Here is a 56,812-nt window from a genome sequence, read left to right on the forward strand (position 1 = left end):
GTGGGTGCGCCGGGTGTCGAAATCACAGCTGGCGGAGTGATCGGAGCAGGGGAGGTGCCCCCGCTAACGCCACCGCCTTCACTCCCGCCACCACATGCCACCAGCGTGAGCATCATGCCGCCCACCAAAGCGGCAGTTCCTTTGTTCAAAAATCGCATTCCACTCCCTTTGTTTTTCTGGCAAATTTGCTGTCGCAGTATGCCAGTGCCAAGCAGCGCGGCCGGCGCTGATGAAGGGGAGTTTTGATTTCGGCTTGCTCGTGCGAAATTAGGCGGTTGTGTTCACGGTAGTCGAACCATCTCCGGACGTTCGGGGCTGCCAAGATCCAACGCTGCCGTCGGCGTTGCCGACAAACACCTTACCTCCGCCCGGGATGATGTGGCCATACTGGTCGAGGCTGTAGTTGTCCTTGCCCTGGAACAGGTTGAAATCCATTTGGGCGTAGGCGCTGTTCATGTCTGCGGCCGTGGTTATGCCCAGGCCAATCATCATGTTGTTGACGGCCGATACACCCAGGCCTAGTTCGGACGCTTTCTGGAAAATCTGGTTTTGACTGGGATTTCCAGCAAAAAAGGCCTGCATCTCGCTCTTGTTGATGGCACGCCCCAGCGTGGGGGAGAAGTAGGACGTCCATCCACCGTTCCTGCCGCCCCCAATATCGGTGCCCAGGCGATTGGCCGAATCCACGTACATGGTCTCTAGCACGTGTGCGCTGATCTTGTTCATATCCATGCCAATGCCAGTCGCCTGGAACTGCACCATCTGCGCGGCATTGAGCCCGAGTTCCTTTACTTTGGCAGTAATCTGATCCTCTGTAGGGCGACTGGCATAGAACGCTCGGATGTCTTGTGCGGCTGGCATGATCCGCTCCGAATTTGCGGCTTGTGCGCTCGTTCTTGTATGGGTTAGCAGGCCGTTGGCATCCCACGCATATCCATTGCTGGCATTGGCTACAAAGCCTTCGATCTGGGCTGGCAGTGTTTGGTTATTGCTGCCTCCAAACCCACCTACAGTCATGGCCCTCGTAATCTGATTTTTGGTCAGCCCCAGCGTAGCGGCCTTTTCCGCGATTTGCATGGGGGTTGGCTTGCCGGCAAAAAAGCGTTTCACTTCGGCGTCGGTATACGGGGTGCCGTTGTTACTACTGGTGACGCTGTTCATGGTCGCAGCAAAGGAAGCGCCAGTGGCTTCCGCAGTCTTGTTTTTGCCGGTGGCGCCGGCCGAGCTGTGGTTGTTAACGCCGTTGGCGTTGTGAACGTTGGAGATAGACATGGTGCTGTTTCCTTTACGCTGGGTAGCGGGACCGGGCCAACATGCGAGAGACGCATTTCGGCCTAGTGTTGCTAACAGATTCTCTGGAAAGCGGTGGCACGCAATCGGCCAATAAGCCTGCGCAATGCCCGCTACTATTTGGCTTTGCGGCGGACTTTGCGGGTGCCCCTGGCATTCCCCTTAGGGGTGCCATATGAAAAATATGGCATCAGCCCCCGTCGTTGTTTGCAGTGGCGCTATATAAACAATAGCGTATCGATTCAGACAGGCATTGGCTGTTTGATAAGCTCGGTCGGCTTGCCCTCGTCGTCTATGGCCACATAGGTCAGTGAGGCCTCGGTCACCTTGATGTACTGGCCCTGCGTGCGGTAGCGCTCGGCATAGACCTCGACCTTGACCGTGATCGAGGTGCGCCCCATGCGCGTGACCTTGGAGAAGAACGACAGGATGTCGCCCACCCGCACCGGGTGTTTGAACACAAACTCATTGACCGCCACGGTGGCCATGCGGCCCGGGCTGAAGCGCGCGGGCAGTACGGAGCCCGCCAAATCGACCTGGGCCATGACCCAACCGCCAAAGATGTCGCCGTTGGCATTGCAGTCCGCGGGCATGGGTATGACCTTGAGAACCAGTTCCTCGTCTTTGGGCAATTGGAGACCGGGGGGGCTTGTATTCGTAGACATAGGCACAATCCTAACCTCTTGCAGGACTGCCCAACCATACTTCCCCTCCCATGCGCGACCTTAGCCACCAAGCCATAGCTCCTGCCATCAGCATCACCGCGCCTGCAGCCCCCGTCAAATCCGACTGGGCCACGATCCAGCGTCTGTTCCCCTACTTGTGGGCTTATAAGTGGCGCGTCATCTTCGCCCTGGCCTTTATGGTCGGCGCCAAGCTGACCAATGTGGGAGTCCCCCTGCTGCTCAAAAACCTGGTGGACAGCATGAGCTACAAGCCCAGCGACCCCACCGCGGTGCTGGTCGTACCGGTGATGCTCTTGGTGGCGTATGGCCTGCTGCGCCTGTCCACCACGTTGTTCACCGAGCTGCGCGAGCTGGTGTTCTCCAAGGCCACCCAAGGTGCGGCGCGCAGCATTGCGCTACAGACCTTTGAGCACCTGCATGCCCTGAGCCTGCGCTTCCATCTGGAGCGCCAGACCGGTGGCATGACACGCGACATCGAACGCGGCGTGCGCGGCATCGAATCGCTGATCTCGTTCTCGCTGTTCAGCATCGTGCCTACGCTGCTGGAAGTGGCCATGGTGCTGACCATTCTGGCAGTCAAGTTTGACGTGTGGTTTGCATGGATCACGCTGGGCGCCCTGGTGCTGTACATCACCTTCACCGTGCTGGTGACCGAATGGCGTACCAAGTTCCGCCGCGAGGCCAATGAGTTTGATTCGGCCGCGCACTCCAAGGCCATCGACTCGTTGTTGAACTACGAGACCGTCAAGTATTTCAACAATGAAGGTTTCGAGGCCAAACGGTATGACGAAAGCCTGGAACGCCTGCGCGCCGCGCGCCTGAAGAGCCAGACCACTCTGTCCATGCTCAACGTGGGGCAGCAGTTCATCATTGCCACGGGGCTGGTGGCCATGTTGTGGCGCGCCACCCAGGGAGTGGTGGATGGCCGCATGACGCTGGGCGACCTGGTCATGGTCAACGCCTTCATGATCCAACTCTATATCCCGCTGAATTTTTTGGGCGTGATCTACCGCGAGATCAAACAAAGCCTGACCGACCTGGAAAAGATGTTCACGCTGATGGAGCGCGAACGTGAGATTGCCGATGTGCCGGGTGCGCAGCCGTTGAGGGTACAGGGTGAGACGGGCCTTGCGTTTGAAAACGTCAGCTTTTCGTATGACCTGCCAACGGCGGCCAACCCCCACAGTGGCCGCACCATCCTGCACAACATCAGTTTCGAGATACCCGCCGGCAAAACGGTAGCCGTTGTTGGTCCATCGGGCTCCGGCAAGTCCACACTGGCACGGCTACTGTTCCGCTTTTACGATGTGTCCAACCCGCAGGAGGGCGGCCGTATCCTGATCGCCGGGCAGGACATCAAGCAAGTGACCCAGTCCAGCGTGCGCCAGGCGATTGGCATCGTGCCGCAAGACACGGTGTTGTTCAACGACACGGTGGAATACAACATCGCCTACGGCAAGCCGGGTGCCACACGTGAACAGGTGGAAGAGGCCGCGGCGTCTGCCCATATCCACCAGTTCATCGCCTCCACGCCCAAGGGTTACGGCACGATGGTCGGCGAGCGCGGGCTCAAATTGTCCGGTGGTGAGAAACAACGCGTGGCCATTGCCCGCACGCTGCTGAAGAACCCGCCCATCCTGATTTTTGACGAGGCCACGTCGGCGCTGGACTCCGCCAACGAACGCGCCATCCAGGCCGAGCTGCAAAGTGTGGCCCGCAACAAGACCACGCTGGTGATTGCGCACCGCTTGTCCACCGTGGTGGACGCGCATGAAATCCTGGTCATGGATGCAGGGCGCATCATTGAGCGGGGCAACCACATTGCGCTGCTGGCAGCGAATGGGCGTTATGCTCAGATGTGGGCCTTGCAGCAGAGTGCGGAATGAGATTCAGGAAAGAGCATTCAAACAAAACGGGAGCCTAAGCTCCCGTTGAAAGTAATTCCAAAACCGCAGGGGTTTTCAGACTTGTTTTGCTTTTCGGCGGCGCGCGATCGCTCCCATCAAACCAAGGCCCGCCAACATCAGTGCATAGCTTTCTGGCTCTGGAACTGCTGACACTTGTTGGCCAGTCAGTGTGATTTCAGTAATGTTGTAGTAACCCGCCCATCCACCCTGGAAGTTGCTCAGGGTCACGGTATTGCCAGTCAACCCCGCAAGTGCCGTACCGGAAAATGTGAACTTGTCATTGCAAAAGCCAGAGGCGCAGCCAGGTGTGTTTTCGGAGGAGGTAATCGTCGCGCTTGCGCCACCAAAGCTGATGTCTGCACCAGTCAATGTGCCAGGTATCGAGTTGCCAAAATACATTCCACCAAACAGGTCCAACGCTGCGAGGTTGAAGTCACCATTGAGGTGCAAGGTGATCACAGAAAGGTGATCCAGTTGAAACAATTGGTTGTCAGCTTCTGTTGTCGAATAAATACCATCATTCAAGGTGCCGCTACCGTTTGTATAGTTAGTGGTGCCGTTTCCTAGGTCGGTAATAGTGCCGGAGAAAGAGTGCGACCATCCTCCAAAACCGCTGGAAGCCGCGTTCGTAACGTCGTAGCTGGAGATGGTTTGAGCTTGAACGCCGCCAGCCGCGAGTGCCAAGGCCGCGATGGTAGTCAGGATCGATTTTTTCATTTTCTTCACAATTCTTGAGGATCACTATTGAATCTGATGCCAAGAGGTATCGCGGCGCCAGGGTTGTAACGATGGTAACGGTGGGCAACGCCTCTTCCAATAGTCCAAATGGACTAGTCACGTCATGATTTGCAGCGTCGGTCGCCCGGCTCCTGAGATGCTTTGTGTTCATGTAGTCAGGCCCGCGATGCCACTTGCTGGAGGATTGCAGAAGTAGAAACTGATGCCAGTTGCCAATTGGTAAGGCAATCAACGCAGCTAACCAATGGTGGGCGTGCCCCTGCTGCTCAATAGCATGACCTACAAGCCCAGCGACCTCATCGCAGTGCAGGGGCTGTGTTCTGATGGTAGCCTTATGCTACGGCTTGCAGCGCCTATCCACCACACCGTTCGTAGAGCTGCGCGAGCTGATGTTCTCCAGGGCCACGCAGGGCGCGGTACGCAGAATTGCGCTGCAGACTTTTGTGCACCTGCAAGCTTTACCACCTTGCTCAAGAACCCGCCCATCCTGATTGTTGACGAAGCCACATCGGCGCTGGATTCGGCCAATGAACGCGCCATCCAGGCCGAGCTGCAAAGTGTGGCCCGCAACAAGACCACGCTGGTGATTGCGCACCGTCTGTCCACCGTGGTCGATGCACACGAGATACTGGTGATGGACGCCGGGCGCATCATCGAGCGGGGCAACCACACTGCGCTGTTGGCGGCCAATCGGCGTTATGCCCAGATGCGGGCGCTGCAGCAGTCTGCCGAGTGATCTTGGGTTATTGCTGTAGCGATGTACGAACCCAATCCTCCAGTGTGGAGTCCTTTGGGTCACCAACTCCCGACGGGCTGAGACTGCCTCTGACTGCGATCAATTTCCCTGTGGCTGAAACCAGGGCAAATGTGGGGTAACTTGTGACGCGAAGCGTGTTGGTGTAATTTTTTGCATCTGCAACAACCGGCCAGGCGAACCCGCGTTTTGCGATAAACGCTTTGGCAGTGGCGGCGTTATCGAAGGTTACGGCCAGAACATCCACCGCAGTGTTTGCTTTTGCGAACGTATTGAGGTGCGGTATCTCCGCAATACAGGGAAGACATTCTGCAAAATAGAAGTTGAGCAAGATGGGCTTTTCGCGGTGTCCGCCCACTTGGTGTCGAACATCGGCGATGTCGACAAATGCTGCCGGGGGCATCGCCGTCCCGACTTTAATGGCGAGCTTTGGTGGCGTAGCAAGCGATTGCGGCGCAGATGAGCAAGGGCTTAAGGTTTTTGAAGAGTAGGTAGGTCATCTGAAGCACTGCAAAAAGGAGCCACAGTGTAAATTGCCGAGGCGAGGCGAGGCGAATGGGGGGTATGCCCGTGGCGGATAAGCATTGAGCCGTTTAGGGCTCTAGCCCCCGTGCAGAATAATTGATAGCGTTCAGTGTGACGCGGCCATGCGGTATGGCCCCCCGCCTACGCTGTGTCGGCAAGCGCGTAATGAAACACCTTGCTGACAATCTGCCAGCGCCCTTGCAGCTTTACCAGCGTCAAAAGATCGGTGAAGTGTTTGGGCGGAATGGCGCATTCCAGCCTGGCAAACGCCGTCACCGGCCCCGCGAACGCGATGGAGAGAATGCGGTCCGTGCGCGCATGGCCCTGGCTGGCGGGTGAGGGGCGTGTGTCCACCACCGGGAAGTAGTGCGCCATGTCCCAGTGCAGCAGCTCTCCGGTGGTGGCGCAGAAGTAATGCGCCTCGGGGTGGAAGACTTGGCGCAGGCGCGCGGTGTCGCTGTGGTGCAGGCCGTCGAAGTACAGGCCCAGTGCCTGCTCCACTTGTTCGAATTCACTCATTGCTGCTGCCTCCTGAATGCGGGCACAGGCAGGCCGCCCACGCCCCAGTTGTCCAATTCGACCTCGGTGATTACCACGTGGGTGGTGGCGGGGCTCTTGTCGAGCACACGCACCATCAGGTCGGTGACGCCGGCAATCAGCTGGGCCTTTTGTTCGCGGGTGACGCCTTCGCGCGTGATCTGGATGTTGATGTAAGGCATGTCGGGCTCTCTTTCTTAGTTGAAGCGGCGCACCACGTCGGCAATACGCTCGCCGAACAGGTGTGCAGTGCGCAGGTCACCGGGCACCATCTCGTCGGGGCTGGCGTCGGCGGGCGTGGCGGTCATCAGGCCCGCAAACGAGGCCAGGTAGTTCACGTCGTCGCGTACGGCTGCCTTGGTGTTGCTGGGCATCATGCCAGTGCTCACCCACAGCATGCCGTGCTGCTGCGACAGCGTGAAAAGGCTGTGCAGGGTTGCGAGCTTGTCTCCATTGATGCCGGCGCTGTTGGTAAAACCGGCCGCCAGCTTGTTCTTCCAGCCCTGCGGGCCCCATACGGCGGACGAAGCGTCCACAAACTTCTTGAACTGCCAGCTCACGTTGCCCATGTAGGTGGGTGAGCCAAAAACGATGGCGCGGGCGGCAGCCAGTTTCGCCCAGCCCTCGGGCGCCAGGTTGCCTTGTTCGTCGATGGCCAGCAGCGTGGCACCGCTGCCCTCGGCCACGGCCTGGGCCACTTTCTGGGTGTGGCCGTAGCCGCTATGGAAAACAATGCTGATGGGTGCACTCATGGCAAAAACTCCTGTGGGTAAACGATGGGGTTGCGATGGGGTTGATGCTATTGAGTACTTTGAAATTGATAAACTGGCTTTGATGTACTTAATAACTTACATAAGGTAATCCATGGCCCGCCAGTTCGATGACGTGATGCTGGGCAGCATCGAGCTGTTTTGCCTGGCGGCAGAGCTGCAGAGCTTTACCGCCGCGGCTGCCCAGGCAGGGTTGACGCCGGCCGCCGTCAGCCGTTCCATCGGCCGGTTGGAAGAGCGTTTGAAGGTGCGGCTCTTCGTGCGCAGCACCCGCAAGATTGCGCTGACCGAAGGCGGGCGCGCCTACTTTGAGCAATGCCGGCGCGCGCTGAGCCAGTTGCAAGAGGCCGAGAGTGAACTCACCGGCCAGCAGGCCGAGCCGGCTGGGCTGCTGCGTATGAGTGTACCCACGCCGCTGGGGCACCACCGCGTGCTGCCGCTGCTACCGGCCTTTCACGCGCGTTATCCGCAGGTGCAGGTGGACGTGCAGCTCAGCAACCGCAACATCGACTTCATTGCCGATGGGTTTGATCTGGCGCTGCGCGGGCGGGCTCCACCGGATTCCGGTCTGGTGGCGCGGCATCTGATGGACGCGCAACTGGTGGTGGTCGCCGCGCCTTCGTACCTGGCGCGTGCGGGAACGCCGCAGAAGCTGGAGGAACTGGCGGCGCACGACTGCATTCAGTTCATGCTGCCCAGCACGGGGATGCAGGTGCCCTGGGTGTTCCTGCGTGACGGGCAGGCACTGGAGATGGCGACACAGGGCAGTACGCGGGTGAGTGAAGACCTGCTGGGCGTGGCCACGCTGGCGCGCGCGGGTGGGGGCGTGGTGCAAACCTACCGATTCATGGTGGAGGACGATCTGCGCAGCGGCGCGCTGGTCGAGGTGTTGCAGCCCTTTGGTGGCAGAAGTCGGCCCTTTCATGTGTTGTATCCGCAGAACCGGCATTTGCCGCTGCGGGTGCGGGTGTTTGTGGATTTCCTGGTGCAGGCGTTGAAGCCAGAACGCGCTCTGTGACAACCCAGTTACATCCTCATGCAATTCGCACATAATCCTAGGCATGGAAACCAAATGGCTTGAAGATTTCGTATCGTTGGCCGAAACCCGCAGTTTCAGCCGGTCCGCACAATTGCGCCACGTTACCCAGCCCGCGTTTTCGCGGCGCATCCAGTCGCTGGAGGCCTGGGCGGGAACCGATTTGGTGGACCGAAGTAGCTACCCCACGCGGCTGACGCCGGCGGGCGAGACGCTGTACGACCAGTCCATGGAAGTGCTGCAGTCCCTGCAAAGCACCCGCGCCATGTTGCGGGGCCATACGTCGGCCGCACAGGACGTCATCGAATTCGCGGTGCCCCACACCCTGGCTTTTACCTTTTTCCCGGCCTGGGTCTCCAGCCTGCGCGAGACCTTTGGCCCCATCAAGAGCCGTTTGATTGCACTGAATGTGCACGACGCCGTGCTGCGCATGGTCGAGGGCAGTTGTGACCTGCTGATTGCCTACCACCACCCCTCGCAACCCTTCCAGCTGGATGCGGACCGTTATGAAATGGTGAGCCTGGGGGAAGAGGTGTTGGCCCCTTATGTCAAACCCGATGCACAGGGTGCTCCCATGTTCCAGTTGCCCGGTCGGGCTGGGCAACCGCTGCCGTATCTGGGTTATGCGCCAGGTGCCTACCTGGGGCATATGGTGGAGCTGATCCTGAAACAATCAAGCACCCCCATCCATTTCGACCGCGTCTACGAGACTGACATGGCCGAAGGCCTGAAGGCCATGGCGCTGGAGGGCCATGGCATTGCCTTCCTGCCGCACAGTGCCGTCAAGAAAGAGCTGCGTGCCAAACGCCTGGTGAGTGCCGTACCCCCCCGAAACCCGAGGCCTGGACATCACCATGGACGTGCGTGTCTACCGCGAGAAGCCGGTGCTGAAAGAATTGCCGCGTGGTGGCTCACCTGCCACACGCGGACCGGCAGCCGCATCCAAAAACGCCGCGCAGGCCCTGTGGGACTATCTGCTGAGCCAGGCCGCGCGCAAGTAATAAAAAGTACCGAAAACACCATGCAAGAAATCACCCTGACCCGACCCGACGACTGGCACCTGCACGTGCGCGATGGCGACGCCCTGCACACCGTGGTGCCCCACACCGCCGCGCAATTTGGCCGCGCCATCATCATGCCCAATCTGCGTCCACCGGTGACCACTGCTGCCCAGGCCCTGGCCTACAAGGCACGCATACAGGCCGCTGTGCCGGCCGGTGTGCAGTTTGAGCCGCTGATGACGCTGTACCTGACCGACAACCTGCCGCCCGACGAGATTCGCCGCGCCAAGGATGCCGGTGTGGTTGCCCTCAAGCTCTACCCGGCCGGTGCCACGACCAACAGCGACGCCGGTGTGACCGACCTGCGCAAGACCTACAAAACGCTGGAAGCCATGCAGCGCGAGGGCATTTTGCTGCTGGTGCATGGCGAAGTGACTTCCAGCGACATTGACCTGTTTGACCGCGAGGCGGTGTTCATCGACACCCAGTTGATCCCACTGCGCAAGGACTTTCCCGAGCTGAAGATCGTGTTTGAACACATCACCACCCAAGAAGCCGCGCAGTATGTGCAGACTGCGGACGCCCACACCGCAGCCACCATCACCGCCCACCACCTGCTCTACAACCGCAACGCCATCTTCACCGGTGGCATCCGCCCGCACTACTACTGCCTGCCGGTCCTGAAGCGCGAGACCCACCGCCTGGCACTGGTGCAGGCCGCCACCAGTGGCTCCAATAAATTCTTTCTGGGCACCGACAGTGCGCCACACCCGGCCCATCTGAAGGAGCACGCCAGTGGCTGCGCGGGGTGTTACACCGCGCACACCGCGATGGAGCTGTATGCCCAGGCGTTTGAAGACGCCGCAGCGTTAGACAAGCTCGAAGGATTTGCCAGCTTCCACGGCGCCGATTTTTACGGCCTGCCGCGCAACACGGGCAGCATCACCCTGCGCCGCGAGGCCTGGACGGTGCCCGAGAGTTTTGCCTTCGGCGAGGCCCGCCTTAAACCCCTGTGTGCGGATGAAACGCTGCAGTGGCGCATAGCCTGAAGCCTCGCGGAACAGACCTTCAGCCCTGCCCCCAGCTGAGCATGGTTGACTGGGCAGCCCCCTGGCTGGCACCCTGGTGCGAAGTGGGGGCGGTCACCGCGCAGTTGACCGAAGGCGGTATCGGCTGTGCCGCAGCGCTTAATACGGTCGCTGCCAGAACCAACGGCCCTCCACCTGCCCCGGTGCATTTTGTTCCCCAGTCCGCCCTGCCCACTGGCGAGGCGTACGAAGCCTTTATATTTCGTACCCACCAAGTCCCCACCCGTGATGGCCTGCACGATTTTTTCAATGGCCTGTGCTGGTTGCATTTCCCCGCCACCAAGACACGGCTCAACCAATTGCAAGCCGCGCAGATTGCCGCAAGCGGCATCCAGCCCGTGCGCGGCCCGGCGCGGGATGCGCTGACCATCTTTGACGAAAATGCGGCCTTCTTTCAGGGACCGGATGTGTTGTGGGAGGCGCTGGCTGCCAAAAACTGGCAGGCGTTGTTTGTGACACATCGCCCGCTATGGGCCCAGGCGCAATTGGTATTGTTTGGCCATGCCTTGCTGGAGAAGTTGGTATCGCCGCGCAAGCCCATCACCGCCCACGTGTACCGCTCACATGCCGCAGGCCCGTCATTGGCCGCTCTGGATGCCTGGATGGCGGCCGACCTCAGCGCGGAGAAGCTGGCAACCAAGCCGTTTGCGCATCTGCCGGTGTTGGGGGTGCCGGGTTGGTGGATGCAGAATAGTGACCCCGGGTTTTATGCCGACACCAGTGTGTTCCGTCCGCCCAGGGGCTCCACGCAAGCGGTTTGAGCACCCAATTCCCCAGCGGCTTTAGGTCCATTTAGGACCTTGTTGGCTTGAATTCGGGTGTTTCGACCTTACCATTCACGCTGTCGCCTGGCTGAAGCTGGGCCGTTATCTATGAGGAAGCCATGAAACGCATTATTTTGTTTGTTCTGACCAACGTGTTGGTTGTTGCCGTACTGGGCATCGTCGCCAGCCTGCTGGGGGTGAACCGCTACCTGACCAGCAACGGGCTCAACCTGGGCGCCTTGCTGGGCTTTGCGCTCATCATGGGTTTTGGTGGTGCCATCATTTCGTTGTTGATCAGCAAACCCATGGCCAAGTGGACATCGGGCGTGCGCATCATCAACCAGCCGCAAAACGCGGACGAAGCCTGGATCGTGGAGACCGTGCGCAAGTTGTCCGAGAAGGCTGGCATTGGCATGCCCGAGGTCGGCATTTTTGAAGGCGACCCCAATGCCTTCGCCACCGGAGCCTTCAAAAACTCGGCCCTGGTGGCCGTGTCCACCGGCCTGCTGCAAGGCATGACCCGGGAAGAAATCGAAGCCGTGATTGGCCACGAAGTGGCCCACGTTGCCAACGGCGACATGGTCACCATGACGCTGATCCAAGGCGTGATGAACACCTTTGTGGTGTTCCTGAGTCGCGTCATCGGCTATGCGGTCGACAGTTTCCTGCGCAAGGGCGATGACCGCTCCGGCCCCGGCATTGGTTACATGATCACCACCATCGTGCTGGACATCGTGTTGGGATTTGCCGCCGCCATCGTGGTGGCCTGGTTCTCGCGCCAGCGCGAGTTCCGTGCCGACGCTGGTGCCGCCCAGTTGCTGGGCCGCAAGCAGCCCATGATCAACGCCCTGGCTCGTTTGGGTGGCATGGTGCCCGGTGAGCTGCCCAAGAGTGTGGCCGCCATGGGTATTGCTGGTGGCATTGGCCAGCTGTTCTCGACCCACCCACCGATTGAACAGCGCATCGCTGCGCTGCAACAGCAGTAGCCCCCACGGTCACTCACTGCGTGTAGCTCCCTGCCCCCCGAGGGGCCGCATTTCACCTTGGGGCGGCCCTGCGGCGAAACCTTGTCCTCACGAAGCCGTTGACTTGGTATCGCCGGTGCGCACCACCAGGTCGGCGAGCATTTCGCTGGACACATCCAGCCGCGCCGACAACACACGGGCGATATTGCGGTAGATGATGTGGGCGCTGTCGGGGTAGGCGTCTACCCGTTCGCGATCGAACCGCATGGTGGCGCTGTCCCGTGTGGCGCGCACCGTGGCGCTGCGCACATGGCCACCCACCAGGGCCATTTCGCCAAAACACTCGCCAGCCGTGAGCTTGGCCAGTGTCACCGCCCGACCCGCGCGGTTTTTCTCCACCACCACCTCACCGGCAATCAGCACGTGGAACGAGCTGCCGATATCGCCCTCGTTGAACACCACCTCGCCAGCCTTGTGCGGTATGTGTTCGGCCATCGCCAGGGTGCTCATCAGGCAGTCATGGGTCATGCCCTGGAAGACCTTGACCTTGTTGGCAATCTTTTGCACGATGGCCGCATCCAGGTTCAAACCCGCGGGACGCACAATGATGTCGGCGCGTACATTCTCGGCAAAAATCTTGACGACGGCGGGATCAACTTTCATGGTGGTCCATCGTACACGGATCGTTCAGTTTGACAACCATAGCATGCTGCGGGCCACAGCCTCGGCCACCTTGATGCCATCTACCGCGGCGGACAAGATGCCACCGGCGTAACTGGCGCCTTCTCCGGCCGGGTACAGGCCGCGCACATTGGTGCATTGCATGTCTTCGCCACGCGGAATCTTCAGGGGTGACGAGGTGCGCGTCTCCACCCCGGTCAATACCGCATCGGCCATGTCAAAACCCTTGATCTTGCGGCCAAAGGCGGGCAAGGCTTCGCGGATGGCGGTGATGGCGTAGTCGGGCAGGCTGGGTGCCAGGTCGCCCAGCAACACGCCGGGTTTGTAGGACGGGGTCACGGTGCCCCAGGCGCTGGACGCGCGCGCCGCAATGAAGTCCCCCACCAACTGGCCCGGTGCCTCGTAGCTGCTGCCGCCCAAGGTGTAGGCGCCAGACTCCAGGCGGCGTTGCAGGGCGATGCCGGCCAGCGGGTGTGTGGCAGCTGCGCTGCCAGGAGCATGTTGCTTGGCCAAGGCTGCGGCTTGTGTGGCGTATCGCGCCCCGTCCGCCGCCCCAAACGCATGCACAAAGCTCGCCGCATCAGCGGGAAAGTCCGACGGCTCAATGCCCACCACGATACCGGCATTGGCATTGCGTTCGTTGCGCGAATACTGGCTCATGCCGTTGGTGACCACCCGCTCAGGCTCACTGGTGGCCGCCACCACGGTGCCGCCCGGGCACATGCAAAAGCTGTAGACCGATCGGCCGTTGGCCGCGTGGTGCACCAGCTTGTAGTCCGCCGCGCCCAGCATCGGGTGGCCGGCGTGGCGGCCCCAACGCGCGCGGTCGATCACACCTTGCGGGTGTTCGATGCGAAAGCCTATGGAGAAGGGTTTTGCCTGCATGGCCACGCCACGGTCAAACAGCATGGCAAAGGTGTCACGGGCGCTATGGCCCAGCGCCACCACCACCTGCTCGGCGGGCAGCTCTTCCACGGTGCCCGTCTTGAGGTTTTTGACCGATAGCCCCCGAATAGATTGGCTACCATGCTCTGTTTTTAATAGCACATCGGCCACGCGCTGCTCAAAACGCACCTCACCACCCAGGGCGATGATCTGCTCGCGGATGCTCTCCACCACCTTGACCAGTTTGAAGGTGCCGATGTGTGGGTGTGCCTCGTACAGGATTTCGGCCGGTGCGCCCGCCTTCACAAACTCCTGCATGACCTTGCGGCCCAGAAAGCGCGGGTCCTTGATCTGGCTGTACAACTTGCCGTCCGAAAACGTGCCGGCACCGCCTTCACCGAACTGCACATTGCTCGCGGGGTTCAGTGTCTTCTTGCGCCACAGGCCCCAGGTGTCCTTGGTCCGCTGGCGCACCGTGGTGCCACGTTCCAGCACGATGGGTTTGAAGCCCATCTGCGCCAGCACCAGGGCCGCAAACATGCCGCAGGGGCCAAAACCGACAACGACCGGGCGAAGCGCCAGATTCGCAGGTGCATGGCCCACCGGGCGGTAGACCATGTCGGGCGTGGGACCGATATGGGGGTGTTGGTCGTGGCGCTGCAGCAGCGCGGTTTCCTGTGTCGGGTCGGCCAAAGTCAAGTCCACGATGTAGACCACCAGCAGGTCGGCCTTGCGCGCGTCAAAGCTGCGTTTGAAAACCTCCAGACTGGCGATGCCGTTGGCCGGAATGCCCAGTGCCTGGGCAGCCAGGTTTTGCAGTGCGGCAACTGGGTGGGCGACCGGCGCGCGGTCTTCTTCGGTCTCGCTGGGTGCATCGGCGGCGCGGCGCGCCTCAATGGGCAGGGCGGAGAGGGGGAGTTTGAGTTCGGTGATGCGGATCATGGTGTGGCGGGCTCGTGGTTATCAAGCAGGCGCCAATGATAAATGGCCGCGCGCGGGCTGTGCCTGCACCATGGCGATGAAGGCGCGCAGCGGCGCCGGCACCAGGCGGCGGCTGGGGTAGTACAGAAAGAAGCCGGGGTCGTCCGGGCTCCAGTCCTCCAGCACCTGGATCAGGCTGCCGTCCTGCAGCGCGCTCTGGGCGTATTGCGCATACACATACGCAAAGCCCAGGTCCTGTTGCGCGGCCATCACCATCAGGCGTGCGTCGCCCAGCACCAGGGGGCCGTCCACCTCCACCTGCAAGGCATCTGCGCCTTTCACAAATTCCCAGCGGTAACGCACACCACTGGGAAAACGCAGGCCTATGCAGGGCAGGTCGGCCAGCGCGCGGGGCGATGTGGGGCGGCCATGGCGCTGCACAAACTCGGGTGACGCCACGACCACAAAACGCTGGTGGGGGCCAATGGGAATGGCAACCATGTCCTGCTGCAGGCTCTCGCCGTAGCGCACACCGGCGTCAAAACCGGCTTGCACAATGTCCACCAAGCCGTCGTCCAGCACCAGCTCCACTGTCACATCGGGGTGCTGGCGCAGGAACTGCGTGACCAGCGGCGCCAGCACCAGCTCACCCGCCGGGCGGGGTGCATTCAGGCGCAGCAGGCCGCGCGGGGTATCGCGGTAGGCGTTAATGCCATCCAGCGCCTCAGCAATCTCCTGCAGGGCCGGGGCGATGCGCCCGAGCAGCTTCTGGCCTGCTGGCGTCAGCGCCACGCTGCGGGTGGTGCGGTTGAACAGGCGCACGCCCACCTTGGCCTCCATGCCGCGTACGGCGTGGCTGACAGCGGATGCCGACAGCCCCAGCTCGTCGGCCGCCTGCCGAAAGCTCAGGTGCTGGGCAATGCAGGCCAGTAACTTCAACTCTGCAAGGTCTACGTCCATGTTTGTATTGCTGAATAAATTTCACTGAATCAGCCAATGTAACGCTATTTATTGATTCTACTTGCATCAATAAGCTCCACTCTTTCTAACCATGCACCAGGTGTAAACATGCAAGATTTCAGCAACAGCCATGCCGGCAAGACCTACCTCGTCACCGGCGCGTCGTCCGGCATAGGCGCCAGCACGGCCTTGGCATTGGGGCGTGCCGGGGCGCGGGTGGTACTGGGCGCACGCCGGCGCGAGCTGTGTGATGTGTTGGCCGCCCAGATCCAGGCCGCAGGCGGACAGGCCCTGGCCCTCACGCTGGATGTGACAGAGGAGACCAGCGTGCAGGCGGCCGTGGCCCGAACCGTGCAGCAGTTTGGCCGGCTGGACGGCGCCTTCAACAACGCCGGTGCTTTGGTCGGCGGTGCGCCGCTGCACCAGACCGAAACCGCGGCGGTAGAGGAGGCCCTGCGCGCCAACACCCTCAGCGTGTTCTGGAGCATGAAGCACCAGATCACCGCCATGCTGGCCACCGGTGGCGGTGCCATCGTCAACAACTTGTCAGTAGCGGCCCTGGTGGGTTATGCCGGTATCGGCCCCTATACGATGGCCAAACACGCCGCCCTGGGCCTGACGCGCAATGCCGCGCTGGAGTACTTCAAGCAGGGCATACGCATCAACGCGGTGTGCCCCGGCCCGACTGCCACACCCATGGGGCTGGCCGGCTTTGGCAGCCTGGAGGCCATGCAGGCAGCAATGGCTGCGTCCCCCGCCGGTCGCCCTGGTCAACCCGATGAAATTGCCGCCGCCGTGCTGTTTTTGCTGTCCGGCGCGGCCAGCTTTGTCAGCGGCCAGGCGCTGGCTGTGGATGGTGGGTATACCGTGGCTTGAGGCCGAAACCCGCGCAGCGGCGGAACGTGGGGGCCAGTGACTTAGGCGGGCAAGAAGCCCTCAATCGACAGGTAACGTTCTCCCGTGTCGTAGTTAAAGCCCAGCACCGTAGACCCGACCGGCAGATCAGGCAGCTTTTGCGCAATCGCCGCCAGCGTTGCACCGCTGGAGATGCCGACCAAAATGCCTTCCTCTGCAGCGCAGCGGCGGGCGTATTCACGGGCGGGTTCGGCCTCCACCTGGATCACGCCGTCCAGCAGTTCGGTCTTCAGATTGGTGGGGATAAAACCGGCGCCAATGCCCTGGATGGGGTGGGGCGAGGGCGCGCCGCCGGATATCACGGGGGATGCACTGGGCTCCACGGCGTAGACCTTCAGATCGGGGAATTTGGCCTTGAGCACCAGTGCCACGCCGCTGATGTGGCCGCCGGTGCCCACACCGGTGATCAGGGCGTCAATGCCATTGGGGAAGTCGGCCAAAATTTCCTGTGCCGTGGTGCGCACATGCGCATCGATGTTGGCCGGGTTGTCAAACTGCTGCGGAATCCAGGCGTCGGGAGTGGCCGCGGCCAGTTCCTGGGCGCGGGCGATGGCGCCTTTCATGCCTTTCTCGCGCGGCGTCAGGTCAAACGTGGCGCCATAGGCCAGCATCAGGCGGCGGCGTTCCACCGACATGCTGTCGGGCATCACCAGGATCAGCTTGTAACCTTTGACAGCAGCCACCATGGCCAGGCCCACGCCGGTATTGCCAGAGGTGGGTTCAATGATGGTGGCGCCGGGTTTGAGAGCGCCGCTTTGTTCCGCGGCCTCCACCATCGCCAGCGCAATACGGTCCTTGATGGAGCCGCCGGGGTTGCTGCGCTCGGACTTGATCCAGACGGTGTGCGTATTGCCAAACAGGCGGTTGATGCGCACGTGGGGTGTGTTGCCAATGGTCTGCAGAATGTTGTCGGCTTTCATGGGGATGGCCTCCGTTGGGGAATCGAAATGGGGGATATGGGAGGTGCATTGTGAACGACTTGTTCTACCGGCTTGCACATATCGATATCACCTGCGGCGATAATCACGCTGTGAAGCCCGCCAGACCACCGCTGGTGCAATTTGGGAAACCAAGCACTGGAGGAACGTCCGGACTGCATAGGGCAGCGTAGCAGTTAACCACTGTCCACTGACAAGCCCAGCACGCAAGTGGTGGGCCCTAAGGTGAGGATTAGAGCAACAGAGACGAGCCGCTTCAGTGCGGGTGAAACGGGCAATCTCTACGCGCAGCAATACCAAGTAGGCCAACGTTGACGGGGCCCCCGGAGTTGGCGGGTAGGTAGCATCGAGCCGCTGGGTGACCAGCGGCCCAGAGTAATGGTGGTCACACGGAGGGAAACTTCCGTGCACAGAATCCGGCTTATCGGTGGGCTTCACACTTTTTTTGATGTATGGTTAGGGCTATGTTCTCACCGCTGGAGGCACCATGCGACCCATACTCGACTTGTTGAAAAAACGCGCCCCCGTCAACTGGAGCCTGAGCCCCCAGGACACCGTGTTTGACGCCCTGCAATCCCTGGCCAACCACAACGTTGGCGCGCTGATGGTGCTGGACAATGGCAAGCTGGTGGGTGTGTTCTCTGAGCGGGACTACACCCGCAAGATTGCACTGGCTGGCAAGTCATCCAAAGACACGAAAGTCAAGGACATCATGACGGCCAATGTGATCTCGGTTGCCCCCACCGTGCGCACCCGTGATTGCCTGGCCCTGATGGGCCAGAAGAAAATCCGCCACTTGCCAGTGGTCGATGGCGACAAGGTGCTGGGCATGATCTCCATCCGCGACATCATGGACGACATCATTGCCGACCATGAGCTGACGATCAACCAACTGCAGCATTACATCTCTAGCTAAGAGCTTCGACCCCACGCTTGTCACTGCGTGTACTGCGCTGCCCCCCGAGGGGGCGCGGTTCACGTTGGGGCGGCCCAGCGGTGAACCCTAGAATTTCTCATGGGGCGCCAGATAGCGCCACTGCCCCACCGGCAAATCGGCCAGCGCCACGCGGCCCAGCCGGATGCGGCGCATATCCAGAATTTCCAGTTTTGCACGCTCGCACAGGAAGGCGATCAGGCCGCGGTGCGCGCCCTTGATTGCAAAACGCAGCTTGCTGCGTTCGGGTGTGTTGCTGTTGATGCTGACCTTGGCCTGCGGCAGGCTCTCGTCGGAGTCCAGCGTGCGGTTCAGCAGGTGCAGGGCCTGCGGGGTCACCTCACCCGCCACATCCACAATCACCTCGTGTTCCATGGAGCCCATGTCGTCGGTCAGCTTGCGCTCCACGCGCCAGTCCTGGGTGAACACGATCAGCCCGCTGGCTGCGTTCTCCAGCGGCACCACCGCGCTCAGGGCTTTGAAGTGCCGCTGCAGCATGCGTATGCCCGATGGGTCCTTGGCAATGTGTTTGGCCGCCACCAGCAGCGTGCGGGCATCGTCAAACGGTGCGCGGCGTGCATTGCGATTGAGTTTGGCCAGGGATTCCTCGGTGCCGTCTATCCAGTCGGCCGGTTTGTGCATCACGATGGTGATGCTGTTGAGTTCCAGCAGGCTGGCGTTGGGGTCGATGGTGACGGTCTGGTTCTGGATGCGGGCCTGCGGCTCCTCCACGACCTGACCGTTGACGCTGACCCAGCCGCCTTCGATGTACTGCTCGGCCTCGCTGCGCGAGCAGGGCACCATGGCCGCCACGCGCTTGGCCAGGCGGTCGCCCGTGTCGGCTTGCTGTGGCTTGGGTGGTTGGTCAGGCTGTTGTGCAGCCGCCGGTGGCCTGGTGCGCAGCGCGGTGACCGGACGCTGGCGTGGCTTGGCGTTGGGGCGCTTGGCTGGTTGGAGTGCGTGGGTGTCTGTACGGTCAGCCGGGCGGCGTGGCGCCGGTGCCGTCTGGGGGCCCAGGGCCGGCGGGAGGCAGGGAGCTTGGGGCTGCCGCGGGCGTTTCTACGGCGGGGAATAGGGTGGGGTCCAGCATCGGTTTGGCCGCATGGGGGATGGCGGCAGCCTTGCCGGGGGGCGCAGGGGAGGGCGGGGCTTGGCGGCGGTCGTCTTGCCGGGCGCTGCCTTCAGGCGCAGGGTGCTGGGAGGGTTTGTGTCGCCCGGGGGCTTGCGCAAGGTGGTCATGCAGGGGATGGTAACTGCTGCCACATCCGAATACCATCGCTCGTAACGTGGTGCCCGCTATTGCGTATGCTGGGTTACCGCGTCCACCCTATGGGGAGCCTTGGCACCATGAACATCTTGCTAACCCGCATTGGTGACCCATCCGGTCCTGGTATTGTCCTGGCCCTGGCCCTGGCCCATGCCTTGCGCGGCCTCGCCATTACCGCCATGCTGTTGGGCGGGGCGGCGGTACCGGCGCAGATGCCGCGCGAGGTCAGCATCGCGACCTTTACCCATGCCGAGCCACTGGTGCGTCCGATGGAGCGGGTGGTGGTCAAGGCCTATGAGCGCCTGGGCATCAAGGCCACGGTGGTACGCATCCCGATTGCCCGTTCGCTGGTAGATGCCGATGCGGGCCAATACGATGCCGAGCTGGGGCGCACCGCACTCAGCGAAAAAGAAGTCCAGAACCTGGTGCGCCTGGAGGAGCCCGTTGGCGAGATCCGCTACACGCCATTTGTCATGCGGGGTACGTCGGTGTCCTTCAAGGACTGGGATGCGCTGCGGCTATCGGGCTTGCACATTGGCGCGCGGCATGGCACACGGGTGCCTGAAGTGAAGCTGGGTCCGGCCCTGCGCGAGCGGCCGAACTCTACCCAGGCCCTGTTCAAAATGCTGGTCGCCAAACACGTGGATGTGGCGGTGGGGACATCTTCCACCATGCGCGCTACCTTGGCCAAAATGCAGGACGACGGGGTACCCGGTGTAACCGACGTTGTGGAGTTGGCCGCGCTCGATGTGCAGCCCATGTACCACTACCTGCACAAGCGCCATGCGGCCCTGGTCAAACCCCTGAATGCAGCGTTCAAAAAAATGCAGCAAGACGGCAGCCTCCAGAAAATATGGGACGCGGCTGCGAAAGAAGAGTTGTGAGGCGCGGCGCTTATGCCGTGTTGTCGGCGCGGATGTGTTCCACGTGCGCCATCAGCGAACGTTTGGCCACCGGCCAGACGCGGGCGTCTACATCGTCATAGGCCAATGGCAACCAGTCGTCCAGTGTGCCCTCTGGGTGCGCAGCCATCACGGCGGCGATCTTGGCCTCGCGTTTCAGGCGGTGGGCCTTCAGGTGGGTGATGACGCCCTGGGCTGCGGCGCTGGAGCCGCCCAACACGTGGCCGTGGGCCGGGAAGATGAACTGCACATCGTGTGCTTCGCAGGCCGCCAGCAGCGTATCCAGCGACTGCAGGTAGTCGCCCATGTGGCCGTCCGGCGGGTCGATGACGGTTGTGCTGCCGTTCAGGATGTGGTCGCCGGAGAACAGCAGCCCGTCTTCCACCAGCAGCAGGCAAACATGGTTGGCGGCGTGGCCAGGGGTGTGGATGGCCTGCAGCGTATGTGTATAAGCAGAATTGGCATCTAGCCCCCGTGAAATAAGCATGATGCGCTCATTATTTTGTAGCAATTGGTCCGGAACGAAGTGGCTGTTGGCGCGCGCCGTGGGTGCCGAGGGCAGGCCCAGGATCGGTGGCGTGGTGGCGCACAGGGCTTGCAAGGGCTTGGCACCGGGCGAATGGTCGGCGTGGGAATGGGTGCACACAATCATCTGGATATTGCCGCCACTGCCATCCGGGTGCTGCGCGGCTTGCCACAGGCGCTGCACGTGGTCGGCATCTGCCGGGCCAGGGTCGATGACGACGAAGCCGGTATGGGCATCACCCACCAGGTAGCTGTTGGTGCCGGGGCCGGTCATGAAGCCGGGGTTGGGCGCGGTCAGGCGCTGCACATTGCGCGTCAGCGGCACGGGGCGCTCGGCCTGCCAGTCCAGCGCGTGGTGGGGCTCGGCGCCCGTGGGGCAGACCAGGGCCAGTTCACCAAAGGCCATGTCGTGCTGCAGGAAGCGCGTGGCGATGCCCGCCCGCAGGCCCGTGCGCTGCGCCGGAACTTCAGAAGAGAGGGGTAGGGCGTGCGTGTGCAGGCGTTGATGGGGGCGTACCATGTGCTCACCGGCGCCCTAGCGCGCATCTCCATCCACCGGCGGCACTTTGCGAACCTTTGCCAGCGCGGTCGCGGCCCGCTTCTGGCTGCTGCGCTCTGCACGCTCCTGGAAAAATGCCTCGGTGTTGAGCGCAGAAATTTTCTCGGCCACGGCGGTCACGATGAACTGGTTGAGTGATGCATCGTCGCGCGCCGCCAGCTGTTTGGCGTATTGGTGCAGCGAATCGGGTAAACGCAGTGCAACTTGGCTCATGGTGTCTTCTCCAAAAATTGTAAAAACAAGCCTGGGGCCATCAGTTTCAGGCCCCAGCGGCTGGCCGCCGGTGTGAAATCGCGCTTGTTGAGCGTCACCAGGCAAGATGCCTGTCCGTTGACGGCTGCCTCCAGCACCATTTCATCATTCGGGTCGCGCAGTTGGGGGCGCCACAGGTAGTGTGACTTCACCGGAACAACAACACCAGCCAATGCGTTGAGGATGTCGTCCACATCCGCGTCAGACAGTTGGTGAAACGCCTGTATGTCGGCCCGCTTGAGTACCGCTTCATACTCCAGCCAAAGCGCGGGTGATGCGAGCATCTCAAAGCGTCCCGCCAAGGCATGTTGGACCAACACAAAGGAGGCAACCAATTGGCTGGACAGACCGGCCACCAGTATGTTGGTGTCAAGCAGGGCGCGGATCTTCATGATATTGCCGATAGTATCATCCATTCGAGGATGGTGTGCGCGAAATAGAAGAACACCGGTATCCCGCGGGCGGGTCGCCGCCTTGGGCTGATAATCCACGCCATGCGCATTCCGTTCACCAAAATGCAGGGCGCCGGCAACGATTTTGTCGTGCTGGACGAAACCCGCGGCCGCCTGGGTCTCACCAAGGCCCATTACCGCTTCTTGGGCGATCGCCACTTTGGCGTGGGCGCCGACCAGATCCTGACCGTGCGACCATCGCCCGGGCCGGGCATTGACTTCGAGTACGTGATCCACAACGCCGACGGCGCCGAGGTGGAGCAGTGTGGCAACGGCGCGCGCTGTTTTGCCCGCTTTGTGCATGACCGCGGGCTGACGAACAAAGATGTGATCCGCGTGCAGACGCAAAAGGGTGTCATCGAACCCCGCCTCACCGCGGATGGCCGTGTCACCGTCAACATGGGTGCGCCGGTGTTTGACCTGGACCAGATCCCGTTTGATGCCAGCGGCCTTGCCTTCCAGCCACAAGGCCATTGGGGAAATTGGCCTCTAGCCCCCGAGAATACTGGTCAACACGCTACGTTTTTGCTAGCACCTGTCTCCATGGGCAACCCCCACGCCGTGCTGCTGGTCGACGATGTGGACAGCCACCCCGTGCGGGTGCAGGGCCCGCAGGTGCAGGCCAGCCCACGGTTCCCCCAGGGCGTCAACGTGGGCTTCCTGCAGGTGGTAGACCGCCGCCACGTGCGCCTGCGGGTGTACGAGCGCGGCGTGGGCGAGACGCTGGCCTGCGGCTCCGGCGCCTGCGCCGCTGTGGTTGCAGGCATACGCCTGGGCCTGCTGGACGCTGACACCCCCGTGCAGGTACAAACCCGCGGCGGCCTGCTCAGCATCGCCTGGGCGGGTGATACTGCGCCGGTGCTGATGACCGGCCCTGCCACCACCGTTTTCCAGGCAGAAATCGAGATCCCAGACAACCTATGAATCACAACGACGCCATGAACAACCCCATCACCGAAGACGATATCGCCCACTACCTGAGCAACACGCCCGACTTCTTCTTGCGCCATGCCGAGCTGCTGGCCGCAGTGCAGTTCACCAGCCCGCACAGCAACCGCACGGTGGGCCTGCAGGAGCGCCAGGCCGAGATGCTGCGCGAAAAGATTAAGGCGCTGGAGCACCGCATCATGGACATGATTCGCCACGGTAGCGAAAACGTGATGCTGTCGGACAAGGTGCTGCGCTGGGCGCGCAGCCTGCTGACCACCACTGATTTGCATGCCCTGCCTGCCGCCATCGAACACGACATCCAGACCCAGTTTTCCGTGCCCCAGGTGGGCATGCGCCTGTGGGGTGTGGCGCCTGAGTTTTCTGGCCTGACAGTGGCAACCGAGGTGAGCGATGACGCCCGTGTGTTTGCCTCGTCGCTGATGGAACCGTTTTGTGGCCTGAACACCGGCTTTGAAGCGGTCAGCTGGTTGCAGGACCCTGCCACGGTCAGCTCGCTGGCGCTGATTCCGCTGCGCGGTGGCTCCGCCGCCGACGGCATGCAGCCCGCCTTTGGCATGCTGGTGCTGGCCTCGCCTGACGCCCACCGCTTCCACAGCGGCATGGGCACCGACTTTTTGGCCCGCCTAGGTGAACTGGCCAGCGCTGCGCTCTCAAGACTGAAGTAAACCGTGGCCACCAACGCAGAGCCGGGAGTTGGAGCGACAGCGGGTTCTGCGCAGGTTAAGGGGGAGCCCGCGCAGCGGGCACAGGACTCGGAGCAGAATCCGCTGTCGCTCCAACGGCTCGTCGAAGGCTATCTCGAATATGTGCGCGTCGAAAAACGCTTGGCCGCCAGAACGGTGGAGCTGTACGCGCTGGATCTGCTCAAACTCCAAGAATACGCCGCCCAAGTCCCCGTCCCACTGACCGAGGTGCGCAACGCCCACATCCGCCGCTGGGTGGCGCAGATGCACAGCGGCGGGCGCAGCGGGCGGGGTATTGCCCTCATCTTGTCAGGCTGGCGCGGCTTCTACACCTGGCTGGGCCGCCAGGGCCTGGTGGCCAGCAACCCGGTGCAGGACATACGAGCCCCCAAGGCTCCCAAACCCCTGCCCAAGGCGCTGGGTGTGGACGAGGCGGTGCAACTGGTGAACTTCAAAAATGATAGCGACACTGTCAATACCGACGGGGGCTACGGCCCCATTTCATCTATAAGTACTGCGTCAGGCGGCTTGCAGGAAAGCCAGTTGCTGGAGCTGCGCGACGCCGCCATGGTGGAGTTGTTGTACTCCAGCGGCCTGCGGGTAGGCGAGTTGATTGGCCTGGACGCACAAGCCAGCGCCGCCGGCAATGCCCAGGGCCAAGGCTGGATCGATATGGACGCGGCCCAGGCCCATGTGTGTGGCAAGGGCCGCAAGTGGCGCGCTGTGCCGGTGGGCCGCCAGGCGCTGCAGGCCTTGCAAGCCTGGTTGCTGGCGCGTGCGGCGTTTGTGGCCGCACAACCGGAGGCGACCACCACCAGTGCGGCGCTGTTTATTGGTCGTAATGGCACACGGCTCACCGCCCAGTCGGTCTGGCAGCGCCTGCGCAGCCGCAGCCTGCAGGCGGGGCTGGCCACGCCGGTGCACCCGCACATGCTGCGCCACTCGTTTGCCAGCCATGTGTTGCAGTCCAGCGGGGATTTGCGCGCCGTGCAGGAGCTGCTGGGCCACGCCAACATCAGCACCACCCAGGTCTATACGCGGCTGGATTTCCAGCACCTGGCCAAGGCCTATGACGCGGCCCACCCGCGGGCCAAGCTCAAGGGCAGCAACCACAAGCCCTGAATCAGCCCAGCTGGGCTCGAATGCGCGCCAGCAGGTCGGCAGTCTCGAAGGGTTTGGTGATGTAGTCCGCCGCGCCCAGGTCCAGTCCCTGGGCCCGGTTGGACGGGTCGACCGCGGCCGTGACAAAAATCACCGGAATGTGGCTGCTCTGCGCATTGGCCTTGATACGGCGGCAGACCTCGTAGCCATCCAGGCCCGGCATCAATACTTCCAACAGCACCAGATCCGGCGGGGTGTCGGACTGAACGATTTTGAGCGCCTTGTCGCCGCTGATGGCAACCTTGAGGTGGTAATGCGCGCTGAGCAGGGGGCGCAACTGGTCGATGCTGTCGGGCGAATCGTCAACCAGCAGGATGGTGGGCAGGCTGTCCGGGTCCGCAGGTGGGGTGTGTGGTGTGATCCAGCGTACCAGCGTGTTCAGCAGTTCGTTGACATCAATGGGTTTGGCGATGTGGTCGTTCATGCCCACGGCCAGGCATTTCTCGCGGTCACCGGTCATAGCATTGGCCGTCATGGCCAGGATCGGCAGGTTGGCAAACCGGAGCTGCGCGCGGATGCGGCGCGTGGCCTCAAAACCGTCCATCACCGGCATCTGCCAGTCCATCAGCACGGCGTCGTAATCGCATTGCGCCACCATGGCCAGGGCCTGGGCGCCGTCACCGGCCACATCCACCCGCAGGCCGGCCTGGGTCAGGATGTCCGCGGCCAGCTCCTGGTTGATCTCGTTGTCCTCCACCAGCAGCACACAGGCGCCGGTGAGCTGGGCCACCATGCTGGTGTAACTGGTTGGCCGGTGGGGGGCGGAGGTGACGTGCAGTGTGCGGCTGAGCGCTGCGCTGATGGTGTTGAGCAGGCCGGAAGGTGTGACCGGCTTCTCCAGAATGCCGTCCAGTCGCAGCCCTTGGGCCGATTCCACCAGCTCGTCGCGGTTGTAGGCGGTCACCATCACCGTGGCCAGTGTCTCGGCGATGGCTTCGTTGGCCCGTATGCGGCGTATGGCCTCCACACCGTCGACACCGGGCATGTGCCAGTCCATGACGACCAGGTGGAAGGGTGTGCCCAGCTGCTGGGCGGCCACCAGTTGCGCAATGGCTGCGTCTGCGTTGCTGGCGGTGTGCACCGCGATGTGCAGGGACTCGATGATGTCCGACAGTATCTCGCGCGAGGCGCTGTTATCGTCCACCACCAACACGCGCAGGTGGCGCAGTTTGGGGTCTGCCAGCACCGGGGATGCTTGTTGTTGGTTGCGCTGCAGGCCCATTTTGGCGGTGAAGATGAAGCGGCTGCCCCGGCCGGGTTCACTTTCTACCCAGACTTGCCCTTCCATCATGCCCACCAGGCGCTTGGTGATGCTCAGACCCAGGCCGGTACCACCGTATTTGCGGGTGGTGGACGAGTCGGCCTGCACAAAGGCCGCGAACAGGCGGCTGATTTCTTCTTCGCTCAGGCCAATGCCGGTGTCGCGCACCTCAAAACGCAGCAGCACATCTTGCGCGCCGGGCCGCACTGGTTCTTCACATGCCACCTTGACGCAGATCTCCCCCGTGTGGGTGAACTTGATGGCGTTGTTGACCAGGTTGAGCAGGACCTGGCTGAGCCGCATCTCGTCGCCCACCAGTGCGGTGGGCACGTTGGGGGCGATATCAAACAGCAACTCCAGGCCCTTGTCTTGCGCCTTGAGTACGGTGAGTGCGGCCAGGTGCTCCAGGGCATGGTCCAGGAAGAAATCGTGGTATTCGAAGTTGAGCTTGCCGGCCTCGATCTTGGAGAAGTCCAGTATGTCGTTGAGTATGCCCAGCAGGCCGTGCCCCGCGGCGTTGACCTTCTCCAGGTAGTTGCGCTGCTTGTCGTTCAGGTCGGTGCGCAGGGCCAGGCCGGTCATGCCGATGATGGCGTTCATGGGTGTGCGGATTTCGTGGCTCATATTGGCCAGAAAGTCGCTCTTGGCCTGGTTGGCGGCCTCAGCCATTTGTTTGGCATGCACGATGGCCTGCTCGGCGGCCAGTTGCTCGGTCACGTCCAGGCCAAACGAAATCAGCGCGAAGGTGCTGAAGTTGGCATCGTCGTTCATGTTGTTGCGCCAGGAGATGGTGCGGCGCTGCCCGTCCTTGGTCCGTATGGCTTGCTCTTGCACCGGAGGGACCATGTGGGGTGTCACCACGTTCGGGTCCAGGCGCTGCCAGTCGGCCGGGCTCTCCAGAATGCCGAGTGTGGACCAGCGCTGGCCAATCACCTCATCCCGGCGGTATCCGGTGACCTGCTCGGCCGTGGCGTTGAACAGGGTCACTTCGCCCTGGCGGTTGCGGCCCACCACCATCAGGTTGGCGGTGTCGATCAGGTTCTCCAGCAGGGTGTTGGTGCGCCGCGCGGCGGCCTCTGAAACATCGCGCGCGTGGTTGGATGCGCGCAGGCTGTCTGCCATGCTGCACAGGGCGTTGTGCAACTGGCCGGCCTCGTCGTGCAAATCCTCGGTGGCAATGGCGTCGAGCCTGCCCTGTGCAATGTCGCCGGAGATGGCCACGGCTTCGCGCAGGGGGCGTATCACGCTCAGGCGTATCAGCACGGCCAGGCCCACCCCCAGCACCAGCACCGCAGCCAGCACGGCCCACTGCAGGCGGGTGACCGATTCAATACGCTGGGCCGCCCAGGCTTCGTCATCCTGGGTGCGCTGCTTGGCCTGGGAAACCACGGCGTCTATGGCCACGCGGTGTTCGCCGTACAGGCTGGTGAGTTTGACCAGGGCCTGCTCCATGCCCGCAGTGTCATGGCTGTGCACGGCAGGCAGGTACTGGTTGAACGCCACATCAAAAAAACGCAGGGCCGGTGTGTGGGCTTGCAGCAGCAGGGTATGGGCCAACCGGCTTTCCAGTGGGACCGAAGACCAGTGGGCGTGGCGCGCCGCGTATTCGGTACGCAGCTGGCGCAGGCGGTCGATCAGTGCGCCCTGGTGCAGGCTGTCAACCGCACGGGTGATTTGCAGGCACACCAGGTAAGACTCGATGATGTGCACCGGCGGCGGCAATACATCGGCCACCAGTTCCTGGCTCTGGTTGATGCGCTGGTAAACAGGGCCGCCCACCTTGACCTCGTTGAGCGTGGCAAAAGACCAGATGCCGTAGCCCCCCAGGCCCACCGAAAAGACCAGCACCAGCAAACCCAGCCGCGGGCCGATACGCAGGCGGCGCAGCACATTCATGGAGCGGTGCCCTCCAGCGCCACGCCCCAGGCCAGCGCCAGCGCCTGCAAGGCAACAAGGGCCGCATCAAAGTCATAACGCAGGATGGGACCCGACACGGCCGAGAAATCCTGCGCCCATGGGTGGCTGGCGAGGGTGCTGCTGATGGTTTCCGCCAAGGGCCCTGCGTTGGCATCGTCCCGCGCCAGCAGGCGGGCCAACGCTTGGAGCTGTTGGTGCAGAAGGGCCGGGTTGAACGGCGGGGCCTGATCGGGCGGTGCGGCGCTCGTGTCGGCGGCCGAACGGGTCAGCTCGGCCTGCACGGCTTCCAGCAGCGGGTCCAAGGCGTCTTGTACCTGCCCTTGCAGCTGCGCCAAGGGGGCGGTGTCGGGTCTTTCCAGCGCCTGCTCCAGCGCCTGTGCGGCCTGGCGCAAGGTTGCGGCACCGAGGTTGGCCGCCAGTCCTTTGAGCGTGTGGGCCAGACGCTGGGCCTCGGCATAGTCTCCCGCCTGCAGTTGGCTGGCCAAGGTCGCTGGGGTTTGGGCATGGGCCTGGGCGAACCGCAGCATCAGCTTGTGGTACTGGCGTACATCACCGCGCAGGCGTTCCAGCGCGGGGCCCAGTTCTACGCCGGGAAGGTGTGGCAGGTCTTGCATCGCTTGTATCGTTGTTTCGGGTACGGCCATGGCAGTGGCCGGATGTGCCGCAAGGGCAGGGCGCTGGATCCACCGCGCCAGCGTGGACAGCAGTTGGTGGACATCAATAGGTTTGGGGATATGGTCGTCCATGCCCACCGCCAGGCAGCGTTCCCGGTCGCCGGACATGGCGTTGGCTGTCATGGCCAGTATGGGCAGGTCGGCAAATCCTGGCTCCGCGCGGATGCGGCGCGTGGCCTCAAAACCATCCATCACCGGCATTTGCCAGTCCATCAGCACGGCGTCATAGGGGTTGTGCAGCACTTTGGCCACGGCCTGTTCACCATTGCTGGCCAGGTCCACCCGTATACCGGCTTCGGTCAGGATGTCGCTCCCCAATTCCTGGTTGACCTCGTTGTCGTCCACCAGCAGCACCCGGGCGCCGCGCAACTGGACAAAAAGTGTGTCGTCCGGGTCCATCGGCCGGGGAATAGGCTTCCCTGGCAGGGCAGTTGGTGTGGCGGACAGGCCCAGCCGCGCAGTAAAAACAAAGCGGCTGCCATGGCCGGGTTCACTGTCCACACGGATGGTTCCGTCCATCATCTCGACCAGGCGCCGCGCAATGGTCAGGCCCAGACCTGTGCCGCCGTACTGGCGGGTGGTGGACGAGTCCCCCTGCACAAAGGGTTTGAACAGCTTGGCGCATTGTTCGGCGCTCAGACCAATACCGGTGTCTTGCACGTCAAATGCCAGCAGCACCGCGTTGGGCGAGCGTTCTGCGCAGGCCACACCCACCCGCACTTCGCCCTGGTGGGTGAATTTGATGGCGTTGTTGACCAGGTTGGTCAGCACCTGGCGCAGACGCATTTCGTCACCCACCAAGGTGTCGGGCACATCGGGCGCCACATCAAAGGCCAGCACCAGGCCTTTTTCCTGGACGCTGAACTGTGTCAGGTCGGCCAACTGTGCCAGTGTCTGGTGCAGGGAAAACGCCTGGCGGTCGAAGGCCAGTTTGCCGGCGTCGATCTTGGAGAAATCGAGGATGTCATTGAGGATGCCCAACAGTCCCCGTCCGGCGGTGCTGACCTTTTGCAGGTAGTCCCGCTGTTTGGGCTGGAGTTCGGTGCGCAGGGTCAGGTCGGTCATGCCGATGATGGCGTTCATCGGCGTGCGGATCTCGTGGCTCATATTGGCCAGAAATTCGCTTTTGCTCTGGTTGGCGGCCTCCGCGAGTTGGCGGGCCTGTTGCGCCTCGCGGGTGCGTTCTAACACGCGGGACTCCAGCGTGGCGTTGTGCAGGGCCACCTCGGCGTGGCTGTCCGACAGGGCTTGCATTAGCTGGTTGAAGCCTTGTTGCAAGGTGTTGATCTCGGCAACCTGAGAGTCACCAATGTGTATGGCCTGCCCCTGGCCGCTGGCCGACAGGTCACGCACCTGGGTAGAAAATTGCACCAGCGGCCGCACGATGTGGGTGCGCACAAATTGCCACAACAACAGCCCAAACAGCGACAAAAGCGCCAGGGCGGCAATGGCCACGGCACGCAGTGTCTCTTCCAGTTGCTGGTAAACCGCCTGTTCGCTGGAGGCGATGTTCAGGTGTCCCACCTCGCTACTGACCTGGTTCTTGGTACGGAACAGCGGTTTCTGGACCGCCAACGCGGCGCTGGGCTGCATGCCGTTGGGCGCGCGCCAGGTCGCAACCACCTGGCCATCGGGCTTGACCACATCCACCTGTGCCACGGCCGGGTGGGCGCCTATGCCGGTGACGATGGAGTTCAGCAGCGATTCGTCAAATTCCCAAATGGCCAACTCGGTACCTGGCGCAAAGGTGGTGGCCAGCGATTGCAGGGTGTCGTGGATGTAGGACCGTGCCCGTTGGTACTCTATGAAGGACTGCACCCCGACCACAACGGCGGCGAAGGCCAGAAACGTGGGCAGCAGCTTGCGGAGAAAAACCTGTGTCAGTGGGTAGTGGACGGACTGTTGCATGGCGGCAAGCCGACTCCTCACGGCGCCCGGCGCGGAAATCGCAAAACAAAACAGGTGTTGCCCGGCGTGCTGGTGACCGCGATACTGCCGCCCAGCACATTCGTCACCAGGTTGTGCACCACGTTGAGCCCTAGTCCGTTGCTGCCCGTGCCCATCTTGGTGGTGAAGAAGGGGTCGAAGATGCGGCCCAAGTGGTTGGCGGGTATACCGCCGCCGTTGTCGGCGACGGTGAGGGTGATCCACTCCCCATCCGCAGCATCCACGCGCAGTTGCACCTCACCATGGTCTGCGCGGTCAAAGCCGTGGAGGAGGGCGTTGTCCACCAGGTGTTGCAGTGCCTCGCTGACGGCTTCGGGGTAGCTGTCCATGGCCACACCGGCGGGTGCATCGACCCGCAGCACAATCCCTTTTTTTTGCAGCTGCGCGGTCACGGTGTGGGCTATGTTGGCGATGTGGGCGCCCAGGTCGAAGGGGCGGCGCTGCGAACGGGCCTCGGTCAGCGCGATGCGTTTGAAACTGCTGATGAGGCTGGCCGACTTGTTCAGCGTGGTCAAAATCAGGTCACAGGCCTGGGTGGCATTGCCCAGGTACTGGTCCAGCTCCGAGCGTTTGATGCCGGTTTGCATGGCCCGAGCCAAATCCCGGGTCTTGTCATGCAGGGTGCTGGCCGCCAGCAGGCCGGTGCCTATGGGGGTGTTGAGTTCATGGGCCACACCCGCCACCATGGCCCCCACCGCTGCCAGCCGCTCCGATTGGGCAATCTTGTCGCGGGCGGCCCCCAGTTGTTGCAGGGCCTCGGTCAACTCGGCATTGGCCTGGGTGCGCATGGTTATCTGGCGCTCCAGCTCCTGCGTGCGGTCGTGCAGTGCCAGGTGGGTTTTGACCCGGGCCAGCACGATGGAGGCGTTGAACGGTTTGGTGACGTAGTCCACCGCGCCCAGGCTCAGGCCATATTCCTCGTCCTTTTGTTCGTCCATGGCGGTGACAAACACGACAGGGATGTTGCGCGTGCCGGGGTGCGACTTGATCTGGCGGCAGACCTCGTAGCCGTCCAGGCCCGGCATCAGCACATCCAGCAGTACCAGGTCGGGCGGCTGGTCCGATTGGATGATCTTGAGCGCCTTTTCACCCCCCCGTGGCCACCTTGACCTGGTAGTGGGGGCGCAGGATTGCGTGCAGCAGGTCAATGTTTTCGGGGGCGTCGTCCACCACCAGCAGGGTGGGTTGCTGCAGGGGTCTGTTCATGCGCCGTCACCGCCCTCACCGCAGCGCAAGGGTGCGAGACTGCGTGACGCCGGGTGGCAACAGGAATACCGCCACGGCCCTGACCTGGTCACCGGCAAGGGTTTTGAGGCTGCTGGCCGCTGCTGCCATTTGCTCGACCAGCGCAGCGTTTTGTTGCGTGACCTGGTCCATCTGCATGACGGCCTCTCCCACCTGCTGCACACCCATGGCCTGCTCACCACTGGCGGCGCTGATCTCGCCCATGATGTCGGTCACGCGCCGTATGCTGGTGACCACTTCGGTCATCGTGATACCGGCCTTGTCTACCAGGGCGGTGCCCTGTTCGACCCGCTCCACGCTGGTGTTGATCAAATTCTTGATCTCTTTGGCGGCCTCGGCGCTGCGCCCGGCCAGTGAACGCACTTCACTGGCCACCACCGCAAAACCGCGGCCCTGCTCACCGGCACGGGCGGCTTCCACCGCTGCGTTCAGAGCCAGGATATTGGTCTGGAAGGCGATGCCGTCGATCACACTGATGATGTCGCTGATCCTGCGGCTGGATTCGTTGATGCCTTTCATGGTCTCCACCACCTGGCCCACCACATTGCCCCCCTGGATGGCGACGGTGGAGGCGTTTTGTGCCAGTTGGTTGGCCTGTTTGGCGCTGTCGGCATTCTGTTTGACGGTGGAGCTGAGCTCTTCCATGGAGGCTGCGGTTTCTTCCAGCGCGCTGGCCTGTTGTTCGGTGCGCATGGACAGGTCGTTGTTGCCCTGGGCGATTTCGGAGCTGGCGTCGGCCACCCCTTCGCTGCCCACCCGCACGGTGGACACCACCTCCACCAGGTTGCCCTGCATTTCCTTCAGGGCGGCCAGGGCCATACCGGTCTCACTTTTGCCGGTACCGTCAATTTGCAGGGTCAAGTTGCCACTGGCCACGCTGCGGGCAATGTCCACCACCTGGTTCAGGGGCACGGTGATGGCTTTGATCAGCATCCAGGCAATGGCGCTGGCCAGGGCAATGGCCAGGACCACCACCACACTGAACAGGATGACGGTTTTTTGGTAGTTGTCGGTTGAACGGTCGTACTCGGCCTTGGCTTCCTTGAGTTGTACGTCGATCAAGGTGGAGATGGCCGTGCTCATGGGGTCAATCGCTTCGTACAGGGGCTTGACCATGGCCGTCACCTTGTCTTTGTCGCCAGACTCCATGGCGGCCTTGGCCTGGGCTACCACAGGCTGCGCCTTGGCGATCAGGTCGGTGGCCTGGGCCACGCCACGTTTTTCTTCTTCGGTGAGGGTGGTGGAAATGTAGGCCTTCCATTCCGTTTCGGCGGCGCTCAGCGCGTTGGTGACCTCTTTGACGGCGGCCTTGGGGTCCATGATGCCCGCGGACACCTTGTTGGTGGCATCCACAATGCCCACCGCATACATGTCGCTGACGACCTTGAGCTGTTTGAGGGGGACCACCCGATCGGCATAAATGGTGCCGATGGACGCATTGGTACTTCGGACCTTGAGGAAACCAAAACCAGCCATCAGGCTGACCAGTGTTACGAGCACCACAAACCCCAGCGTCAGCCGGGTGGAGATTTTCATGTCATGCAAGTCCATGGAGATTCCTTTTTTGGTAGCAATCCAGCGGGCACCAGTACAGCCTAGCACTATTGTTAGTCTTTGGCTATGGGTGGAGTGCCGTGGGTTGGCAAGAGCCGGGTTGGCGGCTTGCCGCACAATCGGTGCCCATGAAAACCCTAAGACTTCGCGCCGGTAAAGAGCGCTCCCTGCAGCGCCGCCACCCCTGGATCTTTGAATCCGCCATTGCCAAAGGCAGCGCCGACAGCGGCGAAACCGTGCGGTTGGAATCCGACAGCGGCGCCTTTCTGGGCTGGGCGGCGTTCAGCCCCACGTCCAAAATCCGCGCCCGGGTTTGGAGCTTTGATGAGGCTCAGCGCATCGATGCTTCTTTTTTTATAGCGGCAGTAGCAGCATCTGTGGGGGCTAGAGCCCGATTTGACATACAGAGCAATGGTCTGCGCCTGGTCCATGGTGAATCCGACGGCCTGCCCGGGCTGATTGTGGACCGCTACGGCGACACCTTGGTGGCGCAGTTTTTGTCCAGTGGTGCCGAGCGCTGGAAAGCGGTATTGGCCGATGCCCTGCTGGCCCACACCGGACTGAGCAAACTCTACGAGCGCTCGGACGCCAGCAGCCGTGCACTGGAAGGCCTACCCGAGGTCAAGGGCTGGCTGCGGGGTGGTGACGCCAGCACACCCACCGACTTTGTGCTGCGTGAACACGACTGGCAGTTGGGGCTGTCCATAGCCGACGGCCACAAGACCGGCTTCTACCTGGACCAGCGCGACAGCCGCAAGAAGTTTGCCGACTACGCCCAGCGGCTGAGCTTCCAGCGGGTGCTGAACTGCTTTTGTTATACCGGCGGCTTTACGGTGGCGGCGCTGGCGGGACTGCGTGCCGGTGGTTTTACCGGCGGGCATGTCACGTCCATCGACTCGTCCGGCGCGGCCCTGGAGCAGGCGCGTGCCAATGTGGAACTCAATGGCCTGGACACGGCCCAAGCCACCTTTATGGATGCGGACGTGAACGCCTCCCTGCGCCAGTTTGTGAACGAGGGCCGGACGTTTGACGCCATCGTGCTGGATCCGCCCAAGTTCGCCCCCACGGTGGCCCATGCCGAACGCGCGGCCCGGGCTTACAAGGACATCAACCGCCTGGCGCTCAAGTTGCTGGAGCCCGGTGGTGTGTTGTTTACCTATTCCTGCTCTGGGGGTATCAGCGCCGACCTGTTCCACAAGATCGTGGCCGGTGCCGGGTCGGACGCTGGGGTGGACGGCTTCATCACCGAACGTATGGGTGGTGCCCCGGACCATCCCATGACCATCGCCTTCCCCGAGGGTGAATACCTGAAAGGTCTTGTTGTGATGCGTAAGTGAAGACGGCTAAGAGTTCGTGTGTCGATGCGCGCCCGCAGCAGAGCAGGGGGTAAACACCGCCGTTCGTGTCCTCCGCCCTTCGGGCTCCCCCTTTACCTCACTTTGGCGTTCACCCCAGCCCTGCCGCTCGATCCGTTGCACCCTTTTCCCTGTAAGCCTGGTATCTTGAAATGACCAGTACACTCCCCACCTGCTGATTTTTGGATTCCCCCATGAGTTTGATTCCCGCGACCATCCTGACCGGCTTTCTGGGTTCCGGCAAAACCACCTTGCTCAAGCGCGTGCTGGAAGAGGCGCATGGCCAGAAGATTGCGGTCATCGAGAACGAATTCGGTGAGGAAAACATCGACAGCGACATCCTGGTCAGCGACACCAATGAGCAGATCATCCAGATGAGCAATGGCTGCATCTGCTGCACCATCCGCGAAGACCTGCGCGCCACGCTGCGCGACCTGGCGGAGAAAAAACGCAAGGGCGAGCTGGACTTCGAGCGCGTGGTGATCGAGACCACCGGCGTGGCCGACCCCGGCCCGGTGGCCCAGACCTTTTTCATGGACGACGAGATTGCCGAGTCCTACCTGCTGGACTCCATCCTGACCCTGGTCGATGCCAAACATGCCGAGCAGCAGCTCAATGACCGCCAGGAGGCGCGCCGCCAGGTAGGTTTTGCCGATCAGATCTTCATCAGCAAGACCGATCTGGTGTCCAAGGACGAAACCGATGCGCTGATGCACCGCCTCAAACACATGAACCCCCGGGCGCCGCAAAAGGCCGTGCATTTTGGGGAAGTGGCCCTGAGCGAGGTGTTTGACCTGCGCGGCTTCAACCTGAATGCCAAGCTGGACATCGACCCGGACTTCCTGAAGGACGACGCGCACGACCACGGGCATGAACACCATGACCATGAACACGGCGAACATTGCGACCACCCCTCGCACCAGCATGACGGGCACGGCCACGGGCACCACCACCACCACGATGACGACGTCAAGAGTTTTGTCTTCAAGTCCGACCGGCCGTTCGACCCGGCCAAGCTGGAAGACTTTCTGGGTGCCATCGTCAACATCTACGGTCCGCGCATGCTGCGCTACAAAGGGGTGCTCTATATGAAGAGCACGGACCGCAAGGTGATCTTCCAGGGTGTGCACCAGCTGATGGGCAGTGATCTGGGACCCCAATGGGCCGAGGGTGAACAGCGGTGCAGCAAAATGGTCTTTATTGGCATCGACCTGCCCAAAGACATTTTGTTGCAAGGCATGGAACAGTCTTTAGTGTGATGGACCCCAAATGATTGTCTCGATTTTGCAACGTATGGGTTTTGCCAAGGGGAAGCCTGTACACTCGCGCGCCGGAGAAGCCCAGTCAAAAAAGCCTGCAAAAGGCAAGGCCGGGTTAGCAGGCCCCACCGACCATGCGCAGGAGATTTCTGCCAGGAGACACGAAGTGAACGCTAAATCTGGAAAAGACAGCAAGGCAGCTGCCGCTAAAACCAAAGCAACGGCTGTAGCCAAGCCCAAGGGGAAAACTGTCGCCAAGCCCAGTAAGTCCACCAAACCTGTGGCAAAAGTCGCCAGCAAGCCGCCGGCCAAACCCGCTAAAAAAGTGGCGACCAAAGTGGCTGCAAAACCTGCCGCCAAGCCCGCTGCGAAACCGGTGGCAAAAGCTGCTCCTGCAAAATCTGCCAAGCCCGTAGCGAAAGTCGGCGCAAAATCAACGGCCAAGCCAGTTGCCAAAAAAGCTGTCCCGCCCAAAGTCGTTACGGCCAAGAAGGTCACCCCATCGGATTCAAAACCCGTTATTTCCAAACCCCGGGCTGTTGCCAGCCCTGCTCCCATGCCCGTTTCCAAAACGTCAGCCAAGCCAATGCAGACAACTGTTTCCTCCAAGTCCAAATCCCCAGTCGCCGCGCCCGCAGTGGCCGAAAAAGTCGCTGCTGCACCGGTTGCCGCTGCGGTTCCCGCAAAGGCAGGGCGCCCCTCGTCCCGTTTGGCGCAATTGACCGTGCCATCCATGGCGCAAACGGTTGCGTCCACCGCTGCCAAAGCCAGCTATACACAGTCCGCGCCAACGCCTATCATTGTTCCAGCCTTGCCGTCTTCGATCAAAAAAGACCCCAAGCTCGCCAACAACTGGAAAACAACTGCCGTGGCTGATCTCAGTGATGCGGAATTGATGGCCATGCCCGATTCCGAGTACATGAATGCCGTGCAATTGGCGGTATTCCGCCTCAAGCTGACCAAACTCAAGCTGGATATTCTCAACAGTGCAGGTGAGACCACCGAGCATTTGCGCGAAGACACGTCCGTGGTGCCAGACCCCGCCGACCGTGCCACGATCGAGGAAGAGCATGCGCTGGAGCTGCGCACACGCGACCGCGAGCGCAAGCTGTTGAAGAAGATTGAGCAATCCATAGCCCGCATCGATGCCGGCGACTATGGTTATTGTGATGAAACCGGTGAAGCCATCGGTGTGGGCCGTCTGTTGGCCCGCCCCACTGCAACCCTGTCCCTGGAAGCTCAACAGCGCCGGGAACTCAAGCAGAAAATGTTTGGGGATTGAGGTTGCTGCTGATCTGATGCTCCTGCCCGTTCGGTAAACTGCGCACATGGCCACCAAAAGCGATTCGCCGGGATTGTTGTCCAAGATGGCAATGTTCGTTCGCAATCCGACCAAGGACTGGTCGGAGTTGGAGCGCCCGCAAGCAGACCAGGACAGCAGTTTCGACAAGCAGGTGCTCAAGCAGATGATTGAGCGCAAGCGGCAAAACGACTTCATCCGCAAACGCGAATTTGACCAGTTGCGCAAACTGCGCAGCCGCGGAGTGTCCGCGGTGGCGGGCATGGGGCGGCCCTCGGTGTTCCAGAACAGCCTGGCGACCGACCCCGACGGGCGCGCCGTGACCCTGAAAAAGATCGACGAGATCGAAGCCCAGATGTCCAAGCAATGGTGGAAAGGCAAACAAGATGCCGCCGCCAATGCCCAGGGTACGGGTTTTCCGGTTGCCAAACCCACAGGAACCGAACCTACGGAGCCAATGCCCGTAGCCCCCCGTCCGAACCTGGCATCCATCTCCGAACAGTTTGATTCGACGGCGTCGTCCAATCTGAACCTGGGGGATGCCGGTGCGGGTGGTGCCGATTTCAAGGCCACGGAAATGGGCGATGGCATGGAGCCTTTGCCCCCCACTCCGCGGTCCGGCCCCAAGCCCCCGCCGGGCGTAGGCCAAATTCCCATTCTGGGCAGCCTGGCCCAAAGTTATGACGGCGTGGACCAGAGCTTTTCGACGTCCAAAATGTTTGCCATCGACGTGGAAGACATGGCGACCGATCCTGAGCTGGAAGAGGCAGCCATCCGTTTTGCCAATGGCGACGACGAAGGTGCCGAAAGCGGATTGTTGGCCGCTTTGCGGGGCGATGCCTTGATGCCAGAAGTTGCGCATTCGTGGGCAGCGGCCTTGCTGGATCTGTACCGCGCCACGCAAAACCGTTCGCAATTCGACCAGGCCGTGGCGGAGTTTGCCCACCGGTTCGAGACCGTGACCCCGCAGTGGAGCGCCATTGGTGAAGAGCCCGCCGCGGCCCCCGCTCCCGGTACACAAGACGTGGCCCCACGGCGGGCTAGCCGCGATTACTCCATTGGCGCCATCTGGTGCAGCCCCGGCGAGTTAAACGCCCTGGCCCTCGAAGATCTGCGTGATGCCATGGCATCCAATCCCACGCCTTGGCACTTGGACTGGTCGCGCCTGGTGCGTATTTCGGAAGATGCCATGCCGCTGTTGGCCGGCCTGTTCAGCAGCCTGTGTGACGAACCGGTGGCACTGCGTTTCAGCGGCGCCCAACAGTTGGTAGATACGCTGCGTACCATGATGCCGTCGGGCGACCACAGCATCAGCCCCGATTGGTGGGCGATGCGTCTCAATGCACTGCGCACCATGCAGTTGCTCGACGATTTTGAGTTGGCTGCGCTGGATTACTGCGTCACCTATGAGGTGTCGCCGCCCGCCTGGCAAGAGGCCCGCTGCCAATACGGAAATGTCGAGGCAGAAGAAGCCGCTGCAACCACCACACAGGCGGGCAACTGGAATTCCGGCTTTGCGCAGGCGCCCACAGCGCCTATTGGACTGGATGGCGCACAGCCTGTCAGTCTGGAGTTGAAAGGCAGTGTGCTCGGCGACGCAACACACGCGTTTGACGAATTTGATGCAGGGGAACACCGTGGCGACGGCATCATCGTGTCCTGCAAGGGGCTGGTGCGGGTGGACTTCTCTGCAGCCGGCAGCATCCTCAACTGGGTGGCCATGCGGGAGGCCGAAGGCTGCCATGTGCAGTTCCGCGATGTGCACCGTCTGGTGGCGGCCTTTTTTAATGTCATCGGCATCAATGAGCATGCCCGCGTTCTCCCCAGGCCTGTTTAAATTCCATGGAAGCATTCCACGGCACGACCATCATCAGCGTGCGCCGCAAGACTGCGCAGGGCTATTCTGTCGCCATTGGCGGTGACGGTCAGGTCACTCTGGGCAATATTGTTGTCAAGGGCACAGCGCGCAAGGTGCGCAAGCTGTACCACGGCAAGGTCTTGGCCGGTTTTGCCGGTGCAACGGCAGACGCGTTCACACTGTTCGAGCGATTTGAGGCCAAACTGGAGAAACACCAGGGCCATCTGGTGCGTGCCGCCATTGAGTTGACCAAGGATTGGCGCACCGACCGTGTCCTGCGTCGCCTGGAGGCCATGTTGGCGGTCGCCGATAAAGACGCGTCGCTGATCATTACCGGCAACGGTGATGTGCTGGAGCCCGAAAACGGCATCGTCACCATAGGCTCCGGCGGGGCTTATGCCCAGGCGGCGGCCATGGCATTGCTGAATCACACCGAGTTGTCGGCGACCGATATCGTCAAGCGTTCACTTGAAATTGCCGGTGAATTGTGCATTTACACGAACATGCAACACACGATCGAAACCCTGGGTGACGGTCCTTAGCGCCCATGACCCCCCAAGACATCGTTTCCGAACTCGACAAACACATCGTCGGCCAGTCCCAAGCCAAACGTGCGGTAGCCATTGCGCTGCGCAACCGCTGGCGGCGCCAGCAGGTGGCGGGTGATTTGCGTGGCGAAATCACGCCCAAAAACATTTTGATGATTGGCCCCACTGGCGTGGGCAAGACCGAAATTGCCCGCCGTCTGGCGCGTCTGGCCGATGCTCCGTTCATCAAGGTAGAAGCCACCAAATTCACCGAGGTGGGTTATGTGGGCAAAGATGTGGACTCCATCATCCGCGACCTGGCGGACATCGCCGTCAAACAAACACGCGAGGCCGAGAAGCGCAAGGTGCGTAGCCGCGCAGAAGATGCCGCCGAAGACCGCATCCTTGATATTCTGATCCCACCGGCGCGCAGTGACTTTGGTTTCTCGAACGCTGAAGACCAGCCGCAGAGTGCAGCACGCCAGGCCTTTCGCAAGAAGCTGCGTGAGGGCCAGCTGGCCGACCGCGAAATCGAGATCGATGTGGCCCAGCCCGCGCCACAACTCGAAGTGATGGGCCCGCCCGGTATGGAGGAAATGACCGAGCAGCTGCGCGGCATGTTTGGCCAGATGGGCCAGGCCAAACGCCAGACTCGCAAGCTCAAGATCAGCGAGGCCCATAAGCTGCTGGTGGATGAGGAAGCTGCCAAACTGGTCAACGAAGACGAGATCAAGGCCCAGGCGATCCACATGCTGGAGCAAAACGGCATTGTGTTCATCGACGAAATCGACAAGGTGACCTCGCGCAGCGAAGGCAGCGGCGCCGAGGTGTCACGCCAGGGTGTACAGCGCGATTTGTTGCCCTTGGTCGAAGGCACATCGGTCTCCACCAAATACGGTGTGGTCAAGACCGACCACATTCTGTTTGTGGCCTCGGGTGCCTTCCACCTGAGCAAACCCAGCGATTTGATTCCCGAGCTGCAGGGGCGGTTTCCGATCCGTGTGGAATTGCAGTCGCTGTCGGTACAGGATTTCGAGGCGATACTGATGCAGACCCACGCCTCGCTGGTCAAGCAGTACCGGGCCTTGATGGCCACCGAAAATGTGACATTGGACTTCACCGCGGAAGGTATTACCCGCCTGGCGCAAATTGCGTTTGACGTGAATGAACGCACCGAGAACATCGGCGCACGCCGCCTGGCCACCGTGATGGAGCGGTTGCTCGATGATGTCAGCTTCGATGCGGCGCAGTTGTCGGGACAGACCGTTTGCATCGATGCGGCCTATGTGAACATCCGATTGGGTGAGCTGAGCCAGGACGAAGACCTGTCGCGTTACATCTTGTGACACCTTGGGTGGCCATCAAAACGGCCGCCACCAAAAGACCAAGCGCTGCGCTGCTTCTCAAGCGTTACTTTCAGAGCCTGCGCTAAGTCCTTCATTTAGAACGATTTTTGCCATCCATTTGGCTTCGAAATCGCTTCTAAGTCCTTGATTTCATTGGAAAAAATTCTCGTTAGCCCTCTTGCGTGATTCACTTTTGCTGATACAGTGCAAAAAAGTGCAATTAAGTGGTGAAAAGTGTCTTAAAGAAGCGCTTTTTGCCTGTCCGTGCAAGAAAAGGTGGATTTTGGTGTTTCAAGGGGCTTCGTCTCTCAGTCTGGATGCAAAGGGTAGGCTCTCCGTGCCAACCCGGCACCGTGACGTCCTGAGTGCGACGGCGGCAGGCCAGCTGACCATCACCAAACACCCGCACGGCTGCCTGATGGTGTTTCCCCGCCCGGAGTGGGAAAAATTCGCGGCCCGCATCGCCGCCTTGCCAATGGAAGCCCAATGGTGGAAGCGCATCTTCCTAGGCAATGCCATGGACGTGGAGATGGATGGCACGGGACGCGTGCTGGTCTCGCCTGAATTGCGTGAGGCCGCCGGCATTGCCAAAGACACCGTGCTGCTGGGCATGGGCACCCACTTTGAGCTGTGGGACAAGGCGACATATGACGCGCAGGAGGCCAAGGCCATGCAAGCTGCCATGCCAGATGTCTTCAAGGACTTTTCCTTCTAAGGCCGGGTGGTGGAAACTCCATGGAACCACGCCACCGTACTGTTGAACGAAGCCGTGGATGCCTTATTCAACAACACAACGGACCCGTCCGCCCCCGAGGCTGATGGCACCTATGTGGACGCCACCTTCGGGCGTGGCGGCCACTCCCGTTTGATCCTCTCGCGCCTCTCTCCTGTGGGGCGTTTGATCGCGTTTGACCGCGACCCCGAAGCGGTAGCCCAGGCCAATGCCATTGCGGACGAACGCTTCTCCATTCGGCACGAGGCGTTTTCGCATGTGGCCGAGCTGCCCGGTGCCAGCGTCGATGGAATTTTGATGGATTTGGGTGTGAGTTCACCCCAGATCGACAACCCGGTTCGCGGGTTCAGCTTCCGTTTCGACGGGCCGCTGGACATGCGTATGGACACCACGCGTGGGGAGAGTGTGGCGCAATGGCTGGAGACGGCTGAAACCAATCAAATCGCGGAGGTGATACGTGAATATGGTGAAGAACGGTTTGCTGGCCCCATTGCAAAGGCGATTGTTGCTCGCCGACAGGAACGGGGCCCAATTTCAACCACCACCGAGCTGGCCCAACTCGTGGCTGACACGGTCAAAACCCGCGAGCCGGGCAAGGACCCTGCAACGCGCACATTTCAGGCTTTTCGGATTTTCATCAACGCCGAGCTTGAGGAGCTGCAACAAGCGTTAGAGGCCTGCCTGCACATCCTGAAGCCCGGTGGCCGTCTGGCGGTCATCAGCTTTCACTCGCTGGAAGACCGCATCGTCAAACAGTTCATCGCCAAACACGCCAAAGATGAGTACGACCGCCGTGCGCCGTTTGCCGCGCCCAAGGTCATGAAACTCAAAGCGCTGGACCGTATCAAGCCCAGCAAAGACGAGGTCAGTGGCAACCCCCGCTCGCGCAGCGCCATCATGCGCGTGGCGCAAAGGACGGCGGCGTGATCAGGCTTAATTTGGTCCTGCTGTTGGCTGTGCTTGCAAGCGCCATTTATCTGGTCAGTGTGCAGTACGACTCGCGCCGCCTGTTCACCGAGCTGGACCGGGCCAAAACCGAAGCGCACCGCCTGGAGCTGGAAAATGAACGCCTGCAGGTGGAAAAACGTGCACACACCACCCCGGCACGGGTGGAGAAACTGGCACGCGAAAAATTGCAGATGAGCCAGGCCAAGCCCGGTATCACCACCTATGTGACCTACGCCGAGGCGCCGCCCGCCGCGGGCCAGACGCCGCTGCCTAGCTCTGCCGCCACCGTTAGCGGGGTGGTGCGGTGAGGCGCGGTGTGCAATACACCTCTAGCCCCTTGCTGGCCAGCCGCACGCCGGTGTGGCGCAGCAAGCTGGTCGTGGGCGCCATTGCACTGGCATTCTGCGGCTTGGCTGCACGTGCCGCCTACATCCAGGTGGTGGCGAATGATTTCTTCCAGCGCCAGGGTGAAGTGCGCTTTGCCCGCACGCTGGATTTGCCGGCCAACCGCGGCCGTATCCTGGACCGCAATGGGCTGATACTGGCATCCAGCGTGCCGTCCCCCAGCATCTGGGCCATCCCCGAAGATGTGGAGATTGACAAGGCCAAGCTGCAAAAACTGGCCAAGCTGCTGGAGATGCCGGTGGCCGATCTGGCCAAGAAGTTTGAGGATGAAGACAAAAGCTTCGTCTGGGTCAAGCGCCAGGTCGACGAGTCTGTGGCCAAACAGATCACCGCGCTCAACATCAAGGGCATCTACCAGCGCAAGGAATACAAGCGCCAATACCCCGAGGGTGAGTCGGCCGTGCACGTGGTTGGCTTTACCAATGTGGAAGACAAAGGGCAGGAGGGTGTGGAGCTCACCTTCAACCAAGAGCTGGCCGGGCGCAATGGATCGCGCCGCGTCATCAAGGACCGGCTCGGCCAAGTGATTGAAGACGTGGGCAACCAGATCCCCCCGGTGGATGGCAAGGATCTGCAACTCAGCATCGACAGTAAGGTGCAGTTCTTCGCCTACCAGAAGCTGCGCGAGGCCGTGATGGAGCACAAGGCCAAGGCCGGTAGTGTGGTCGTGTTGGACACCACCACCGGCGAGGTGCTGGCCCTGGCCAACTACCCCAGCTACAGCCCGGACAAACGCCGCAACCTGACCGGTGAACAACTGCGCAACCGCGCATTGACCGACACCTTTGAGCCGGGCTCGGTGATGAAACCCTTCACCGTGGGCCTGGGGCTGGAGACCGGGCGCGTGACGCCGCTGTCCATGATAGACACCGCTCCTGGGCGTATCACCATCACTGGCTCCACGATCACCGACTCTCACCCCAACGGCATGTTGACGGTGGAAGGGGTGATACAAAAATCCAGCAACGTGGGTACCACCAAGATTGCGATGCAAATGCAGCCCCGCGAAATGTGGGACTTGTTCACGCAGGCTGGCTTTGGGCAAAAACCTCAAATCAGTTTCCCTGGTGCGGTGTCGGGTCGCCTGCGCCCCTACAAGACCTGGCGGCCCATTGAGCAGGCCACCATGTCGTACGGCTACGGCCTGTCGGCATCCTTGTTCCAGATGGCACGGTCGTATACCGTGTTTTCGCACGACGGACAAATCATCCCTGCAACCCTGATCAAGAGCTCCACCCCCGCCGTGGGTGTGCAGGTGTTGTCTGCCCGCACCGCAGGCCAGGTGCGCAAGATGCTGCAAATGGCGGCAGGGCCTGGCGGCACGGGGCAAAAGGCGCAAACCATTGGTTACTCCGTGGGCGGCAAGTCTGGCACCGCCTACAAACAAATCGGCAAGGGTTATGGCACGGACAAAAACCGCAAGTACCGCGGCTGGTTTGTGGGCATGGCGCCCATCGACAACCCACGCATTGTGGTGGCCGTGATGATTGACGAGCCCACCAATGGCAAATACTACGGAGGCGATGTCGCCGCCCCCGTGTTTGCCGAAACCGTGCAACAGTCCTTGCGTATCCTGGGCGTACAACCCGACCTGGCGGTGAAGCCGCAGATCGTGGCACAGGCGGCGGAGGAGAGCCTGTGATGCACGTGTTGCACACCCCCTCCCAGGCTGCGCAGTGGTTGCGCCAGCGTGTTACGGGCACACTGCAATCCGACAGCCGCAAGCTGCAAGCGGGTGACGGTTTTATTGCCTGGCCAGGTGCTGCCGTGGATGCGCGCCAGTTTGTGAGTGATGCGCTGAAAACCGGCGCCACGGCCTGCCTGGTAGAGCAGGCCGATGTAGCCCGTTGGGGGCTGGATGGTGAACGTGTCGCCTGTTACCAGGGCCTGAAGGCGGACACCGGCGTGATTGCTGCCGAGTTTTTTGGTGCACCGTCCGAGGCGCTGCAGGTGGTGGCTGTCACCGGAACCAATGGCAAGACATCGACCGCCTGGTGGCTGGCACAGGCCCTCTCGGCGCTGCCGGACGGCATGGCGCTGCCCTGCGGCATGGTTGGCACACTGGGCGTGGGGCGCCCGCCGGCCAGCGGTGCAGCACCCGCCGCGTCCGCCGGTCGGTCGGTCACGTCCACCGGTCTGACCACCCCTGATCCGGTGCTACTGCAGCGTACCTTGCGCCAGTTCAACGCCGAAGGCCTCAAGGCCTGCGCCATGGAGGCCTCATCCATTGGGATAGAAGAACACCGCCTCGACGGCACGCAGATTCGGGTTGCGGTGTTCACCAATTTCACCCAGGACCATCTCGATTACCACGGCAGCATGGAGGCCTATTGGCAGTCCAAACGCCGTCTGTTTGCGTGGCCCGGCCTTGCCGCTGCGGTGGTGAATGTGGATGATGCCCAGGGCCAGGCGCTGGCCGATTCCTTGCGTGCATCGGTAGTGGATGTCTGGACCGTCTCCAGCCAATGTGGTGCGCGTTTGCAGGCGCGTGCCGTTGCCTACAGCGGTCTGGGGCTGAGCTTTGATGTGGTGGAGGGTGCGTCGTCCCACCGGCTGCAGACCCGCACGATTGGCAGCTACAACGTGTCCAACCTCTTGGGTGTGCTGGGTGCCATGCGTGCGCTGGGTATTCCCTTGCAGGATGCCGTCCATGCCTGCAGCACCTTGCACCCGGTGCCTGGCCGCATGGAGTGTATGGGAGGTGTGGATGCGCCACTTGTGGCCGTGGACTACGCCCACACGCCGGACGCCCTGAGCCAAGCCCTGGCCGCACTGCGGCCGCTGGCGCAGCAGCGCGGTGGCCGCCTGTGGTGTGTGTTTGGTTGCGGCGGAGACCGCGATGCGAGCAAGCGGCCCTTGATGGGCGCCATTGCCTCACAAAAGGCCGACCAGGTGGTGGTCACCAGTGACAACCCGCGTGGCGAAAAGCCAGAGACCATCATTGCCCATATTTTGCTGGGTCTGGCGCAGAGCAAGTCGGTCGATGTGCAGGCAGACAGGGCCCTGGCCATTGCCGAGGCCATCACACGGGCGGCGCCACAAGACGTGGTGCTGCTGGCCGGCAAGGGCCACGAAGAGACCCAGGAAATTGGGGGTACCAAGCACCCGTTTTCCGACAGCGACCATGCACAGCGCGCCTTGCACAGCCGCCAAACCCCCACTGCGGAGACACGCGCATGAGCCAGATGATGACTATTGCCCAGGCCGCCCAGTGGCTCACCGGTTCACACCTGTTGGGGGATGGCGCTGCCGTGGTACAGCGGGTGCATACCGACACCCGCAGTGTTGAGCCCGGCGACCTGTTTGTAGCCCTCAAGGGCGAGCGGTATGACGCCAACGCCTTCCTGGCAGAGGCCGCGCAGCGCGGTGCAGTGGCTGCCATCTGCCACCCGGATGCAGACCGCAGTGGCGTGGGCAACATGGCCTGCATCACGGTGGCGGACACCCGGCTGGCGCTGGGCGCCTTGGCCAAGGCTTGGCGCGCACAGTTTCATATACCGGTGATTGCAGTGACCGGCAGCAACGGCAAAACCACGGTGACCCAGATGCTGGCCTCCATCCTGGCAGCCCACCGTCCCAACGACGGCGCGCTGGCCACACGCGGCAACCTCAACAATGACATCGGCGTACCGCTGACCCTGTTGCGCCTGCGCCCGCAGCACCAGATCGCCGTGCTGGAGCTGGGCATGAACCACCCCGGCGAAATCGCCACCCTGGCGGCCATGGTGCAACCCACCGTGGCCGTGGTGAACAACGCGCAGCGCGAACACATGGAGTTCATGCACACCGTGCGGGCCGTGGCGCTGGAGAATGGCTCGGTCATCACAGCCGTGGGTGCGCAGGGCGCGGTGGTGTTCCCCAGTGACGACGAGTTCACCCCCCTTTGGCAAACCCTGTCAGGCCACCGGCGCACCGCCACCTTTTCACTGGACGGCGTGGATGGGCCGGGTGCTCTGGTGTGTGTGCAGGCGCGATGGGCAGACGGTGCCTGGCACGTCCATGCCCGCGGGCTGGGGCAAGATTTGCACTACCGGCTGGCCATCGCCGGACGGCACAACGTCAAGAATTCACTGGCCGCCGCCGCCGCGGCCTTGTCCGCTGGGGTATCTGTATCTACCGTGGTGGCCGGGTTGCAGGCTTTTGAGCCGGTCAAGGGCCGCTCCAAGGTCTTGCGCCTGGCCGTGCAGGGGCGCAGCGTGACGCTGGTGGACGATACCTACAACGCCAACCCAGACTCCGTGCGCGCCGCCATTGATGTGTTGGCTGATCTGCCGGGCCCCCATCTGCTGGTGCTGGGCGATATGGGCGAGGTCGGCCACCAGGGCGCGGCTTTCCATGCCGAGGCCGGACGGTATGCCAAGGCCAAAGGTATTGAGACGCTGCTGACGCTCGGCGAGTTGGCCCAGGTGGCCGCGAACGCCTTTGAGGGCGCGCAGCATTTTGGTTCGGCAGAACACCTGATCGATGCGCTGCTGCACACCTTGCCCCACCAGCACAGCGTGCTGGTCAAAGGCTCGCGCTTCATGCGCATGGAGCGGGTGGTGCAGGCCATGGAGCCCATGGTCATCAAAACGGCCCCACCGCAGGAGCATCCCCATGCACCGTGATTATTCGTTCGGAGCGTCCCTACTATGTTGTTAAGCCTGGCCCAATGGTTGCAAGCCCTGTCGCCGGAGTTTGGCTACTTCCGGGTGTTCCAGTACCTGACCTTTCGGGCGGTGATGGCTGCCGTCACCGCACTGCTGATAGGCCTGGCTGCTGGCCCCTACGTCATCAGCCGTTTGCGGGCGCTGAAGATCGGCCAACCCATCCGCGGTTACGGCATGGAGACCCACTTGCAAAAGAGTGGCACCCCAACCATGGGCGGCGTGCTGATCCTGTTGTGTATTGCCATTTCGACCCTGCTGTGGGTGGACCTGAGCAACCGTTTTGTATGGATCGTGCTGTTGGTGACGTTGGGCTTTGGCGCCATTGGCTGGGTGGACGACTGGCGCAAGGTGGTGCGCAAAGACCCCGAAGGCATGCCTTCGGGCGAAAAGTATTTCTGGCAGTCCATGATCGGCCTGCTGGCCGCCCTGTACCTGGTGTTCAGCATCTCCGAAAACTCCAACCTGCGGGTATTGGAGTTGTTCTTCAACTGGGTGGCGTCCGGCTTTGATGTGGACCTGCCGCCCAAGGCCGGGCTGTTGCTGCCCTTCATCAAGGAGGTCAGCTACCCCTTGGGCGTGCTGGGCTTTGTGGTGCTGACTTATCTGGTCATCGTGGGCTCCAGCAATGCGGTCAACCTGACCGATGGGCTGGATGGCCTGGCCATCATGCCGGTGGTGATGGTGGGCTCTGCACTGGGTGTGTTTGCCTACGTGACGGGTAGCGCGGTGTATTCCAAATACCTGTTCTTTCCGCACATTCCCGGCTCGGGCGAACTGCTGGTCTTCTGTGCGGCTATGGCCGGTGCCGGTCTGGCCTTTCTGTGGTTCAACACCCACCCGGCCCAGGTTTTTATGGGTGACGTGGGTGCGCTGGCCCTTGGCGCAGCGCTGGGCACCATTGCCGTCATCGTGCGCCAGGAGATTGTGCTGGCCATCATGGGTGGCATCTTTGTCGTCGAAGCCCTGTCGGTGATGCTGCAGGTCAGCTATTTCAAGTACACCAAGAAGCGCTTTGGTGAAGGCCGCCGCCTGCTGAAGATGGCGCCGCTGCACCACCACTTCGAGAAAAACGGCTGGAAAGAAACCCAAGTCGTCGTCCGCTTCTGGATCATCACCATGCTGCTGTGCCTGGTCGGCCTGTCCACCCTCAAACTGCGATGAACCCCGAAGACCCGTCCATCCACGACCACGCCCCGACGCCTGTGCCCGAAGGCGCAGTGGAGCCGCGCGTGTTGCATGGGGTGGATGCCGTCCCGTCTGACCATCCAGTGGCGCAAGGAGTCTGGGTGGCAGAGCGTTCTGCGCAGGTAGAGGAGGAGCCCGCGCAGCGGGCGGGGGACACGGAGCAGAATGCTTTGCCGCCCAGACTCCTGGCCGATGACCAACCCGCCGCTGTGGCGATCACGGCAACGGGTCGCGTCTTGCCCACCACCCTGACCGCTGCTGCGGATGCAGCCGCTTTTGTTGCGCAGATCTTTGCCGACACAAAGGCCGAGCAGGCTGCGCTGGCGGACAAGACGCAGAAGGCCGAGGCTCTGGCATCCGAAGTCATTGCAGACGATGTAGCGTTGGAGCCGCAAGCCGATGCGCCTTTCCAACCCCTGTTGGGCCAGAACATCCTGATCCTGGGCCTGGGCGCCTCGGGTCTGGCCATGGCACGCTGGTGTGTACGCACTGGCGCCGCCAGTGTCACTGTGGCCGATACACGTGACGCGCCCCCCCAGTTGGCGACGCTGCAGCAGGAGTTGCCCCAGGTGCGGTTTGTCGCCGGGCCTTTTGATGCAAGCCTGGTGGACGGGCAGAACATACACGCGGTGTACCGCTCACCCGGTTTGAGTCCTGATGTCATTGCTCCTGTTTTAATAGCTGCACAAGCAAGTGATACGGGGGCTGGAGGCGAGTTGAGCTTATACGTCATGGCGCTGCAGACACTGCGGGAGACTCGTGGTTATGCACCGGCCGTGTTGGCCATTACCGGTACCAATGGGAAAACCACCGTCACATCGCTGACCGGCCAGCTCGTGGCCCACGCCGGCAAGACCGTGGCCGTGGCCGGCAACATCGGCCCCACGCTGCTGGACACACTGGCAGCCCATCTGGATGCCAACACACTGCCCGAGGTCTGGGTGCTGGAGCTGTCCAGCTTCCAGCTCGACGGCGTCACCGGTTTCGAGCCCACGGCTGCGGTTGTGCTGAATGTGACCCAGGACCATCTGGACTGGCACGGCAGCATGGATGCCTATGCAGGTGCCAAGGCCCGCATCTTTGGTGCCACCGGCCTGATGGTGCTGAACCGCGACGATGTGGCGGTGATGGGCATGCTGCCGCCACCCGTACGCGCCAAGCTGCAAAAACCTGTGGAGCGCCCCTACACCAGTTTTGGCACCGACATGCCCCAGCGCCCTGGCGACTTCGGTATCGAAGAAGTCAACGGCATGGTCTGGCTGGTGCGCGCACTGGAGGCTGACGAGACCCGCCGCAAACGCAAGGAAGCCGCAGAAGAGCTGCACTTCCAGCGCCTGATGCCGGTGGACGTGTTGCGCATCCGCGGCCGCCACAACGCCAGCAATGCCTTGGCTGCGCTGGCCCTGTGCGCCGCGGCTGGTTGTGCGCTGGGCCCCATCCTGTTTGGCCTGCGCGAATACCGCGGCGAGCCGCACCGTGTTGAGCCCATTGGCATCCTCAACGACGTGGAGTTTTTTGACGACAGCAAGGGCACGAATGTGGGTGCCACCGTGGCGGCGCTGCAAGGCCTGGGCGCGGACCGCAAGGTGGTGCTGATACTGGGCGGCGAAGGCAAGGGCCAGGACTTTGCGCCGCTGGCCGCACCCGTGGCCCGTTATGCCCGCGCCGTGGTGCTGATTGGCCGCGACGCACCGCTGATCCGCGCCGCGCTGGACGGCACCGGTGTGACTCTGACCGATGCGGAATCCATGGACGCCGCAGTGGTGCAAGCCAACCAGCGCGCCCACGCCGGTGATGCAGTGCTGATGTCACCCGCCTGCGCCAGCTTTGACATGTTTGACAACTACGAACACCGGGCACGGGTGTTCATCGCCGCGGTGCGGGACCTGGCTTTGGCCGCGGGTGTGGATTTGGAGAGCTTGGCATGAGTGCGATGGCCCAGTCCCTGTCCAAGTGGTTCTCAGCACGCATGGGTGCAGCATCGTCGCGGGCGCTGCCAGTGCGCCTGGGCGGGCGGGGCTCGTTTGCGGCCACCACGTCGGTGCCGCAGGTGCGTGGTTTTGACCAACCCCTGGCCTGGGTGGTCGTGGCCCTGCTGATGTGGGGTCTGGTCATGGTGTATTCGGCGTCCATCGCCATGCCCGACAACCCCAAGTTCGCCAAGTACACCCACACCTATTTCCTGGTGCGCCATGCCATGTGGGTGGCCACGGCATTTGTGGTGGCACTGATGGCCTTCCAGGTGCCGGTGGCGGTGTGGGAAAAATATGCGCCTTGGTTGCTGGTGGGGTCGCTGGTGCTGTTGATCCTGGTGCTGATCCCCGGCATCGGCAAGGTGGTCTATGGTGCCCGCCGCTGGATCGCACTGGGCCCTTTCAGCTTCCAGCCCTCGGAGCTGGCCAAGCTGGCCGTGCTGCTCTACGCGGCCGACTACATGGTGCGCAAGATGGACGTCAAGGAGCGCTTCTTCCGTGCCGTGATGCCCATGGCCGGTGCGGTGGCCGTCATTGGCCTGCTGCTGCTGGCCGAGCCGGACATGGGCGGCTTCATGGTGATCGCCGTGATTGCGATGGGCATCCTGTTCCTGGGTGGCGTGAACGCCCGCATGTTCTTCCTGATTGCGACCATTCTGGTCGTGGCCTTCGGGCTGATGATTGCCCTGAGTGAATGGCGGCGCGAGCGCATCTTTGCCTACCTGGACCCCTGGACCGAGAAACATGCGCTGGGCAAGGGCTACCAGCTGTCGCACTCGCTGATCGCCATAGGGCGGGGCGAGATTTTTGGCGTGGGCTTGGGCGGCAGTGTGGAAAAACTGCACTGGCTGCCCGAGGCGCATACCGACTTTTTGCTGGCCGTCATCGGCGAAGAGTTCGGCCTGATCGGTGTGCTGGTCGTCATTGGCCTGTTCCTGTGGCTGACCCGCCGCATCATGCACATCGGCCGCCAGGCCATCGCGCTGGACCGGGTTTTTGCCGGTCTGGTGGCGCAGGGTGTTGGCATCTGGATGGGTTTCCAGTCTTTCATCAACATGGGCGTGAACCTGGGCGCTTTGCCCACCAAGGGCCTGACCCTACCGCTGATGAGTTACGGCGGCTCGGCCATCCTGATCAACATGATTGCCATTGCGATTGTGCTGCGTATTGATTTTGAAAACAGGCAACTCATGCACGGAGGCCGTGTATGAGTTGCCTGTTTCACCAAAATTGGCACTGCGCGCAGCGCAGCATGGCGCGGCACGCGGCATGGCTGATGCACGGGGGGCGTGTATGAGTGTTCCCCAAAAGTGCGCGCTGATCATGGCGGGTGGCACCGGGGGCCATATCTTCCCCGGTCTAGCCGTGGCGCAGGCCCTGCGCGAGCGCGGCTGGCGCGTGCATTGGCTGGGCGCACCCAACAGCATGGAAAGCCGGCTGGTTCCGCCCAAAGGCTTCCCGCTGGAAACGGTGGACTTTTCCGGCGTGCGGGGCAAGGGTTTGCGCACGCTGCTGACCCTGCCACTGCGCCTGCTGCGTGCACTGGGCCAAAGCCTGGCTGTGATGCGCCGCGTCAAACCCCATGTGCTGGTGGGCCTGGGCGGTTACATCACGATGCCCGGTGGCCTGATGGGTGCGCTGATGGGCAAGCCCCTGGTGTTACACGAGCAGAACTCCATTGCCGGCATGGCCAACAAGGCACTGGCCATAGTGGCGCGTCGCGTCTTCACCGCTTTTCCCAAGGTCATGTCCAAGGGCCTATGGGTGGGCAACCCCTTGCGTGCGGAATTTTTGAAACAAGCCGAGCCGCAGGAGCGTTTTGCCGGCCGCAGCGGACCGCTGCGTGTGCTGGTCGTCGGTGGCAGCCTGGGCGCCCGCGCGCTGAACACCGTGGTGCCACAAGCCCTGGCCCTGATTCCTGAAAGCGAACGCCCCATCGTGACCCACCAGAGTGGTGAAAAACAGATCGAAGAGCTGCGCAGCAACTACGCCACCGCCGGTGTGCAGGCGCAGCTCACACCGTTCATCGACGACACGGCCAAAGCCTTTGCTGATGCCGATCTGGTCATTTGCCGCGCTGGTGCCAGCACGGTGACTGAAATCGCGGCCGTCGGCGCGCCTGCGCTGTTTGTACCTTTCCCGTCCGCCGTGGACGACCACCAGACCCACAACGCACGTTTCCTGGTCGACCAGGGCGGCGGCTGGCTGGTACCCCAAAACGAATTGACCCCCGGGTTGCTGGCAGACATGCTACAAAAAACAGAGCGCTCCACGCTGCTGGCGCGGGGGCTAGAGGCCAAAAAGATGCAGAAGCTTCAAGCCACAGAGGCCGTGGTGGCCGCCTGTGAGGAGTTGTGCCCATGAAACACGCAATCAAACACATTCACTTTGTAGGCGTTGGCGGCTCCGGCATGTCCGGTATCGCCGAGGTGTTGTGCAACCTGGGCTACACGATATCGGGTTCCGACCTGTCCGACAGCACCACGTTACGGCGCCTGGCCAGCCTGGGCATCAAGACCTATGTGGGTCACGCGCCGGAGAACGTGGTCGGTGCCGATGCGGTGGTCACGTCCACCGCCGTGCAGAGCGACAACCCCGAGGTGATCAAGGCGCGTGAGATGCGCATCCCCATCGTGCCGCGCGCGCTGATGCTGGCCGAGCTGATGCGCCTCAAACAAGGCATTGCCATCGCCGGCACCCACGGCAAAACAACCACGACCAGTCTGGTGGCGAGTGTGCTGGCCGAGGCTGGGCTAGACCCCACCTTTGTGATCGGCGGACGGCTGAACAGCGCCGGCGCCAATGCGCGCCTGGGCAGTGGCGACTACATCGTGGTCGAGGCGGATGAGTCTGATGCGTCCTTTTTGAACCTGCTGCCCGTGATGGCCGTGGTGACGAACATTGACGCCGACCACATGGAGACCTATGGCCATGACTTTGGCCGGTTGAAGAAGGCCTTTGTCGACTTCCTGCACCGCATGCCGTTCTACGGCGTGGCGATTTTGTGCACCGACGACGCGGCCATCCGCGAGATCGTGGAGCAGGTCACCTGCCCGGTCACCAGCTACGGTTTCAACGAAGAGGCCCAGGTACGGGCCATCAATGTGCGCGCGGTCGACGGCCAGATGCACTTCACGGTGCAGCGCCGCAACGGTGTGGTGCTGCCCGACCTGGATGTGGTGCTGAACCTGCCGGGCCTGCACAACGTGCTCAATGCGCTGTCGGCTATTGCCGTGGCGGTGGAGCTCAATATTGCGGACGCGGCCGTGCAAAAGGCGTTGAGCGAATTCAAGGGTGTGGGCCGGCGCTTCCAGCGTTATGGTGACCTGCCACTGGCCTTGGGCGGCATTGCCACGGTCATCGACGACTACGGCCACCATCCCGTGGAGATGGCCGCCACGGTGGCGGCGGCACGCGGCGCCTTCCCCGGGCGGCGTCTGGTGCTGGCTTTCCAGCCGCACCGCTTCACCCGTACGCGGGATTGTTTTGAAGATTTTGTGAAGGTCATGGGCCAGGCCGATTCGGTGCTACTGGCCGAGGTGTATGCCGCCGGTGAGGCGCCCATCGTGGCGGCAGACGGCCGCGCGCTGGCCCGCGCCCTGCGCATCGCCGGCAAGGTGGAGCCGATTTTTGTGGACGACATCACTGCCATGCCCCAGGCCATCGTGGACAACGCACTGGCGGGTGATGTGATCCTGTGCATGGGGGCTGGGTCCATTGGTGCCGTGCCAGGCAAGGTGGTTGAACTGCTACAAACAAATGAGCATAGTGTTGAGGAGGGACGGGGGCTATGAGCCAATTCGGTAAAGTGGCGGTGCTGATGGGCGGGGACTCCAGTGAGCGTGAAGTCTCGCTGATGTCGGGCGCCGGTGTGCTCAAGGCACTGCTGTCCAAGGGTGTGGACGCCCATGCCTTTGACCCGGCCGAGCGCGATCTGTCCGAGCTGAAGCGTGATGGTTTTGCGCGCTGTTTTATCGCCCTGCATGGCCGTTTGGGTGAGGGTGGTGCGGTGCAGGGTGCGCTGGAGTTGCTGGGCATTCCCTACACGGGCTCCGGCATCATGGCGTCCAGCATCGCCATGGACAAGGTCATGACCAAGCGTATCTGGCTGTCCGAAGGCATACCCACTCCGCGCTACACACTCTTGCAGCGTGGGGCGTTTGACCGTCGCCAGGTGGTTGAGGTGCCGGACACACTGGGCCTGCCCGTCATCGTTAAACCTGCGCATGAGGGCTCGTCCTTTGGCGTCACCAAGGTGGTGGGTTATTCCGGTATGGCGGGTGCGGTCGAGGCTGCCGGCAAGCTGGATTCCGACATCTTGTGTGAAGAGTGCATTGAGGGGGATGAGGTGACCTGCCCCGTGCTGGGCACGGGCGACGTTGCACGTGCGCTGCCCGTGATCCGCATCGTCGCGCCCGATGGCAACTACGACTACCAGAACAAATACTTCACCGACACCACGCAATACCTCGTGCCCTGCGGCCTGCCCGCTGGCGAGGAAGAAGCCATCCAGGCCCTGGTGCTCAAGGCCTACCGCGTGCTGGACTGCCGCGGCTGGGGTCGGGTGGACGTGATGATCGACGGCAAGACCCGCAAGCCCTACCTGTTGGAAATCAACACATCGCCCGGTATGACCAGCCACTCGCTGGTGCCCAAGTCGGCGCAGGCGGCGGGCATCAGCTACGAAGACCTGTGTTTTAGTTTGTTGGCAACGGCCGCTCTGGATACGGGAGAACCTGTGTGAATCCAAGTGTGGCCACTCCGCTGGACGTCAAGCTGATGAACATCACCGCTACGGTGCTGTTCCTGGCGTTTGCCGTCCTGGTGGGCCTGGCCACGGCGCGCTGGGCGGCACGCCTGTCCGCTTTTGACATCAAGGGCATTGTGGTCAGCGGGGACCTCAGCCACAACAACGCGGTCACGCTGCGTGCGAATGTGGCGCCGCGGCTGTCGGGCACCTTCTTCAGCGTGGACCTGCCCCGTGTGCGCGCTGCGTTCGAAGCCGTGCCCTGGGTGCGGCACGCGACGGTACGCCGCGAGTTCCCGGACCGCCTGCAGGTGGTGCTGCAAGAGCACCAGGCCGTGGCGTACTGGGGCAGCGAAGGTGAGCTACGGCTCATCAACAGCTTTGGCGAAGTGTTTGAAGCCAATGCCGGTGAAATCGAGCAGGACATGTTGCCGCGCCTCAACGGACCGCAAGGCCAGAGTGCCGATGTGCTGGCCATGTACCGCACGTTGGCGCCCCTGTTTGAACAGATGAACATGCCGGTGGACGAGTTGAGCCTGTCGGTGGGCGGCAGTTGGCGGGTGGAGCTGGACAGCGGCGCCCGCATCGAGATGGGGCGGGGTGGCGTGGCGGAGTTGTCGGAGCGTGTGCGCCGGTTCCTCGCAACCCTGACGCAGGTGACCTCTCGGTACACACGCCAGAGCGGCGACCTGGAGTCGGCCGATTTGCGGCATGACAACGGCTATGCCATCCGCTTGCGTGGTGTGAGCACGGTGGCAGCAGCGGTACCCAAAAAATAGCAAGCAGTGAAAGAAGAACCCAGCAGGTAATCCATATGGCAAAAGAATACAAAGACCTGGTCGTAGGACTGGACATCGGCACCGCCAAAGTGATGGTGGTGGT

General features: G+C 62.1%; 52 protein-coding genes, 1 other RNA gene and 3 pseudogenes (2 of these 56 cut by a window edge). 34 read left to right on the plus strand and 22 right to left on the minus strand.

Going from position 1 to position 56,812, the window contains the following annotated elements:
* From HZ993_RS18815 to HZ993_RS18825, 3 genes are all read right to left on the minus strand, one after another.
* Positions 1-149 carry the beginning of a kelch repeat-containing protein gene (locus tag HZ993_RS18815; protein ID WP_209394247.1) on the minus strand. Its footprint begins 1,261 nt before the window's first position, so the window shows 149 of its 1,410 coding nt (coding positions 1-149); the start codon lies at positions 147-149; its stop codon lies beyond the left edge, outside the window.
* A 118-nt stretch (positions 150-267) separates the two neighbouring features.
* On the minus strand, positions 268-1,272 hold the full coding sequence (locus HZ993_RS18820) for a hypothetical protein (protein WP_209394248.1): 1,005 nt from the start codon (positions 1,270-1,272) through the stop codon (positions 268-270).
* 260 nt (positions 1,273-1,532) lie between these two features.
* Positions 1,533-1,955: an acyl-CoA thioesterase gene (locus HZ993_RS18825; protein WP_209394249.1), complete on the minus strand. Its 423-nt coding sequence runs from the start codon at positions 1,953-1,955 to the stop codon at positions 1,533-1,535.
* A gap of 50 nt (positions 1,956-2,005) precedes the next feature.
* Here HZ993_RS18825 and HZ993_RS18830 point away from each other — a divergent pair, with 50 nt between their 5' ends.
* Entirely contained in the window at positions 2,006-3,862 is a 1,857-nt protein-coding gene (locus HZ993_RS18830) for an ABC transporter ATP-binding protein/permease (protein WP_209394250.1), read from the plus strand.
* A gap of 75 nt (positions 3,863-3,937) precedes the next feature.
* Here the strand turns inward: HZ993_RS18830 and HZ993_RS24665 are convergent, their stop codons facing one another.
* Positions 3,938-4,600 (minus strand): PEP-CTERM sorting domain-containing protein, encoded by a 663-nt coding sequence (locus HZ993_RS24665; protein WP_245213689.1) that lies wholly within the window; start codon positions 4,598-4,600, stop codon positions 3,938-3,940.
* 484 nt (positions 4,601-5,084) lie between these two features.
* Between HZ993_RS24665 and HZ993_RS18840 the strand changes: the two are divergent.
* Positions 5,085-5,357 (plus strand): annotated as a pseudogene (locus tag HZ993_RS18840) (metal ABC transporter permease); the annotation flags it as partial.
* 7 nt (positions 5,358-5,364) lie between these two features.
* On the opposite strand, the gene HZ993_RS18845 reads toward HZ993_RS18840, so the two are convergent.
* The 4 genes from HZ993_RS18845 to HZ993_RS18860 form a co-directional block, all read right to left on the minus strand.
* Positions 5,365-5,778, minus strand: coding sequence for a TlpA disulfide reductase family protein (locus HZ993_RS18845; protein WP_209394251.1), 414 nt, complete (start codon positions 5,776-5,778; stop codon positions 5,365-5,367).
* Between the two features lie 263 nt (positions 5,779-6,041).
* Positions 6,042-6,419: a nuclear transport factor 2 family protein gene (locus HZ993_RS18850; RefSeq protein ID WP_209394252.1), complete on the minus strand. Its 378-nt coding sequence runs from the start codon at positions 6,417-6,419 to the stop codon at positions 6,042-6,044.
* Entirely contained in the window at positions 6,416-6,619 is a 204-nt protein-coding gene (locus tag HZ993_RS18855; RefSeq protein ID WP_209394253.1) for a 4-oxalocrotonate tautomerase family protein, read from the minus strand. Before HZ993_RS18855 ends, HZ993_RS18850 begins: the two co-directional genes overlap by 4 nt.
* Positions 6,620-6,634: 15 nt before the next feature.
* A complete protein-coding gene (locus HZ993_RS18860) occupies positions 6,635-7,189 on the minus strand; it encodes a flavodoxin family protein (protein WP_209394254.1) in 555 nt (184 codons plus the stop codon).
* Between the two features lie 112 nt (positions 7,190-7,301).
* Here HZ993_RS18860 and HZ993_RS18865 point away from each other — a divergent pair, with 112 nt between their 5' ends.
* From HZ993_RS18865 to htpX, 5 genes and pseudogenes are all read left to right on the plus strand, one after another.
* Entirely contained in the window at positions 7,302-8,225 is a 924-nt protein-coding gene (locus HZ993_RS18865) for a LysR family transcriptional regulator (protein ID WP_209394255.1), read from the plus strand.
* Positions 8,226-8,268: 43 nt separating this feature from the next.
* Positions 8,269-9,099: pseudogene (locus HZ993_RS18870) on the plus strand (LysR substrate-binding domain-containing protein); the annotation flags it as partial.
* A 165-nt stretch (positions 9,100-9,264) separates the two neighbouring features.
* Positions 9,265-10,293: a dihydroorotase gene (gene pyrC / locus HZ993_RS18875; protein ID WP_209394256.1), complete on the plus strand. Its 1,029-nt coding sequence runs from the start codon at positions 9,265-9,267 to the stop codon at positions 10,291-10,293.
* Between the two features lie 41 nt (positions 10,294-10,334).
* Positions 10,335-11,093 carry a DUF3025 domain-containing protein gene (locus HZ993_RS18880; protein ID WP_209394257.1) on the plus strand — a complete coding sequence of 253 codons (759 nt, stop codon included), beginning with the start codon at positions 10,335-10,337 and terminating at the stop codon, positions 11,091-11,093.
* Positions 11,094-11,215: 122 nt separating this feature from the next.
* The gene (htpX, locus tag HZ993_RS18885; RefSeq protein WP_209394258.1) at positions 11,216-12,082 is read left to right on the plus strand and encodes a protease HtpX; all 867 of its coding nucleotides are present in this window, start codon (positions 11,216-11,218) and stop codon (positions 12,080-12,082) included.
* A gap of 87 nt (positions 12,083-12,169) precedes the next feature.
* On the opposite strand, the gene HZ993_RS18890 is transcribed toward htpX, so the two are convergent.
* Genes HZ993_RS18890 through HZ993_RS18900 form a run of 3 tightly spaced genes read right to left on the minus strand, consistent with a single transcriptional unit; the run spans position 12,170 to position 15,508 of the window.
* Positions 12,170-12,724, minus strand: a complete 555-nt coding sequence (locus HZ993_RS18890) for a cyclic nucleotide-binding domain-containing protein (protein WP_209394259.1) — start codon at positions 12,722-12,724, stop codon at positions 12,170-12,172.
* A gap of 24 nt (positions 12,725-12,748) precedes the next feature.
* Positions 12,749-14,569 (minus strand): NAD(P)/FAD-dependent oxidoreductase, encoded by a 1,821-nt coding sequence (locus HZ993_RS18895; RefSeq protein ID WP_209394260.1) that lies wholly within the window; start codon positions 14,567-14,569, stop codon positions 12,749-12,751.
* A gap of 21 nt (positions 14,570-14,590) precedes the next feature.
* On the minus strand, positions 14,591-15,508 hold the full coding sequence (locus tag HZ993_RS18900; protein WP_209394261.1) for a LysR family transcriptional regulator: 918 nt from the start codon (positions 15,506-15,508) through the stop codon (positions 14,591-14,593).
* Between the two features lie 108 nt (positions 15,509-15,616).
* On the opposite strand from HZ993_RS18900, the gene HZ993_RS18905 reads away from it, so the two are divergent.
* Positions 15,617-16,384 carry an SDR family NAD(P)-dependent oxidoreductase gene (locus HZ993_RS18905; RefSeq protein ID WP_209394262.1) on the plus strand — a complete coding sequence of 256 codons (768 nt, stop codon included), beginning with the start codon at positions 15,617-15,619 and terminating at the stop codon, positions 16,382-16,384.
* A gap of 41 nt (positions 16,385-16,425) precedes the next feature.
* On the opposite strand, the gene cysK is transcribed toward HZ993_RS18905, so the two are convergent.
* On the minus strand, positions 16,426-17,343 hold the full coding sequence (cysK, locus tag HZ993_RS18910) for a cysteine synthase A (protein ID WP_209394263.1): 918 nt from the start codon (positions 17,341-17,343) through the stop codon (positions 16,426-16,428).
* Positions 17,344-17,455: 112 nt separating this feature from the next.
* Here cysK and rnpB point away from each other — a divergent pair.
* Together rnpB and HZ993_RS18920 are read left to right on the plus strand one after the other, a co-directional pair.
* An RNA gene (gene rnpB / locus HZ993_RS18915) (RNase P RNA component class A) lies at positions 17,456-17,801 on the plus strand.
* Between the two features lie 47 nt (positions 17,802-17,848).
* Complete coding sequence (locus HZ993_RS18920) at positions 17,849-18,277, plus strand: CBS domain-containing protein (RefSeq protein WP_209394264.1); 429 nt, start codon at positions 17,849-17,851, stop codon at positions 18,275-18,277.
* Between the two features lie 87 nt (positions 18,278-18,364).
* Here HZ993_RS18920 and HZ993_RS18925 read toward each other — a convergent pair whose 3' ends face one another.
* Positions 18,365-19,198, minus strand: a complete 834-nt coding sequence (locus tag HZ993_RS18925; protein ID WP_371817006.1) for an RNA pseudouridine synthase — start codon at positions 19,196-19,198, stop codon at positions 18,365-18,367.
* Between the two features lie 73 nt (positions 19,199-19,271).
* Positions 19,272-19,571, minus strand: coding sequence for a hypothetical protein (locus tag HZ993_RS18930; RefSeq protein ID WP_209394265.1), 300 nt, complete (start codon positions 19,569-19,571; stop codon positions 19,272-19,274).
* A 71-nt stretch (positions 19,572-19,642) separates the two neighbouring features.
* Here HZ993_RS18930 and HZ993_RS18935 point away from each other — a divergent pair, with 71 nt between their 5' ends.
* Positions 19,643-20,446: an ABC transporter substrate-binding protein gene (locus HZ993_RS18935; protein WP_209394266.1), complete on the plus strand. Its 804-nt coding sequence runs from the start codon at positions 19,643-19,645 to the stop codon at positions 20,444-20,446.
* A gap of 10 nt (positions 20,447-20,456) precedes the next feature.
* Here HZ993_RS18935 and HZ993_RS18940 read toward each other — a convergent pair.
* From HZ993_RS18940 to HZ993_RS18950, 3 genes and pseudogenes are all read right to left on the minus strand, one after another.
* A pseudogene (locus HZ993_RS18940) lies at positions 20,457-21,470 on the minus strand (MBL fold metallo-hydrolase); the annotation flags it as partial.
* 54 nt (positions 21,471-21,524) lie between these two features.
* Positions 21,525-21,761, minus strand: coding sequence for a YlcI/YnfO family protein (locus tag HZ993_RS18945; RefSeq protein ID WP_209394268.1), 237 nt, complete (start codon positions 21,759-21,761; stop codon positions 21,525-21,527).
* Entirely contained in the window at positions 21,758-22,216 is a 459-nt protein-coding gene (locus HZ993_RS18950; protein WP_209394269.1) for a putative toxin-antitoxin system toxin component, PIN family, read from the minus strand. Before HZ993_RS18950 ends, HZ993_RS18945 begins: the two co-directional genes overlap by 4 nt.
* 78 nt (positions 22,217-22,294) lie before the next feature.
* Here HZ993_RS18950 and dapF point away from each other — a divergent pair, with 78 nt between their 5' ends.
* From dapF to xerC, 3 genes are all read left to right on the plus strand, one after another.
* On the plus strand, positions 22,295-23,176 hold the full coding sequence (gene dapF, locus HZ993_RS18955; protein WP_209394270.1) for a diaminopimelate epimerase: 882 nt from the start codon (positions 22,295-22,297) through the stop codon (positions 23,174-23,176).
* Positions 23,173-23,868 (plus strand): DUF484 family protein, encoded by a 696-nt coding sequence (locus HZ993_RS18960; protein ID WP_245213690.1) that lies wholly within the window; start codon positions 23,173-23,175, stop codon positions 23,866-23,868. The genes dapF and HZ993_RS18960 overlap by 4 nt, the downstream gene beginning before the upstream one ends.
* A 102-nt stretch (positions 23,869-23,970) precedes the next feature.
* Positions 23,971-25,008, plus strand: coding sequence for a tyrosine recombinase XerC (xerC, locus tag HZ993_RS18965; protein WP_209398615.1), 1,038 nt, complete (start codon positions 23,971-23,973; stop codon positions 25,006-25,008).
* A gap of 1 nt (position 25,009) precedes the next feature.
* Here the strand turns inward: xerC and HZ993_RS18970 are convergent, their stop codons facing one another.
* From HZ993_RS18970 to HZ993_RS18990, 4 genes are all read right to left on the minus strand, one after another.
* Positions 25,010-28,204, minus strand: a complete 3,195-nt coding sequence (locus tag HZ993_RS18970) for a response regulator (protein WP_209394271.1) — start codon at positions 28,202-28,204, stop codon at positions 25,010-25,012.
* On the minus strand, positions 28,201-30,807 hold the full coding sequence (locus HZ993_RS18975) for an ATP-binding protein (RefSeq protein WP_209394272.1): 2,607 nt from the start codon (positions 30,805-30,807) through the stop codon (positions 28,201-28,203). The genes HZ993_RS18970 and HZ993_RS18975 overlap by 4 nt, the downstream gene beginning before the upstream one ends.
* Positions 30,808-30,824: 17 nt before the next feature.
* A complete protein-coding gene (locus HZ993_RS24670; protein ID WP_245214000.1) occupies positions 30,825-31,919 on the minus strand; it encodes a hybrid sensor histidine kinase/response regulator in 1,095 nt (364 codons plus the stop codon).
* A gap of 148 nt (positions 31,920-32,067) precedes the next feature.
* Complete coding sequence (locus HZ993_RS18990; RefSeq protein ID WP_209394273.1) at positions 32,068-33,642, minus strand: methyl-accepting chemotaxis protein; 1,575 nt, start codon at positions 33,640-33,642, stop codon at positions 32,068-32,070.
* 131 nt (positions 33,643-33,773) lie between these two features.
* Here HZ993_RS18990 and HZ993_RS18995 point away from each other — a divergent pair, with 131 nt between their 5' ends.
* Both HZ993_RS18995 and HZ993_RS19000 read left to right on the plus strand, forming a co-directional pair.
* The gene (locus HZ993_RS18995) at positions 33,774-34,982 is read left to right on the plus strand and encodes a class I SAM-dependent rRNA methyltransferase (protein ID WP_209394274.1); all 1,209 of its coding nucleotides are present in this window, start codon (positions 33,774-33,776) and stop codon (positions 34,980-34,982) included.
* 212 nt (positions 34,983-35,194) lie between these two features.
* Positions 35,195-36,259, plus strand: a complete 1,065-nt coding sequence (locus HZ993_RS19000; protein WP_209394275.1) for a GTP-binding protein — start codon at positions 35,195-35,197, stop codon at positions 36,257-36,259.
* Here the strand turns inward: HZ993_RS19000 and HZ993_RS19005 are convergent.
* The gene (locus tag HZ993_RS19005; RefSeq protein WP_209398738.1) at positions 36,251-36,868 is read right to left on the minus strand and encodes a hypothetical protein; all 618 of its coding nucleotides are present in this window, start codon (positions 36,866-36,868) and stop codon (positions 36,251-36,253) included. The genes HZ993_RS19000 and HZ993_RS19005 overlap by 9 nt on opposite strands.
* On the opposite strand from HZ993_RS19005, the gene dksA reads away from it, so the two are divergent.
* The 18 genes from dksA to ftsA form a co-directional block, all read left to right on the plus strand.
* The gene (dksA, locus tag HZ993_RS19010; protein ID WP_245213691.1) at positions 36,846-37,541 is read left to right on the plus strand and encodes an RNA polymerase-binding protein DksA; all 696 of its coding nucleotides are present in this window, start codon (positions 36,846-36,848) and stop codon (positions 37,539-37,541) included. The two genes, HZ993_RS19005 and dksA, sit on opposite strands and share 23 nt — an antisense overlap.
* Before the next feature lie 46 nt (positions 37,542-37,587).
* Positions 37,588-39,396: an STAS domain-containing protein gene (locus HZ993_RS19015; protein WP_209394277.1), complete on the plus strand. Its 1,809-nt coding sequence runs from the start codon at positions 37,588-37,590 to the stop codon at positions 39,394-39,396.
* 5 nt (positions 39,397-39,401) lie between these two features.
* On the plus strand, positions 39,402-39,959 hold the full coding sequence (gene hslV / locus HZ993_RS19020; RefSeq protein ID WP_209394278.1) for an ATP-dependent protease subunit HslV: 558 nt from the start codon (positions 39,402-39,404) through the stop codon (positions 39,957-39,959).
* A gap of 5 nt (positions 39,960-39,964) precedes the next feature.
* Positions 39,965-41,290, plus strand: coding sequence for an ATP-dependent protease ATPase subunit HslU (gene hslU / locus HZ993_RS19025; RefSeq protein WP_209394279.1), 1,326 nt, complete (start codon positions 39,965-39,967; stop codon positions 41,288-41,290).
* 286 nt (positions 41,291-41,576) lie between these two features.
* Positions 41,577-42,005: a division/cell wall cluster transcriptional repressor MraZ gene (gene mraZ / locus HZ993_RS19030; RefSeq protein ID WP_209394280.1), complete on the plus strand. Its 429-nt coding sequence runs from the start codon at positions 41,577-41,579 to the stop codon at positions 42,003-42,005.
* 9 nt (positions 42,006-42,014) lie between these two features.
* A complete protein-coding gene (rsmH, locus tag HZ993_RS19035) occupies positions 42,015-42,950 on the plus strand; it encodes a 16S rRNA (cytosine(1402)-N(4))-methyltransferase RsmH (protein ID WP_209394281.1) in 936 nt (311 codons plus the stop codon).
* On the plus strand, positions 42,947-43,279 hold the full coding sequence (ftsL, locus tag HZ993_RS19040; protein WP_209394282.1) for a cell division protein FtsL: 333 nt from the start codon (positions 42,947-42,949) through the stop codon (positions 43,277-43,279). Before rsmH ends, ftsL begins: the two co-directional genes overlap by 4 nt.
* Complete coding sequence (locus tag HZ993_RS19045; protein ID WP_209394283.1) at positions 43,276-45,018, plus strand: penicillin-binding protein 2; 1,743 nt, start codon at positions 43,276-43,278, stop codon at positions 45,016-45,018. The genes ftsL and HZ993_RS19045 overlap by 4 nt, the downstream gene beginning before the upstream one ends.
* The gene (locus HZ993_RS19050; protein WP_209394284.1) at positions 45,018-46,556 is read left to right on the plus strand and encodes a UDP-N-acetylmuramoyl-L-alanyl-D-glutamate--2,6-diaminopimelate ligase; all 1,539 of its coding nucleotides are present in this window, start codon (positions 45,018-45,020) and stop codon (positions 46,554-46,556) included. The genes HZ993_RS19045 and HZ993_RS19050 overlap by 1 nt, the downstream gene beginning before the upstream one ends.
* Positions 46,557-46,561: 5 nt before the next feature.
* Positions 46,562-47,983, plus strand: a complete 1,422-nt coding sequence (murF, locus tag HZ993_RS19055) for a UDP-N-acetylmuramoyl-tripeptide--D-alanyl-D-alanine ligase (protein ID WP_209398619.1) — start codon at positions 46,562-46,564, stop codon at positions 47,981-47,983.
* Positions 47,984-48,007: 24 nt separating this feature from the next.
* The gene (mraY, locus tag HZ993_RS19060) at positions 48,008-49,186 is read left to right on the plus strand and encodes a phospho-N-acetylmuramoyl-pentapeptide-transferase (protein WP_209394285.1); all 1,179 of its coding nucleotides are present in this window, start codon (positions 48,008-48,010) and stop codon (positions 49,184-49,186) included.
* On the plus strand, positions 49,183-51,138 hold the full coding sequence (gene murD, locus HZ993_RS19065) for a UDP-N-acetylmuramoyl-L-alanine--D-glutamate ligase (RefSeq protein WP_209394286.1): 1,956 nt from the start codon (positions 49,183-49,185) through the stop codon (positions 51,136-51,138). The genes mraY and murD overlap by 4 nt, the downstream gene beginning before the upstream one ends.
* A gap of 5 nt (positions 51,139-51,143) precedes the next feature.
* Entirely contained in the window at positions 51,144-52,394 is a 1,251-nt protein-coding gene (gene ftsW / locus HZ993_RS19070; protein WP_245214002.1) for a putative lipid II flippase FtsW, read from the plus strand.
* Positions 52,395-52,476: 82 nt separating this feature from the next.
* Positions 52,477-53,547 carry an undecaprenyldiphospho-muramoylpentapeptide beta-N-acetylglucosaminyltransferase gene (gene murG, locus HZ993_RS19075; RefSeq protein WP_209394288.1) on the plus strand — a complete coding sequence of 357 codons (1,071 nt, stop codon included), beginning with the start codon at positions 52,477-52,479 and terminating at the stop codon, positions 53,545-53,547.
* Complete coding sequence (murC, locus tag HZ993_RS19080) at positions 53,544-54,977, plus strand: UDP-N-acetylmuramate--L-alanine ligase (RefSeq protein ID WP_209394289.1); 1,434 nt, start codon at positions 53,544-53,546, stop codon at positions 54,975-54,977. The genes murG and murC overlap by 4 nt, the downstream gene beginning before the upstream one ends.
* Complete coding sequence (locus HZ993_RS19085; protein WP_209394290.1) at positions 54,974-55,927, plus strand: D-alanine--D-alanine ligase; 954 nt, start codon at positions 54,974-54,976, stop codon at positions 55,925-55,927. The genes murC and HZ993_RS19085 overlap by 4 nt, the downstream gene beginning before the upstream one ends.
* Positions 55,924-56,709, plus strand: a complete 786-nt coding sequence (locus HZ993_RS19090; protein ID WP_209394291.1) for a cell division protein FtsQ/DivIB — start codon at positions 55,924-55,926, stop codon at positions 56,707-56,709. Before HZ993_RS19085 ends, HZ993_RS19090 begins: the two co-directional genes overlap by 4 nt.
* A 35-nt stretch (positions 56,710-56,744) precedes the next feature.
* A protein-coding gene (gene ftsA / locus HZ993_RS19095) for a cell division protein FtsA (protein WP_209394292.1) crosses the window boundary here: on the plus strand, positions 56,745-56,812 show its 5' end (the start). It continues 1,162 nt past the right edge of the window; 68 of the gene's 1,230 nt are visible here — the first part of the coding sequence; the start codon lies at positions 56,745-56,747; its stop codon lies off the right edge, out of view.

Origin of the sequence: Rhodoferax sp. AJA081-3 (assembly GCF_017798165.1) — a bacterium.
Lineage (GTDB): Bacteria > Pseudomonadota > Gammaproteobacteria > Burkholderiales > Burkholderiaceae_C > Allorhodoferax.

Excerpts from the sequence above, each read along its gene's own strand:
- HZ993_RS18820 (WP_209394248.1), bottom strand. The coding sequence starts at position 1,272 with ATGTCTATCTCCAACGTTCACAACGCCAACGGCGTTAACAACCACAGC.
- HZ993_RS18825 (WP_209394249.1), bottom strand. The coding sequence starts at position 1,955 with ATGTCTACGAATACAAGCCCCCCCGGTCTCCAATTGCCCAAAGACGAG.
- HZ993_RS18830 (WP_209394250.1), top strand. The coding sequence starts at position 2,006 with ATGCGCGACCTTAGCCACCAAGCCATAGCTCCTGCCATCAGCATCACC.
- HZ993_RS24665 (WP_245213689.1), bottom strand. The coding sequence starts at position 4,600 with ATGAAAAAATCGATCCTGACTACCATCGCGGCCTTGGCACTCGCGGCT.
- HZ993_RS18845 (WP_209394251.1), bottom strand. The coding sequence starts at position 5,778 with ATGCCCCCGGCAGCATTTGTCGACATCGCCGATGTTCGACACCAAGTG.
- HZ993_RS18850 (WP_209394252.1), bottom strand. The coding sequence starts at position 6,419 with ATGAGTGAATTCGAACAAGTGGAGCAGGCACTGGGCCTGTACTTCGAC.
- HZ993_RS18855 (WP_209394253.1), bottom strand. The coding sequence starts at position 6,619 with ATGCCTTACATCAACATCCAGATCACGCGCGAAGGCGTCACCCGCGAA.
- HZ993_RS18860 (WP_209394254.1), bottom strand. The coding sequence starts at position 7,189 with ATGAGTGCACCCATCAGCATTGTTTTCCATAGCGGCTACGGCCACACC.
- HZ993_RS18865 (WP_209394255.1), top strand. The coding sequence starts at position 7,302 with ATGGCCCGCCAGTTCGATGACGTGATGCTGGGCAGCATCGAGCTGTTT.
- pyrC (WP_209394256.1), top strand. The coding sequence starts at position 9,265 with ATGCAAGAAATCACCCTGACCCGACCCGACGACTGGCACCTGCACGTG.
- HZ993_RS18880 (WP_209394257.1), top strand. The coding sequence starts at position 10,335 with ATGGTTGACTGGGCAGCCCCCTGGCTGGCACCCTGGTGCGAAGTGGGG.
- htpX (WP_209394258.1), top strand. The coding sequence starts at position 11,216 with ATGAAACGCATTATTTTGTTTGTTCTGACCAACGTGTTGGTTGTTGCC.
- HZ993_RS18890 (WP_209394259.1), bottom strand. The coding sequence starts at position 12,724 with ATGAAAGTTGATCCCGCCGTCGTCAAGATTTTTGCCGAGAATGTACGC.
- HZ993_RS18895 (WP_209394260.1), bottom strand. The coding sequence starts at position 14,569 with ATGATCCGCATCACCGAACTCAAACTCCCCCTCTCCGCCCTGCCCATT.
- HZ993_RS18900 (WP_209394261.1), bottom strand. The coding sequence starts at position 15,508 with ATGGACGTAGACCTTGCAGAGTTGAAGTTACTGGCCTGCATTGCCCAG.
- HZ993_RS18905 (WP_209394262.1), top strand. The coding sequence starts at position 15,617 with ATGCAAGATTTCAGCAACAGCCATGCCGGCAAGACCTACCTCGTCACC.
- cysK (WP_209394263.1), bottom strand. The coding sequence starts at position 17,343 with ATGAAAGCCGACAACATTCTGCAGACCATTGGCAACACACCCCACGTG.
- HZ993_RS18920 (WP_209394264.1), top strand. The coding sequence starts at position 17,849 with ATGCGACCCATACTCGACTTGTTGAAAAAACGCGCCCCCGTCAACTGG.
- HZ993_RS18930 (WP_209394265.1), bottom strand. The coding sequence starts at position 19,571 with ATGGTATTCGGATGTGGCAGCAGTTACCATCCCCTGCATGACCACCTT.
- HZ993_RS18935 (WP_209394266.1), top strand. The coding sequence starts at position 19,643 with ATGAACATCTTGCTAACCCGCATTGGTGACCCATCCGGTCCTGGTATT.
- HZ993_RS18945 (WP_209394268.1), bottom strand. The coding sequence starts at position 21,761 with ATGAGCCAAGTTGCACTGCGTTTACCCGATTCGCTGCACCAATACGCC.
- HZ993_RS18950 (WP_209394269.1), bottom strand. The coding sequence starts at position 22,216 with ATGGATGATACTATCGGCAATATCATGAAGATCCGCGCCCTGCTTGAC.
- dapF (WP_209394270.1), top strand. The coding sequence starts at position 22,295 with ATGCGCATTCCGTTCACCAAAATGCAGGGCGCCGGCAACGATTTTGTC.
- HZ993_RS18960 (WP_245213690.1), top strand. The coding sequence starts at position 23,173 with ATGAATCACAACGACGCCATGAACAACCCCATCACCGAAGACGATATC.
- HZ993_RS18970 (WP_209394271.1), bottom strand. The coding sequence starts at position 28,204 with ATGAATGTGCTGCGCCGCCTGCGTATCGGCCCGCGGCTGGGTTTGCTG.
- HZ993_RS18975 (WP_209394272.1), bottom strand. The coding sequence starts at position 30,807 with ATGCAACAGTCCGTCCACTACCCACTGACACAGGTTTTTCTCCGCAAG.
- HZ993_RS18990 (WP_209394273.1), bottom strand. The coding sequence starts at position 33,642 with ATGGACTTGCATGACATGAAAATCTCCACCCGGCTGACGCTGGGGTTT.
- HZ993_RS18995 (WP_209394274.1), top strand. The coding sequence starts at position 33,774 with ATGAAAACCCTAAGACTTCGCGCCGGTAAAGAGCGCTCCCTGCAGCGC.
- HZ993_RS19000 (WP_209394275.1), top strand. The coding sequence starts at position 35,195 with ATGAGTTTGATTCCCGCGACCATCCTGACCGGCTTTCTGGGTTCCGGC.
- dksA (WP_245213691.1), top strand. The coding sequence starts at position 36,846 with ATGCAGACAACTGTTTCCTCCAAGTCCAAATCCCCAGTCGCCGCGCCC.
- HZ993_RS19015 (WP_209394277.1), top strand. The coding sequence starts at position 37,588 with ATGGCCACCAAAAGCGATTCGCCGGGATTGTTGTCCAAGATGGCAATG.
- hslV (WP_209394278.1), top strand. The coding sequence starts at position 39,402 with ATGGAAGCATTCCACGGCACGACCATCATCAGCGTGCGCCGCAAGACT.
- hslU (WP_209394279.1), top strand. The coding sequence starts at position 39,965 with ATGACCCCCCAAGACATCGTTTCCGAACTCGACAAACACATCGTCGGC.
- HZ993_RS19050 (WP_209394284.1), top strand. The coding sequence starts at position 45,018 with ATGCACGTGTTGCACACCCCCTCCCAGGCTGCGCAGTGGTTGCGCCAG.
- murF (WP_209398619.1), top strand. The coding sequence starts at position 46,562 with ATGATGACTATTGCCCAGGCCGCCCAGTGGCTCACCGGTTCACACCTG.
- mraY (WP_209394285.1), top strand. The coding sequence starts at position 48,008 with ATGTTGTTAAGCCTGGCCCAATGGTTGCAAGCCCTGTCGCCGGAGTTT.
- murD (WP_209394286.1), top strand. The coding sequence starts at position 49,183 with ATGAACCCCGAAGACCCGTCCATCCACGACCACGCCCCGACGCCTGTG.
- ftsW (WP_245214002.1), top strand. The coding sequence starts at position 51,144 with ATGGCCCAGTCCCTGTCCAAGTGGTTCTCAGCACGCATGGGTGCAGCA.
- murG (WP_209394288.1), top strand. The coding sequence starts at position 52,477 with ATGAGTGTTCCCCAAAAGTGCGCGCTGATCATGGCGGGTGGCACCGGG.
- murC (WP_209394289.1), top strand. The coding sequence starts at position 53,544 with ATGAAACACGCAATCAAACACATTCACTTTGTAGGCGTTGGCGGCTCC.
- HZ993_RS19085 (WP_209394290.1), top strand. The coding sequence starts at position 54,974 with ATGAGCCAATTCGGTAAAGTGGCGGTGCTGATGGGCGGGGACTCCAGT.